General features: G+C 69.8%; 47 protein-coding genes and 2 pseudogenes (1 of these 49 running past the window's edge). 28 read left to right on the top strand and 21 right to left on the bottom strand.

Annotated features, from left to right (window positions below):
- Nucleotides 1-124: the end of an SMI1/KNR4 family protein gene (locus tag ACZ68L_RS12455; RefSeq protein WP_469576503.1), read on the top strand. The gene continues 1,820 nt to the left of window position 1, outside the view; the window shows 124 of its 1,944 coding nt (coding positions 1,821-1,944); the start codon falls outside the window, past its left edge; it ends in the stop codon at nt 122-124.
- A 345-nt stretch (nt 125-469) separates the two neighbouring features.
- Nucleotides 470-1,312, top strand: a complete 843-nt coding sequence (locus ACZ68L_RS12450; RefSeq protein WP_469576502.1) for an eCIS core domain-containing protein — start codon at nt 470-472, stop codon at nt 1,310-1,312.
- Nucleotides 1,313-1,498: 186 nt separating this feature from the next.
- On the opposite strand, the gene ACZ68L_RS12445 is transcribed toward ACZ68L_RS12450, so the two are convergent.
- A complete protein-coding gene (locus ACZ68L_RS12445; RefSeq protein ID WP_469576501.1) occupies nt 1,499-2,854 on the bottom strand; it encodes a COG1470 family protein in 1,356 nt (451 codons plus the stop codon).
- A 209-nt stretch (nt 2,855-3,063) separates the two neighbouring features.
- Here ACZ68L_RS12445 and ACZ68L_RS12440 point away from each other — a divergent pair, with 209 nt between their 5' ends.
- From ACZ68L_RS12440 to ACZ68L_RS12415, 6 genes and pseudogenes are all read left to right on the top strand, one after another.
- The gene (locus tag ACZ68L_RS12440) at nt 3,064-3,690 is read left to right on the top strand and encodes a helix-turn-helix transcriptional regulator (protein WP_469576500.1); all 627 of its coding nucleotides are present in this window, start codon (nt 3,064-3,066) and stop codon (nt 3,688-3,690) included.
- 393 nt (nt 3,691-4,083) lie between these two features.
- Entirely contained in the window at nt 4,084-6,045 is a 1,962-nt protein-coding gene (locus ACZ68L_RS12435; protein ID WP_469576499.1) for a VWA domain-containing protein, read from the top strand.
- A 28-nt stretch (nt 6,046-6,073) separates the two neighbouring features.
- Nucleotides 6,074-7,069, top strand: a complete 996-nt coding sequence (locus ACZ68L_RS12430) for a Pvc16 family protein (RefSeq protein WP_469576497.1) — start codon at nt 6,074-6,076, stop codon at nt 7,067-7,069.
- On the top strand, nt 7,066-9,123 hold the full coding sequence (locus ACZ68L_RS12425) for an ATP-binding protein (protein WP_469576496.1): 2,058 nt from the start codon (nt 7,066-7,068) through the stop codon (nt 9,121-9,123). Before ACZ68L_RS12430 ends, ACZ68L_RS12425 begins: the two co-directional genes overlap by 4 nt.
- 133 nt (nt 9,124-9,256) lie before the next feature.
- Nucleotides 9,257-10,054 (top strand): alpha/beta fold hydrolase, encoded by a 798-nt coding sequence (locus ACZ68L_RS12420; protein ID WP_469576492.1) that lies wholly within the window; start codon nt 9,257-9,259, stop codon nt 10,052-10,054.
- A pseudogene (locus ACZ68L_RS12415) lies at nt 10,051-11,309 on the top strand (cytochrome P450). The gene ACZ68L_RS12420 and the pseudogene ACZ68L_RS12415 overlap by 4 nt, the downstream one beginning before the upstream one ends.
- Here ACZ68L_RS12415 and ACZ68L_RS12410 read toward each other — a convergent pair.
- Both ACZ68L_RS12410 and ACZ68L_RS12405 read right to left on the bottom strand, forming a co-directional pair.
- The gene (locus ACZ68L_RS12410; protein WP_469576491.1) at nt 11,280-11,726 is read right to left on the bottom strand and encodes a hypothetical protein; all 447 of its coding nucleotides are present in this window, start codon (nt 11,724-11,726) and stop codon (nt 11,280-11,282) included. The pseudogene ACZ68L_RS12415 and the gene ACZ68L_RS12410 sit on opposite strands and share 30 nt — an antisense overlap.
- Before the next feature lie 384 nt (nt 11,727-12,110).
- Entirely contained in the window at nt 12,111-12,452 is a 342-nt protein-coding gene (locus ACZ68L_RS12405; protein ID WP_469576489.1) for a hypothetical protein, read from the bottom strand.
- A gap of 184 nt (nt 12,453-12,636) precedes the next feature.
- On the opposite strand from ACZ68L_RS12405, the gene ACZ68L_RS12400 reads away from it, so the two are divergent.
- Both ACZ68L_RS12400 and ACZ68L_RS12395 read left to right on the top strand, forming a co-directional pair.
- Complete coding sequence (locus ACZ68L_RS12400; protein ID WP_469576487.1) at nt 12,637-13,506, top strand: helix-turn-helix domain-containing protein; 870 nt, start codon at nt 12,637-12,639, stop codon at nt 13,504-13,506.
- Complete coding sequence (locus ACZ68L_RS12395) at nt 13,503-13,745, top strand: DUF397 domain-containing protein (protein WP_469576486.1); 243 nt, start codon at nt 13,503-13,505, stop codon at nt 13,743-13,745. Before ACZ68L_RS12400 ends, ACZ68L_RS12395 begins: the two co-directional genes overlap by 4 nt.
- Before the next feature lie 287 nt (nt 13,746-14,032).
- Here ACZ68L_RS12395 and ACZ68L_RS12390 read toward each other — a convergent pair whose 3' ends face one another.
- Nucleotides 14,033-14,611: a hypothetical protein gene (locus ACZ68L_RS12390; RefSeq protein ID WP_469576485.1), complete on the bottom strand. Its 579-nt coding sequence runs from the start codon at nt 14,609-14,611 to the stop codon at nt 14,033-14,035.
- Nucleotides 14,612-14,643: 32 nt separating this feature from the next.
- Complete coding sequence (locus tag ACZ68L_RS12385) at nt 14,644-18,597, bottom strand: phage tail protein (protein ID WP_469576483.1); 3,954 nt, start codon at nt 18,595-18,597, stop codon at nt 14,644-14,646.
- Nucleotides 18,598-18,860: 263 nt separating this feature from the next.
- Between ACZ68L_RS12385 and ACZ68L_RS12380 the strand changes: the two genes are divergently transcribed.
- The 13 genes from ACZ68L_RS12380 (at nt 18,861) to ACZ68L_RS12320 (ending at nt 31,523) form a co-directional block, all read left to right on the top strand.
- Nucleotides 18,861-20,411: a phage tail sheath family protein gene (locus tag ACZ68L_RS12380; RefSeq protein WP_469576482.1), complete on the top strand. Its 1,551-nt coding sequence runs from the start codon at nt 18,861-18,863 to the stop codon at nt 20,409-20,411.
- 169 nt (nt 20,412-20,580) lie between these two features.
- The gene (locus tag ACZ68L_RS12375; protein WP_072488539.1) at nt 20,581-21,024 is read left to right on the top strand and encodes a phage tail protein; all 444 of its coding nucleotides are present in this window, start codon (nt 20,581-20,583) and stop codon (nt 21,022-21,024) included.
- Entirely contained in the window at nt 21,024-21,503 is a 480-nt protein-coding gene (locus ACZ68L_RS12370) for a hypothetical protein (RefSeq protein WP_469576480.1), read from the top strand. The genes ACZ68L_RS12375 and ACZ68L_RS12370 overlap by 1 nt, the downstream gene beginning before the upstream one ends.
- Nucleotides 21,500-21,643: a DUF6760 family protein gene (locus tag ACZ68L_RS12365; RefSeq protein WP_093896703.1), complete on the top strand. Its 144-nt coding sequence runs from the start codon at nt 21,500-21,502 to the stop codon at nt 21,641-21,643. Before ACZ68L_RS12370 ends, ACZ68L_RS12365 begins: the two co-directional genes overlap by 4 nt.
- A 27-nt stretch (nt 21,644-21,670) precedes the next feature.
- On the top strand, nt 21,671-23,608 hold the full coding sequence (locus tag ACZ68L_RS12360; protein ID WP_469576478.1) for a hypothetical protein: 1,938 nt from the start codon (nt 21,671-21,673) through the stop codon (nt 23,606-23,608).
- Nucleotides 23,609-23,649: 41 nt separating this feature from the next.
- A complete protein-coding gene (locus ACZ68L_RS12355; protein WP_351081658.1) occupies nt 23,650-24,087 on the top strand; it encodes a phage tail protein in 438 nt (145 codons plus the stop codon).
- 5 nt (nt 24,088-24,092) lie between these two features.
- Nucleotides 24,093-24,899, top strand: a complete 807-nt coding sequence (locus ACZ68L_RS12350) for a CIS tube protein (RefSeq protein WP_469576476.1) — start codon at nt 24,093-24,095, stop codon at nt 24,897-24,899.
- Nucleotides 24,899-26,902, top strand: a complete 2,004-nt coding sequence (locus ACZ68L_RS12345; RefSeq protein WP_469576474.1) for a VgrG-related protein — start codon at nt 24,899-24,901, stop codon at nt 26,900-26,902. The genes ACZ68L_RS12350 and ACZ68L_RS12345 overlap by 1 nt, the downstream gene beginning before the upstream one ends.
- Before the next feature lie 193 nt (nt 26,903-27,095).
- Nucleotides 27,096-27,389, top strand: a complete 294-nt coding sequence (locus ACZ68L_RS12340) for a PAAR domain-containing protein (protein ID WP_469576473.1) — start codon at nt 27,096-27,098, stop codon at nt 27,387-27,389.
- 6 nt (nt 27,390-27,395) lie between these two features.
- The gene (locus tag ACZ68L_RS12335; protein WP_469576471.1) at nt 27,396-27,809 is read left to right on the top strand and encodes a GPW/gp25 family protein; all 414 of its coding nucleotides are present in this window, start codon (nt 27,396-27,398) and stop codon (nt 27,807-27,809) included.
- Nucleotides 27,806-29,764, top strand: a complete 1,959-nt coding sequence (locus ACZ68L_RS12330) for a putative baseplate assembly protein (protein ID WP_469576469.1) — start codon at nt 27,806-27,808, stop codon at nt 29,762-29,764. The genes ACZ68L_RS12335 and ACZ68L_RS12330 overlap by 4 nt, the downstream gene beginning before the upstream one ends.
- A gap of 5 nt (nt 29,765-29,769) precedes the next feature.
- Entirely contained in the window at nt 29,770-30,303 is a 534-nt protein-coding gene (locus tag ACZ68L_RS12325) for a phage tail protein (protein ID WP_469576467.1), read from the top strand.
- A gap of 398 nt (nt 30,304-30,701) precedes the next feature.
- On the top strand, nt 30,702-31,523 hold the full coding sequence (locus tag ACZ68L_RS12320) for a discoidin domain-containing protein (protein ID WP_469576466.1): 822 nt from the start codon (nt 30,702-30,704) through the stop codon (nt 31,521-31,523).
- Nucleotides 31,524-31,606: 83 nt separating this feature from the next.
- On the opposite strand, the gene ACZ68L_RS12315 is transcribed toward ACZ68L_RS12320, so the two are convergent.
- The 8 genes from ACZ68L_RS12315 to ACZ68L_RS12280 all read right to left on the bottom strand — a co-directional run bounded on the left by ACZ68L_RS12315 (nt 31,607) and on the right by ACZ68L_RS12280 (nt 43,009).
- Complete coding sequence (locus ACZ68L_RS12315; protein WP_469576881.1) at nt 31,607-32,953, bottom strand: diaminopimelate decarboxylase; 1,347 nt, start codon at nt 32,951-32,953, stop codon at nt 31,607-31,609.
- A 281-nt stretch (nt 32,954-33,234) separates the two neighbouring features.
- Nucleotides 33,235-34,932 (bottom strand): helix-turn-helix domain-containing protein, encoded by a 1,698-nt coding sequence (locus ACZ68L_RS12310; RefSeq protein ID WP_469576464.1) that lies wholly within the window; start codon nt 34,930-34,932, stop codon nt 33,235-33,237.
- 136 nt (nt 34,933-35,068) lie between these two features.
- Nucleotides 35,069-36,304: a cytochrome P450 gene (locus ACZ68L_RS12305; protein ID WP_469576462.1), complete on the bottom strand. Its 1,236-nt coding sequence runs from the start codon at nt 36,302-36,304 to the stop codon at nt 35,069-35,071.
- Nucleotides 36,305-36,355: 51 nt separating this feature from the next.
- Entirely contained in the window at nt 36,356-37,750 is a 1,395-nt protein-coding gene (locus ACZ68L_RS12300) for an NAD(P)/FAD-dependent oxidoreductase (RefSeq protein ID WP_469576460.1), read from the bottom strand.
- A complete protein-coding gene (locus tag ACZ68L_RS12295; RefSeq protein WP_469576459.1) occupies nt 37,740-38,018 on the bottom strand; it encodes a ferredoxin in 279 nt (92 codons plus the stop codon). Before ACZ68L_RS12295 ends, ACZ68L_RS12300 begins: the two co-directional genes overlap by 11 nt.
- Before the next feature lie 113 nt (nt 38,019-38,131).
- Nucleotides 38,132-39,112: a CPBP family intramembrane glutamic endopeptidase gene (locus ACZ68L_RS12290; protein WP_469576457.1), complete on the bottom strand. Its 981-nt coding sequence runs from the start codon at nt 39,110-39,112 to the stop codon at nt 38,132-38,134.
- Between the two features lie 635 nt (nt 39,113-39,747).
- Complete coding sequence (locus ACZ68L_RS12285; protein WP_469576455.1) at nt 39,748-41,703, bottom strand: YncE family protein; 1,956 nt, start codon at nt 41,701-41,703, stop codon at nt 39,748-39,750.
- Between the two features lie 166 nt (nt 41,704-41,869).
- Nucleotides 41,870-43,009: a hypothetical protein gene (locus tag ACZ68L_RS12280; protein WP_469576454.1), complete on the bottom strand. Its 1,140-nt coding sequence runs from the start codon at nt 43,007-43,009 to the stop codon at nt 41,870-41,872.
- Between the two features lie 321 nt (nt 43,010-43,330).
- On the opposite strand from ACZ68L_RS12280, the gene uppS reads away from it, so the two are divergent.
- On the top strand, nt 43,331-44,134 hold the full coding sequence (gene uppS, locus ACZ68L_RS12275; RefSeq protein ID WP_469576453.1) for a polyprenyl diphosphate synthase: 804 nt from the start codon (nt 43,331-43,333) through the stop codon (nt 44,132-44,134).
- A 98-nt stretch (nt 44,135-44,232) separates the two neighbouring features.
- Nucleotides 44,233-45,642, top strand: a complete 1,410-nt coding sequence (locus ACZ68L_RS12270) for an oxygenase MpaB family protein (protein WP_469576880.1) — start codon at nt 44,233-44,235, stop codon at nt 45,640-45,642.
- Between the two features lie 430 nt (nt 45,643-46,072).
- Here the strand turns inward: ACZ68L_RS12270 and ACZ68L_RS12265 are convergent, their stop codons facing one another.
- The 7 genes and pseudogenes from ACZ68L_RS12265 to ACZ68L_RS12235 all read right to left on the bottom strand — a co-directional run bounded on the left by ACZ68L_RS12265 (nt 46,073) and on the right by ACZ68L_RS12235 (nt 51,160).
- Nucleotides 46,073-46,453, bottom strand: a complete 381-nt coding sequence (locus ACZ68L_RS12265) for a VOC family protein (RefSeq protein ID WP_469576450.1) — start codon at nt 46,451-46,453, stop codon at nt 46,073-46,075.
- Between the two features lies 1 nt (nt 46,454).
- A complete protein-coding gene (locus tag ACZ68L_RS12260; protein ID WP_469576449.1) occupies nt 46,455-46,652 on the bottom strand; it encodes a CopG family transcriptional regulator in 198 nt (65 codons plus the stop codon).
- 52 nt (nt 46,653-46,704) lie between these two features.
- A pseudogene (locus tag ACZ68L_RS12255) lies at nt 46,705-46,866 on the bottom strand (PIN domain-containing protein); the annotation flags it as partial.
- A gap of 126 nt (nt 46,867-46,992) precedes the next feature.
- Nucleotides 46,993-47,403: a hypothetical protein gene (locus ACZ68L_RS12250; protein WP_469576447.1), complete on the bottom strand. Its 411-nt coding sequence runs from the start codon at nt 47,401-47,403 to the stop codon at nt 46,993-46,995.
- A gap of 22 nt (nt 47,404-47,425) precedes the next feature.
- A complete protein-coding gene (locus ACZ68L_RS12245; protein ID WP_469576446.1) occupies nt 47,426-47,863 on the bottom strand; it encodes a protease inhibitor I42 family protein in 438 nt (145 codons plus the stop codon).
- The gene (locus tag ACZ68L_RS12240) at nt 47,863-48,237 is read right to left on the bottom strand and encodes a hypothetical protein (protein ID WP_469576444.1); all 375 of its coding nucleotides are present in this window, start codon (nt 48,235-48,237) and stop codon (nt 47,863-47,865) included. The genes ACZ68L_RS12245 and ACZ68L_RS12240 overlap by 1 nt, the downstream gene beginning before the upstream one ends.
- Before the next feature lie 151 nt (nt 48,238-48,388).
- The gene (locus ACZ68L_RS12235) at nt 48,389-51,160 is read right to left on the bottom strand and encodes an alpha/beta hydrolase (protein WP_469576442.1); all 2,772 of its coding nucleotides are present in this window, start codon (nt 51,158-51,160) and stop codon (nt 48,389-48,391) included.
- A 467-nt stretch (nt 51,161-51,627) separates the two neighbouring features.
- On the opposite strand from ACZ68L_RS12235, the gene ACZ68L_RS12230 reads away from it, so the two are divergent.
- Entirely contained in the window at nt 51,628-51,936 is a 309-nt protein-coding gene (locus ACZ68L_RS12230) for a hypothetical protein (RefSeq protein WP_469576440.1), read from the top strand.
- A gap of 474 nt (nt 51,937-52,410) precedes the next feature.
- On the opposite strand, the gene ACZ68L_RS12225 is transcribed toward ACZ68L_RS12230, so the two are convergent.
- On the bottom strand, nt 52,411-53,370 hold the full coding sequence (locus ACZ68L_RS12225) for a hypothetical protein (RefSeq protein WP_469576439.1): 960 nt from the start codon (nt 53,368-53,370) through the stop codon (nt 52,411-52,413).
- Nucleotides 53,371-54,730: 1,360 nt separating this feature from the next.
- Between ACZ68L_RS12225 and ACZ68L_RS12220 the strand changes: the two genes are divergently transcribed.
- The gene (locus ACZ68L_RS12220) at nt 54,731-55,930 is read left to right on the top strand and encodes a cytochrome P450 (protein WP_469576437.1); all 1,200 of its coding nucleotides are present in this window, start codon (nt 54,731-54,733) and stop codon (nt 55,928-55,930) included.
- 791 nt (nt 55,931-56,721) lie between these two features.
- Nucleotides 56,722-57,519: a DUF5707 domain-containing protein gene (locus tag ACZ68L_RS12215; protein ID WP_469576435.1), complete on the top strand. Its 798-nt coding sequence runs from the start codon at nt 56,722-56,724 to the stop codon at nt 57,517-57,519.
- Nucleotides 57,520-57,671: the final 152 nt, after the last annotated feature.

The raw sequence follows: 57,671 nt of genomic DNA, 5'->3' as shown, positions 1-57,671 counted from the left end.
GAAGTCATGGATCGGGCCGCCGACGGTGGGGGAGGGACACACCACCATCAAGGCCGTCGCGGTCCTGCGTACATGGGGCATTGATGTCTCTCGGGCGGACGAGACACGTCGTCGACTTTGCTGATTCGTTCACGGACCTGCGTCGGATCGGGACCCCATCACGGCGAACGGGGTGGCACCGCTGAAGAGGACAGTCGCCGGAACCTCCGGATCTCCGTCGGATGCCTGCCGAACACGGCATCGAGGAAGCGTGCGTTGACGCATTGACGCATTGACGCGGTTGGGGGCCGGGCGGCGGTCGGGGCGGCGGGCTTCGCGGGGGCGGGCGAAACGGTGTGGATGCCCGAAGGGGCAGCGGCGGCTGCCCCCGGCCGGCGGGGTCCGGGCTGGACGAGGCAGTGACACGTCGTGAAGGTGGGGTGGTGGGGCCATCACGTCGCGCCTTCGACCCGGGGCGCGGTCAGGGGAGATGACGATGCACGCACAGGAATGGGACCAGGAACACGACCACGAGCGGGATCACGGGCGCGGGCAGGAGCACGACGAAGCCGCGCACGCGTCGAGGGCGGCCGAGGGCCGGGAGGCGGCGGGCATTCCGCACCTCTACCGTGCGGCGGCGGCCGGACGGGCCGATGTGGTCGGCGCCGGCGGCGTGAGCGCGCTCCAGCGGGCGGTCGGCAACAGCGCCGTGGGTTCGATGCTCCAGCGGCAGGAGGAGGGAGAACGCTCCCCCGTGCACGATGTGGTCTCGTCCGGCGGTGGGCAGCCCCTGGACACCGAGACCCGCACCGATCTGGAGGGACGGATGGGCGCGGACTTCTCCGACGTACGCATCCACACCGGCTCCGCCGCGCACGAGTCGGCGAAGGGCGTCGGCGCCCATGCGTACACGGTCGGCAACAACGTGGTCTTCCAGCGGGACGCGTACGATCCGTCGACGCCGCAGGGCCGCACCACGCTGGCCCATGAGCTCACCCATGTGATCCAGCAGCGCAACGGACCGGTGGAGGGCACGGAGGCGCCGGGCGGCATCCGGGTGAGCGATCCGTCCGACCGGTTCGAGCGGGAGGCCGTCGCGAATGCCGACCGGGTGCTGTCGGAACCGGCGCCGGCCCCGTCTTCGGACTCGGCTCCGGGGACAGGGACCGTGGCGGCCGGGGCGGCCGGCCATGGCTCGGCCCCCGCCTCGGCGCCCGCTGTGCAAAGGGCGGCAACGGAGGACGAGGACGAGCAACCTGCCGATGTGCAGGGCTCCTTCGTCCAGCGGGCGGAGGAAGGAGCCGAGGAGGAGGAAGAGGCACCGCCTGCCTGAGCATGGCGGCTTCTCCGGCAGGCGGAGCCGTCAGTTCGTGCCGTCAGTCCGTGCCGTCAGTCCGTGCGGTGAGTTCGTGCGGTCAGTTCGTGCCGTCAGTCCGTGCGGTCAGTTCGTGCCGTCAGTCCGTGCGGTGAGTTCGTGCGGTGAGTTCGTGCGGTCAGTCCGTGCCGTCTGGCCGCACCGTCAGTCCGCGGCGTCCGTCCGCATCGTGCCGCCCAGGAACAGCGACTCCGCACACCGCGAGGGCGTCGGCGCGTTCACCGGCTTGCCGACCTTCCGGCAGTCGACGGTCATCGTGACCTTGCCGCCCGCGGGCACCAGGATCGGTGTGACGAAGTGGTAGTCGGAGTCCCTGAAGTTCTCCAGCGCCAGCCGGAGCACCGGCGTGTCCCGGCCGGTGGAGACGACGAGCGTTCCCGCGTCGCCCTGCGGGTTCTGGACCACGATGTCCGTCAGCTGGAAGGTGTGCCCGCTGGGTACCCGCAGGGCCGTCGAGGTATTCGACCCACCGCCCACCGAGTCCCTGACCTGCACCTGCGCACTGGTCGGAGCGGCTGCGGACGCGCTGTCGGGCCCGCCGCCGGAGCCGCTGTCGGACGTGCCGGAACTCGGTGAGGGACCGGGGCTCGGTGAACCACCGTTCGCCGCGGAGGAGTCGCCCCCGCCCGCTCCCGTTCCGGCCGTGGAACCCTGGTCCGGGGCCTTGCTCTTGTCGGCTGCGGCGGCCGACCGTACCGCCTCCGGCGTGATCGCCTCCCGCGCCGCCGACTTCACGGCCGGCCGCAGCAGCGCGTACCAGAGCCCGATCAGCGCGATCACCAGCACGGCCGCGGTGATGAGCGCCCGCGGAAGCCAGCGGGGCAGGATCGGCTCCTGCTGGTACGAGCCGTCCAGGGCCACCGGTGCGACCGGTTCGGCCAGTGCCTGACCCTCCACCACATCCGTGGTGACGACGACCTGGAAGGCGTGCGTGACCGGCGTTCCGCGCCACACGCGCTTCGCCGGCCGGATCCGCAGCTTCCCGAACTCCGCCCGCCCGGGGCCGATCTTCAGCGCGTCCGCCGCGAACGTGACCCGGGCCCGCTCCGTACCGGACCGGGCCCCCAGCCGTACGGTGGCCGGAGTGTTCCCCCGGTTGTCGACGGCGAGCTGATGCCTCCCGCGCCAGGCGCCGTGCGAACTGCGTGGTACCAGCTCGGCGGTCGTCTCGGTGAAGGGAAGCACGGTCACCCGCCCTTCGGGCACCACCGTGTCGTCCTGCTCGCTGGTGGGCACCACCCTTATTCCGAAGGGTGTCTCCCCCGCGAGAACGGTCGAGTCGCGGGGCGGACGCAGCACGAGGGAGACCGTCCGGGAGTCACCCGGATACAGGGACAGGACCGCCGGCTCCACCGTCGACCAGGCGGCACACGCACCGATCACCTCGAACCGGTATTCCTCGACGGTGCTGCCGGAGTTGAGGATCCGCAGAGGGAGGGCCGTCTCCTCGCCCGGTGCGGCGGTGACGGACGAATCGTCGAGGCTTGCCGTGAGACTCATAGGGCGCACCGTAGGGTCGGCGTCCCGTACCGACATGGGCCGTGAAGGAACACTTCCGGGCAGAATCTGTGCCCGGATCGGCTTTTTTGTTTCCCTGTAGGTAAAGGAGGGAATCTTTTGACCGCCTCAGACGAATGAGGCATACGAAACAGCCGTGATGGTTGTGTTCGCTGCGAGGCCATCGGCTGTTGCTCAGGGGGAGCATTGTCATGGAGCGCACGACGGTCGCATTACGGGCCCAGGATCCGATCTCTCTAGCGGGTGTGGCCAGCCAGTTACGGGCCCGGCCCGAGGTCAGCGTCACGGAGTGGGTGGAAGGCGACGCCTCACCCCAGATCGTGGTCGTCGTCGTGGACGCGGTCGACGAGGAGGTGCTGACGATGCTGCGCCACATTCAGCGCACCAGCACCTCGCGCACCGTGCTCGTCACCACGGACATCGACGAGCAGAAGCTGGTGAGCGCGGCGGAGTGCGGTGTCGCCGGCGTGGTCAGGCGTTCCGAGGCGACGCCGGAACATCTGGTGCAGGTCATCAGGACGGTTGCGCGGGGCGAAGGCCACCTGCCCTCCGACCTGTTGGGCAGGCTGCTGGCAGAGGTGGGCCGCCTCCAGGGACAGGTGCTCGGTCCGCGCGGGCTGCACTTCACCGGTCTCGCGGCGCGCGAAGTGGATGTGCTGCGCCTGGTCGCCGAGGGGTACGACACCGCGGACATCGCGACGAAGCTGGCCTATTCCGAGCGCACGATCAAGAACGTGCTGCATTCGGTGATGACTCGGCTGCAACTGCGGAACCGGTCGCACGCGGTGGCGTACGCGATGCGGCAAGGACTGATCTGAGCCTCCCGGTGCGTGCGTCGGCGGTGGATGCGGTGGATGCGGTGGATGCGGTGGATGCGGTGGATCCGATGGATGCCCGAAAGGGCAGTGGAGGCTTCCCGGGGGTGTGACTTCCGCACCGCTGCGGATCGGCCGTGCGTACGGGACCGTGTGGTCCGGTATGCCGACGGGCCGAGGGTGGGGAGGACTTCCGTGCGCTGGTTCCAGCCGCTTCGGCGGGCATCGCGGTCACGTGCGGAGCGGTCACGTGCCGAGCGGTCACGCGCGGACCGGTCATGGGCGGACCCGTCGTGGGCGGATCGGGGAGCCCGGGGGGCGCGGCCACGGCCCCTGCCTTCCGCTTCGCGCCGGACCCTCGTCGCATTCCGTGTCCCGGCGCTGGCCCTCCTCCTCGTGGTCACCGGCATCGCCCCCGGCTCGGCCGTCACTGCCGAGACGCCGGCGATGGCCGTGCCCGAGCCCTGGGTCACCCCCGCCGAGTTCACCGACGCGGTCGATCCCGGCGGCTCCACGGGCGTGGCCAAGCAGGTGCGTACGCCCGCGATTCCGCCGAAGCCGGATGTGGTGCTGCTGGTGGACGGCACGGGAAGCATGGGCAAACCGGTGGACGACGTGAAGTCGGGGTTGCGCTCCATCACCGACAAGATCGTCGAGCAGCAGCCGGACTCGCGCTTCGCTGTGGCCACATACGGGGACGAGAAGGACGACCCGACCGCGGAGTTCGAGGTCTTCCAAGGGCTGACGACCGACCTGGACGCGGTGCGGGAGAACGGTGTCAAGAGGCTGGGCACCTCCCGTGGCTACAGGAGCAAGGGCCCGTCCGAAGACTGGATCTACGCGCTGTGGAAGGTGGCCAACGGTGCGGACGGCGGAACGGTCTTCCGCGAGGGCGCCAGCCCGGTCGTGGTCCTGGTGGGCGACGCGTCGAGCCACAACCCCAGTAACAAGATCTCTTTCGAAGAGGCCGTCTTCGCGCTCCAGGACAAGGGCGTGCGCGTCATCGCGGTCGACGTGCGCACCGAGGACGGCGACGGTCTCAATGGCGACGGATACAGCAGCCCCACCTATCAGGACCCGTACCACGAGCCCGACCAGGCCAAGCGGATCGTCGAGGCCACCAACGGCCGCATGCTGAACGGAATTCCCGGCGACGGCGTCACCGAAGCCATCATCGAGGGCTTCAACAACCTTCCCACGAACGTGAGCTACCGCCTGGACAACTGCGATCCGCATCTGTCCGTCAGTCTCGACCCGCCCACCCAGCAGGTCACCAGCGGGAACACCGCGCACTTCGCGGAGAACATCGACGTCTCCGCGGACGCCCCCCAGGGCACTCGGCTGACCTGCACCGTCCAGTTCCTCATGGGCACCCAGCCCCCGGGTACGGACACGATCGGTCCGGCCGCCGCAGCCGACCCGGACTTCCGGGAGCAGATCGCCATCGACGTGAACGACATCGACGCGCCCGTCGTCACCGTGGACGATCTGACCGTCCGGGCCAAGGACAAGAAGGGCGCGCGCGTGACCTACGACGCCACCGCCCAGGACGCCACCGACGGCACGCTCCCGGTGACCTGCACCCCGGCCTCCGGCTCGCTCTTCCCTGTCGGCCTCACCACGGTGACCTGCTCGGCGACCGACTCCGCCGGCAATACAGGGACGGACACGGCGCGGATCGAGGTCCTTGAAGCCCCCGTTCCGCCCTCCGCGGATGTGGCGATGAAGGTCGATGTCAGCCCCGACCGTACGTACACCGGCCGCCCGGCCAGTGCCCGCTTCACCGTCACCAACGCGGGCCCGGACGCGGCGACGGGCGTGGTCATCGGCTCGGCCTGGCCGAAACCGTCCAGGGCGAAGGACCGCAGTCTGCCCGCCCTCACCCGCTGCACGGCGGCCAAGCCGTGCACCATCCCGGCCGGTGGCCGCATCGAGGTGGCCCAGACGGCGACGTACCGCGCGGCGGTCACCGGAGACGTACGGGCCACCGTGCGCAGCACGCTGCCGGACCGGCGGAGGGCCAACAACGAGGACACCGACCGGCTGCGCGTCCTGAAGCCCTCGCTGACCGTCACACCGCAGGTCGCCAAGCCGGGGCAGCCGGTACTGGCCCGGGGCAAGGACTACCCGCCGGGCGCGACCGTACGTTTCACGTGGAACATCGGCATCACCCCCGAGGGGACGGCTGCCACGGTGGGCCGTGACGGCACCTTCGAGGTGCAGGTCCTGGTCCTGCGCAAGGACAAGCTCGGCCCGCGCAAGCTGCGGGCGGACTCGCGGGACCTCGACCGACTGCAGAAACCGGTCCTGGTGGTCCAGCGAAATCTCCAGCCACCGGACTTCGCGGGCCGGGCATGAGCACCGACGACCGTACGGGAGTGATCGGGTGATCCACGAGGTCGACGATGTACTCCGTGGGCTGATCAGGGCGGAGGTGCTCGAAGGCGGCCAGATCGCGGTGGTCTTCGACGCCCCGACCCGGGAGTGGGCGGCGAAGGTCAACGCACCCATGGTCAACCTCTACCTCTACGACATCCGCGAGGACATGCGCAGGCGCGAGCGGGGTCTGCACAACGAGTACGACGAGCGCGGCACGATCGTCGCGCGCCGCCGCCCGCCCCGTTTCTTCAAGCTGTCGTACCTGATCACGGCATGGACGAAGCGCCCGGAGGACGAGCACCGGCTGCTCTCGTCGCTGCTCGGCTGCCTGCTGCGGTACGAGGCGCTGCCTCCGGAGCGGCTTACCGGCACGTTGGCCGAGATAGGGGCGTCCGTACCCATGTCGATCGCGCTTCCACCACCCGAGGACCGGTCGTTCGCCGATGTGTGGAGTGCGCTGGGCGGTGAGTTGAAGCCCTCGCTGGACCTGGTGATCAGCGTGCCGGTCACGGCGTCGCCGAGCTATGTGGTCGGCCCGCCGGTGGGGGACGAGGGGCTACATACCCGCTTCGGGGACGTACCGGGGAGGGTCGAGCCGTTGTCCGAACCGATGCCGGGGCGCGGGGGACTTCCGGTGTACGGAGGCCGTCCGGGTCGGCCAGGAACTTCAGAAGGTCCTGGAGGCTCGGGCGGTCCGGACGGGGGCGTCTCCCGTTCCCCCGAAGCGGAACGGCGACGCGGCCTGTCGCTCCGTATCACGGAGAGCCGCAAGGCGGCTGCGACGGCCGGATCACGGGGCATCGGGGCGGACCACGCGAGGGGCGGGAAGGGGACCGGCACGGAGGCCGGGGCGGAGACCAGGGCGAAGGCCGCCACGGAGGCCGGGGCGAAGGGCCGATCCCAGGACGGGGCGGAGGCCGGGGCGAAGGGCGGGGTGAAGGATTGGACGGAAGACGGGACGGAAGACGGGACGGAAGACGGGACGGAGGACGGCGCCGAATGACGACGGTGGGGGACGCGAACCTGCGCCATCTCCTCGCCCGCGCCGTAGCGGTGGAGCAGCGCATCCGACGAACGGTCGAGGCCCGGCAGCGCACCGATCCGGACCCGGACGACGCCTTCCGGGGCCTCTACCTCTCGGACGAGAACATCGCCCGTCTGCTGGACGCGGACGAGGCTCGCGCCTTCCCGTCGCCCGTTCCGTACCTCGACGAGACGCCGGCGGAGACATCGACCCAGACGCCCGCCGATCCATCCGGACTCGCCTCCCTGGCCGCGGAGTTCGATCTCACCACCCTCGATATCGAGATCCTCCTCATCGCGCTCGTACCGGATCTCGACGACCGCTTCGAGGCGTTCTACGGGTACCTGAACGACGACGTCACCCGCCGTCGCCCGTCCATCGGACTGGCGCTGGGCCTCTGCGGTCTGTCCCCCGCCGACCAGGCGGCGCGCGGCCGGCTGTCGGCTCTCGCCCCACTGCGCGAGGGGCGTCTCCTCCTGGTCGAGGACCTGGACCGCCCGTTCCTGAGCCGCGCGCTCCGCGTCCCCGACCGGGTCACCGCCCACCTCCTGGGCGACGACACCCCCGACCCGCGTCTGGCGAATCTCCTTGCCCCCTGGCACGCCGTACCGGGCGTCGGAGAACCGGCCCCGCTGGCTGGCGCCCTCGCGCGGGGCGCCTCGCTCGCCTACCTTCGCGAGGACCAGGGCGGTGCGGGCACGGCCCTCGCGGCCTCGGCGCTGACGCTCGCGGGCCACCGGGTCCTGGGCCTGGACCTGGCGCGACTGGCCGAGGACCCGGCCCCCGCCGAGGCCGTCCGCTCCCTGGTCCGCGAGGCCCGACTGACCGGCGCCGGGCTGGTCTGCGCCCCGCTCGACGCGGTCTCCCGCGCACACCCGGAACTCCTCCGGCTGCTCACCGGCACCCCGGTCCCCACGATCCTGGTGGGCCGGGCTCCCTGGGACGCGGCCTGGTCCGCCGCCCCGCCCCTCCTCCTGCACGCCCCGCGTGTGGAACCCTCGACCAGGGCGGCCCTCTGGACCGCCGCCTACGACGCCCCCGTTCCCGCGCACATCGACGTGGACCGCCTGCTCTCGCCGTTCCTCCTCACTCCGGAACAGATCACCCGCGCGGCCCGGGGTGCCGCCCAGACCACCTACCTGGACGGAGGCGCCCTCACCCCCGACCACGTCCGCCAGGGCGCCCGCGCCCAGAACGCGGCGGGACTGGACCGCCTGGCCCGCCGCATCGAAGCCACCGTCACCTGGAACGATCTGGTCCTCCCCCCGGACACTCGCGCCCAACTCCGCGAACTCACCGCACGGGCACGCCATCGCGACCGGGTCCTGGGGGAGTGGGGCATGCGCCCCGGCGGCGGCAGGGGCCGAGGCGTATCGGCCCTCTTCGCAGGCGACTCCGGTACCGGAAAGACGATGTCCGCGGAGGTCATAGCCGCAGACCTGGGCCTGGACCTCTACACCGTCGACCTGGCGACCGTGATCGACAAATACGTGGGCGAGACGGAGAAGAATCTGGAGCGGATCTTCTCCGAAGCGGCAGGTGTGAACGGAGTCCTCCTCTTCGACGAGGCGGACGCGATCTTCGGTAAGCGCTCGGACGTGAAGGACGCCCACGACCGTTACGCGAACGTCGAGAGCGCGTACCTGCTCCAGCGCATGGAGTCCTTCGACGGCTTGGCCGTCCTCGCCACCAACCTCCGGGCCAACCTGGACGACGCCTTCACCCGCCGCCTGGACCTGGTCATCGACTTCCCGGTCCCGGACCCCGAACAGCGCCTCCTGTTGTGGGAACGCTGCCTGGGCTCCGCGCTCCCCCGGGGCACGGACCTCGACCTCGCCTTCTGCGCGGAGAACTTCGAGCTGGCGGGCGGCAACATCCGCTCGATCGCGGTGACGGCGGCGTACCTGGCGGCGGACACGGGCGAACCGGTCACGATGCCGACGCTGATCCACGCGATCCAGCGCGAGTACCAGAAGCTGGGGCGACTGACCCTGGCGTCGGAGTTCGGGCCGTATCTGGGACTGCTGGCGTGACGATGCCGGCCTGATACCGGGGGTCGCGCGTGGGCCCTTGCGTGGGCCCTTGCGTGGGCCGGGAGTTGCCGCCACCGTGGTCGAGGTCGGGCCGGTGACCACCGGGCCGCTCCGTACGGTGACGGGAGTCAGCGTGACCGCATTGCCTGTTCTGCCCCACGGACTGCACGGCGACGGACCGCACAAGGTGATCGCGGTGCACGGCTGGTTCGCCGACCGTTCCGCGTACGACCCGGTGCTGCCGGATCTCGACCTCGGTTCGTTCCAGTACGCCGTGGTGGATCTACGGGGATACGGCGAGGCCAGGGACGCAGACGGTACGTACACGACCGCCGAGGGCGCCGCGGACGTGCTCGCGCTGGCCGACCGGCTCGGCTGGGAGCGGTTCTCGCTGATCGGCCACTCGATGGGCGGCTCCGTCGCTCAGCGAACGCTGGCCGTCGCGCCGCAGCGGGTACGCAGAATCGTCGGAGTGTCGCCCGTCCCCGCGTCCGGCCTGCCCTTCCCGCCCGACCAGTGGGAACTCTTCTCCGGCGCGGCGCACACACCGCAGAACCGTCGGACGATCCTCGACATCACCACCGGAGGCCGACGCCCGGCGGCCTGGCTTGACCGCATGGTGCGCCGCTCGCTCGAACGGAGCGACGCGAAGGCGTTCCGTGCCTGGCTGGACTCCTGGGCCGGTGAGGACTTCCACGAACGGATCGACGGTTCGCCTGTGCCGGCCCTGACCGTTGTGGGCGCGCTGGACCCGGCGCTGTCGGCCGAGGTGCAGCACTCCACGTGGATGCGCTGGTTCCCGCGGGCCGAACTGGTGGAGTTGCCCTCGTGCGGCCACTACGCGATGGACGAGGCTCCGCTCGACCTGATCCGTGTGATGGAGGACTTCCTGCGGGCGGACGCGGAGGACGGCGAGGGCGCGGAGGCATGAGCGACCCCGCCCCCGCCGAAATGCCCGTACCGGACGTGTTCGATCCGAGGCTGTACGGCCGGGGCATCCCCCACGACCGCTACCGCCACCTGCGCGACCACCACCCCGTGGCGTGGCAGGAGGAGCCGGAGGTGCTCGGCTGGCCGGCAGGCCCCGGCTTCTGGGCGGTCACCCGGCACGAGGACGCGGTACGGGTCCTGAAGGACTCCTCGACGTACTCCTCGTACCTGGGCGCCACCCAGATCCGTGATCCGGACCCCGCCGACCTGCCGTTCATCCGCCGCATGATGCTCAACCAGGACCCACCGCACCACCGGCGACTGCGCGTGCTCGTCAGCCGCGCGTTCACACCGAAGCGCGTGGACCGCTTCGAGACGGTCGTGCGTGACCGCGCCCGTTCCCTGTTCACCCGGGCGGTGGCCGAGGCACGGGCCGGCGACGGCACCTGCGACCTCGTCGCCCAGGTCACCGACGACACCTGCTGGGCGTACCGGACACCGACCGCGGCCTCCTGCTCCACTGGACCCGACGCGTCATCGGCTACCAGGATCCCGACGAGGCCGGCACACCGGTCCTGGGCCCGGACGGCAAACCGGTCAACCCGAGGTCCCCGGCAGCGCTGCGTGACATGTTCGACTACGCGCACGCACTGGCGGCCCACAAGCGTCGGCACCCGGCCGACGACGTGATGACGGCCCTGGCCACGGATCCCGAACTCATCGAGCCAGAGCTGGAGATGTTCTTCTTCCTGCTGGTGGTGGCGGGCAACGACACGGTACGCAGCGCGGGCCCCGGCGGCCTGCACCTCTTGGCCGAACACCCCGACGCGTACCGCCGCCTGCGCGACGGCGAGGTGGCGCTCACCACCGCCGTCGACGAACTGCTCCGCCGCCACCCCCCGGTCCTCACCTTCCGCCGCACGGCCACCCAGAACACGGTGTTGGCGGGCACCCGCATCCGCACCGGCGACAAGGTGGTCGTCTTCCACGCCTCGGCCAACCACGACGAACGCGTCTTCCCCGCCCCGTTCACCCTGGACCTCGCCCGCTCCCCGAACCCTCACGTCTCCTTCGGCGACGGCCCCCACGTCTGCCTGGGAGCGCACTTCGCGCGCTTGCAGCTGCGGGTGCTGTACGAGGAGACGTGCCGCGTGCTTCCCGCCGGGGGAGTCCAGATCGCGGCGCCGCCTCGCCGCCTGGTGTCGAACTTCATCAATGGGATGAAGTCACTGCCGGTGCGGGTGGTTGATGCATGACGACAGTTCGAGTCTTTCGGTCCACGAGTACCCCGCTGAACCGCCTGGCGATCGCGAAGTGTTGATGTCAACGACTCGCCATACGGTGCCGATGCGGTTGACGCGGAGCCAGGTGTAGTCCTCCGCACAGTCAATATCGACACGGACGGAATCCGCAGCGTCCTGAGGATCACCATCAACCTTGTAGTTAGTCGACGAGTCGATGCAGGCGGCTTGGGTAAAGACGTATCGATCGTCCACGGCGAGCTCGGCGAATGCCGCAGCACAGGGACTTCCTGGAGCCAAGGCACGAAGCTGAGCATCGGCTAGTCCACAGGCCAGCTCCGCTTCGCCTTGCGCGAGAGCCTGAGCGAACTGCTGCGCAGCATCGGGGGCGGTGGCTGCCGGCTGCACAGCTGAAGGCGAGCTTTCCGCCATCGTACTTCCGGGGGCAGCCACGGAGGACTCTGAGACTGCACCGGAAGGGCGGTGCCCCTCGGTGCACCCTGCAACACCTCCCAGTAATAGCGCGACCGTGACGGTTGAGCGGGAAGCACGTTTGTTGATCACCTGCGAAGCCTGCGTGGGAAGCGGCGCACTCTCGCCGGGCCTTCGGTGATCGACGGGTACGGCATCGAAGCTTGGCGCCAGCCTGTTTCGATGACCGGTGTAGCTATGTGGCCCGCGCGTTCAACGGTGTCGGGCTGGTGCGCCCGCCGCGCCGCGTTCCGGGCCGACACCCCTGTATGTTCTTCGCGGTCCAGCAAGAGGGGTGCCGGCCGAGGGCACCGCATGACCGACACCTGTCAAGCCGTACCACCCCTACTCGGCTCCTGGGCAGTCTCGTACCCAGACCAAACGGGGTCGGGCGTCGGGTTCGGCGTTGAAGTAGCGGAGTGCGTTCTCCGGCGAACGCAGGCTCATCCGCGCATTGCTGTGGACACCCAGTAGCTCTGCCCGATCCTCGAAGGCCATTCCCCAAGCAGCCACCCAGCCGTCCTCTCGTTCACCGAGCTCCTGGATGACGGCGAACACGCGTGGGGCCGACTCCCTGACCAGATCCTCCAGCAGAGCTTGGAACTTGTCCGTTTCGAACTGCGCGAACTCGGCTGATCGAGCCTCACCGCCGTGAGGTCCAGTGGGTTGTTGCGATGCTGCGTTCACGATGTGCCTCTCTGGTGGGCAACTCCTAATGTTGATACTAAATTTGGATTCAACAGGAGGCTAGTCGCTCAAACAGGTGATGCTTGAGCACGTCCTTGCGGATGTGCCTCGTCATAGGGCAAGCAGGTACTTCAACCGGGCGCGGGTCTCAACGCCGCGGCGGGGCGATGGCAGGGAGAGCGAAGTGACTGAGACATCCAGCCCCACGGTGTGGCGGCGATGGCTGGCCTTTGAACTGGGTCGGCTGAGAAGGCAAGCGGGTCTGGACCAACGAGAGGTGGCCAAGGCGCTGCGGTGCACCGTGGCGAAGGTGTCCTACTACGAGACGGCAGAACGCCCTGTTGTGGTACGCGACTTGGACGAAGTGCTGTTGCCTCTCTACAACGTTCCGCAGGAACACTGGGAGGACTACCTCGACGCGGCCAAGAACGCTCGCCAGAAGGGCTGGTGGGAGAAGCTCGACGGGGACTCGATGCCGAGTTGGTTCTCGCTGTTCGTCGGGCTGGAGCAGGGAGCCTCACAGATCCGTGCGTACGAGAGCGAAGCAGTCCCGGGGCTGCTCCAGACTCGGACGTACGCCGACGCCATTGCACGTCGCGGCACTGCCGAACGGGCCGACGAGGATGTGGAACGACACATCAACCTGCGCATGACCCGACAGACGGTGCTCAGCCGGAACACTGATCCGCTACGTCTGTGGACTGTCGTCAACGAAGCGGTGCTGCGCAGAGTGGTCGGCAGCTCGACGCTCATGAGGGACCAGCTCATGCACGTGGCCGAGATGGCCCAGCACCCAAAAATCACGGTGCAGGTCCTCCCGTACTCGCACGGTGCGCACCCTGGCATGGCCGCAGGTCCGTTCCAGATCCTCGGGTTTCCCTGGCCGGCGGATCCGGGCATCGCGTACGTGGAGCATCGGGCCGGGGCCCTGTACCTCGAAGGGGCCCAGGAAATCGATGCACATAATGTGGCCTTCGAGCACCTGGTAGCGCTTGCCTTGAGTCCAGATGCGTCGATCAAGATGGTGCGAGACATCGCGGAGGAGTACACATGAAGAAGCCCGAACCGCCCGTCCTGCCTGATGAGTTGACGGGGGCATCATGGCGGAAGTCCAGCTTCAGCGGCGACCAGGGCGCCTGTGTGGAGGCCGCGCCGCTGGAAGACGGCCGCATAGCTGTCCGCAACAGCAATCACCCTGAAGCGGGCGTGGTCTTCTTCACCCGGACTGAGATGGATGCCTGGATCAGAGGGGCTAAGGCAGGGGAGTTCGACGACTTCGGTGTTGTCCGGTAATGGACAACCAGCGCGCCCGAGGTACGAAGCGAACCGAAGGGCTCTGGGCGGGAAGAGTACGGTTTCGAGACTGTTGGTGTGGAGTGCTCAATGAGGAGCAGCGGCGGAATTGTCCTGACCCCGGAACAGGGGTCACCGGCGCGGCCCGCAGCACGGCTCAGACGGCGCAGTCCATGCGATTCAACGGGAGTACCAGAAGCTGGGCCGGCTGACGCTGGCTTCGGAGTTCGGGCCCTATCTTGCGTTGCTGGGGTGATGTGACGTTACCTATATTTTCAGCGAAAATATTAATGGGCATTCATCGGGTGATCGCGAAAGATGGATTGTGCCAGATTCCTGACGTCGACCGAAGAGTCCGATTCCCTCAACGATTCGATCACCGGGAGAATTTGTGGCCATGGCATATAGAGAGTGGCAATCAAAGCCATGCTGCGTACGTCCACCTGTTCGATCCGAAATACGTCAGTAAATCTTTGAAAGAACGATTCGTTGTACTCTTCCGGCGCACTTGCTGCAATCAAATGCAAGATTTTCACCTGGCAGGCGGCGTCCGTCTCGCACTGATCGAAAAGGTTGAGTGCTTCATGTGCAGACAATTCTTGGACGGCTAGTCGCAATTCTTCATTCACGTCGCGCACCGCGCCCGGCTCTTCCGCGTATCCGGAATCAGAAGTTACGATGTAGCTCAAGTTGAGAAGCGGGTCGTATACGTAAGTGATGCGAACGGTTGCGTTCTGGGCCAGCCAGGAGTATTGGGCCTCTCCGCTGTCCGGGTTTTCCATCCGCTCGTGAAATATCCAGTTATGCGTCTCGCAGATAAGAGCGAATTCGTCGGGTTCAATCCTCTTCTTCGGCAGAAGTCGCATGAATCTCCTCGTGATCCGCTTTTGGGTGAACTCTAACGGTAAATATGTCCATCGTGCAAGGCTAGAAGCTCAGTTAATTTCTCGACCAGTCTGGCCTCGGCCCGCTCGCGGTCGCCAGGGGCTGTAGACGGGTCCGTCTCCAACTCTACAATCTGCTGAATTGATCGAATTATTGGTCCGTAATCCCTCTGATTGATAGGTGCGACGATGCTGTTCTGGGCTATGAAGGTCTCTGCTTGCCGATAGAGCGCATGGAAAATCGCGCCAATGCGGGCAAGCTTCTTATCCTCGGCTCTTCTAGAAGTGGGGGTGGAGCGAATGCTTGCCACGGTTTGTGGCGTCATGGGTCCGTATTGGCCCGAGGGGTGCAATGTGTCGCTCAAGCTGGCATTTCCCGAGTTTCTCAGGATGTCGGCCCGCACGGAGATGGTGGCGTGCATGCCCCCGGCGCGAGCCGTTTCGAATTCAGTACTCAGTCCGCGTGCCGGACCGGCTAGTTCTTCGAAGTCCGCCATGGGTGAGCCGACGGCGGCGGGAGGGGCGGCCTGGTGCGAAGGGCCGACCGGAGTGGCTATCAGCTCCGCGGCGGCCGACTCCGATAGGCCCGCCGCTGTTGCCCTTCTGCGTAGCTCTTCGGTCATGGATGTGTACGTGTGAAAATTGCCTGGAAATGAAACCCGACCAAGGGCATGGCGAGTCGTTCCCTGGCCCGACTCCTCCCCGGGGACACGTCTGTCCGTTTCTTCGTACGGGGCCGGGGAGTGGGATCGCGATGTTCCTCTGACGCGCGTCAGGGGGTCTATTTGCTCACTGGCCCGCGTTAAATTGTTCGAATAGTAGCTACTTGGCTGCCATGCGCTAAACATTGCATTGAGTGCTACCATCTCCATTTCGTTGGTGACTTGCAGGTTCCTGAGGTATGGGCGACCGTCTTGCGTTTCGGTATTTGAGGGAGCTGGGACCGTGCGTAAGATCATGGATCGCTCGAACGAACTCAATGGCTGTAGGCAAAGAGGCCGAGCGTTTCGGTAGTCGATGACTGCCTGACGGATTGCCTGACCCCGCGGAGTGGTCAGGAGGAAATTCCAGTACCGGCGCTCTGCCTCTTCCAGTATCCCTATCAGTCGATTTCCTAGTTCCCTGGGTTCTATTTTGCTCAGCTTTAGGGAAGGTAAATAGGCAGAAGGGTTTATCGTTGCTCTGATGTGTCCATTACTCTGCAGCTCAAGGCGTGAGAGTCCGTACTGGTTCCTCCACTGGGTTAGGGCGGCCAGGAAGGCGTCGCGTGATGCGCCCTGTCGGGTAGCGGCCTGTATTTTTGGAGAGAGGCGGGATGTGATATTGTTGAGCTTGTGTAGTAAGGATTTCTGTTTCGGCTTGGAGCTATCCCCTTTCTGTTGATTGTCTTGCTTTTTCCTGAGGGAAGGGGAATCGTTCTTTTTCTTCTTCGCCCAGAGTGCCTTCCCCTTCTTGGCGATGAAGTCGACGATCTTGTCGATGGCTCGGTTGACCGGGCGGGCGACCGCGTGGAAGACGGATTTGACCTTGTTGGCCAGGCCGCCGATGCCCAGCAGGGAGGCCAGGAAGCCGATCAGCAATGGGACGCTTGCCGCCAGGGCGGCCTCCACCATCTTGGGGACGCCTGCTGCGCCGCCGTTGGCGATGGCGACGACGGCATCCAGGACGGCGTTGACGAACTCCACTATCTGGGCGCCCTGGTTCACGATGAACGTGACGATGTCGATGATTCCCTTGACCGCGCGGACGAACGCGGAGGCGGGGTTGAGGAGGGAGATGATCCAGGTGATGCCCGCGATGATGACGGTGGGGATCAGGTAGCTGGTGAGTTTTTCGAGGATGGTGGCCTTGAGGTCGCCCGCCTCGGCCTCGATTTCCTTGACCGCGCCGGCGGGGCCCTCGCGGGCGAGGGTCTGGGCGACGGGGACGGATTGTTCGACGGCGGACATGGCCTGGTCGGGGATGCCCTTGCGGGTGATGCGGGCGCGGATGTTGGCCCAGGTCAGGCCCAGGAGGGAGGCAATGAGCTGGATGATGCCCTTGAGGTCGAACTTCTGCGGGAGTTCGAGGCCGGCCTTGACCGCGGTGCCCAGGAGCCAGGAGACGACACCTGTCTTGAGGTGTTCGGCGACGTTGGTGATGAAGAGGTTGAGGCCCGCGCCGACGGCTCGTACGAGATTGCCCAGAAAGCCGATCGGGTCCTTGATGATCTTCATGATGGCCGAGGCGGCCTTGGCGAGGATGCCGAGCAGGAGGTTCTTGAGTTCGTTGATCGTCTTGAGGGCGCCGACGATCGCGTCCTTCGCCTTCTGGACCAGACCCTTGTTGGCCTCCTGGAGTTTCTTGATCTCCTCGTCGATCTTGTTCAGGGCTGCCGTGTACTTCGTGGCCAGGTCCTGCACCAGCTGTTCGGACTTCTCGTTGACCGTGGCTTCGAGGTCGTCGAACTTCCCGGCGAAGTCCTTCGCGGCTTCCTCGCCGAACTGACGCAGGTCGGCGGGGAGTTTGTCGACCTCGGCCTTCAGCTCCGCGCGGCCCTTGGCGATGCGGGCCTTGGCCCTGCCGAGCTCGGCGCCGATGATGTCGGCCACCGACGAGATGACCGTCTGCATCTTCGCCACGTAGAGCTTGCGGGCTTCCTGGAAGAGGTCGTTGGCCTCCTTCGGCATGCCCATGAGCTTGTCCTTGGCCCATTTCGCCGGGCCGAGCATGCCTGAGTAGCGCTTGTCCTTGTACTTCTTCATGCGGCGTTTGTGGTCCGCGGTGAACGCGTCCCTGGCCGCCTTCTCACTCGCCGTGAACGCCGTGTCGACCTTCTTGTCCAGGTCGGAGAGGGTGGTCTCGACGTCCTTCTTCGTGCCGTCGTAGACCTTCTGCAGCTTCGCCGTGACCTCGGCGCGCTTCTTCTCGTCCTTCGACTTCGTCTCGCCCTTGCCGCCGTCGACCTGCTTCCCGGCCGCGGTGCGGGTCGCGGTCAGGGTGGTCATGGCCTGGGCTCCGGACGCCGCCGCGCCGGCCTTCGCGGTGGTCAGTTGCTGGTCCTCGGCCGCCCTGCCCTTGGCAGGGGCCTTCGCGGAGTCGGCCTCGGCCGTCTTCTTCGCGGACAGGGCCTGGTCGAACTCGGGCTCGTTGCCCTTGGCGAGCTGGTCCTCGGTGACCTCGGCGTCCGCCATGGCCTTGTCGTTCTCGGCCGGGCCCTCGGAGAAGTCCGTGACCGAGGCCGGCTGCTTCGGGGGGATCGCGTCGGTCGCGGACGGGGCGCCGGGGTTGGGCGGAGGCTGGTCGGGGGAGAGGGGCGTGACGGGTTTGTCCTTGGCCGCCGAGGTGTCCGGCGGGGCCTTCGTCGCCGTGTCGATGTCCTTGGCGGAGGACTCCTTGCCGTCGGTGACCTTGCCGTCGACCTCGTTCTTGATCTTGTCGGCCTTGCCGGACTTGGAGAACTTGTCGGCCTGGTCGAGGTTCTTGGGGGCCTGCGCGTCGATCGCCTTGTTCACCGCGTCGATGAACGCCTGCTTGTTGAACTCGCCCGGCTTGGCCGCGTTCATCTTCTCCGCGTTCGCCGCCTTGCCCTGGGCCTCCTTGTCGTCAGGAGGCGCGACCGCCGCGTCCTGCGCCGACTTCGACTCGGTGGCGGCAGGGGCGTGGACGGCGATCCTGGTCCGTTTCGTCGCGACGTCGGCCTTGACCCTGCGGAAGCCGGGGGCCTGGGCGGGGGACGGTTTCACGGGGGCGGTGTAGCGCTGGGCCACCAGACGGGAGACCGCGCCGTTGCCCGCCGCGCGTTGCAGACGCTGCAGGCTGCGGGGGTCGGGGGCGGGGCGGTCCCCGGGCGGGCGGCTGTCGACGGAGCGGTGGGACGGGGACGTCTGCGCACGTGACACGTCGGGCGTGAGCGTCACGTCATCGAGCCGGGGGACACCTCCACGGCCGGACACGGAGGCGGGATCCCTCTCCGGAAGCTCCTTCATCCGCCCTCCCGGCCCACCACGTCCCCGGACAGTCGGCACTCGGCGCCACCAGGCCCGACCGCCGTCCCAGGGTGCGGGGGCGGTGGATCGCGTACGCAGCGCGCGGGGACGCGGCCGGGGGCAGCGCACGCTGGGCCGTACAGCGCGTGCGCGTTGCCTGATCGGGCAGCGGCCGGTGCACGGGCGGGCGGCCGTGCGTCCGTTCCCGGTGATCGGGGCTGTCGCGAGAATTGCGGGCGTTCCCCGGCCAAGGAGAGACTCACATGCCGTCGTACCTGTCCCCGGGCGTCTACGTCGAAGAGATCGAGTCCGGATCCCGGCCGATCGAAGGGGTGGGCACCTCGGTCGCCGCCTTCGTCGGCTTCGCGCAGAAGGGCCCGTTCGACGAGCCGACGCTGATCACGAACTGGAGCCAGTTCGCCGGCACGTTCGGTGACTTCGTCGACGGTACGTACCTCGCCGCCGCCGTCTACGGCTTCTTCTCCAACGGCGGCGGTGTCTGTTACGTGGTGCGCATCAGCGACGGTACGGAGCCCCCGGCCGAGGACGGGAACGACGGGCCGGCCGGGCAGCTGCCCGCCGGTTCGGAGACGCAGCTGGGGCCGTACGCGGTGAAACCCCGACCCGGTGCGGCCGGTGAGATCACCGTCGAGGTGACCGATGCGGAGGGAGACGATCCGCCCTCCGACGCCTTCCAGCTGGTCGTGAAGCGGGACGGGCAGGTCGCGGAGACGTACCCGGGCGTCACGACCAAACGCAGCAAGGAGAACGTCGCCACCCGGGTCAACGCCACGTCGGAGCTCATCGAGATACGGGAGTCCGGGCGCGGCGCCGCACCCGCCAAGCCCGAGCCGCAGTCCGTGACCCTGGCCCCGGCGGCGCCCGCGTCACCCGGTGCCGGGGCGCTGACCCCCCAGGTGTACGTCGGCGATCCCGACCGCCGGACCGGGCTGGGCGGGCTGGAAGCCGTCGAGGAGGTCACCACGATCGCCGTGCCGGACCTGATGAGCGCGTACGAACGCGGGCTGCTGGACCTGGAGTCGGTCATCACCGTGCAGCAGGGGCTGATCAGCCACTGCGAGCTGATGGGCGACCGCGTCGCCGTACTCGACCCGCCACCGGGTCTCAGCCCGCAGCAGATCCGCGCCTGGCGCACCGACCGCGCCAACTTCGACTCGAAGTACGCCACGCTCTACTACCCCTGGATCCGCGTCGCCGACCCCTCGTCGGGCCGCGCGCGGCTGGTCCCGCCGAGCGGCCACATCGCCGGGGTCTGGGCCCGCAACGACGAGTCGCGCGGTGTGCACAAGGCCCCGGCCAACGAGGTCGTACGGGGAGCGGTCGCCCTGCAGACCCAGCTGACCAAGGGCGAGCACGATCTGCTCAACCCGATCGGGCTGAACTGCATCCGCTCCTTCCCCGGACGCGGCATCCGGGTCTGGGGCGCGCGCACGCTGGCATCGGACCCGGCCTGGCGCTATCTGAACGTCCGGCGGCTCTTCAACTACCTGGAGGAGTCGATCCTGGCGGGTACGCAGTGGGTGGTCTTCGAGCCCAACGACGACGCCCTGTGGGCCCGCATCCGGCGCACGGTCTCGGCGTTCCTGGTCAACGAGTGGCGCAAGGGCGCGCTGTTCGGGCTCACTCCGGAAGAGGCGTTCTACGTCAAGTGCGACCGCGAGACCAACCCGCCCGAGAGCATCGACGCAGGTCAGGTCATCTGCGAGATCGGGGTGGCACCGGTCCGGCCGGCCGAGTTCGTCGTCTTCCGGCTCTCCCAGCTGACCGGGGGCACCGGCGGTGTGGACGAATGACCGACGGAGACGACGAATGACCGGCGGGAACCGGCGGGAACGACCGGCGGGAACGACCGGTGGGAACGACTGACCGGAACGACCGGCCGGAACGACCGGCGGGAGCCGGGCCGAGCAGTGCGGACGTCCTGAGGCCATCCAAGCGGCAAGAGCGGTAAAGGAGCCTGTTGTGCCACTTCCCGATCTCGACAGCACCGTCGGGGCCTCCTTCGGCCTCGAATTCGACAGCGTCGTCATCAAGCAGATCACCGAGGTCAGTGGTCTGAAGATGGAGCAGGACGTCATCGAGCTGAAGCAGAACACCGCCGACGGCCGCTACGCCATCAAGAAGCTTCCGGGCCGGCCGAAGGCGGGCGAGGTGACCGTGACCCGGGGCCTCACCGAGGACAACAGCTTCGAACGGTGGATCAAGGATTCCCGGTTCGGCCGGATGACCGCGGCCCGCCGCAACGGTGCGGTGATCGTGTACGACCACGAGGGCATCGCCATCAAGCGCTACAAGCTCATCAACGCCTGGCCGAAGTCGCTGGAGATCGGCACCCTCAAGGCCGGCGACACCTCGGTCCTGACGGAGAAGCTCGCGATCACCTACGAGAGCATGGAACTCGACTGATGCGGCGTACGGCACAGGCCCCGCCGCCTCCGGCCCCGGCCGCGGTCCTCGACGCACCGGACGGACGGTCGCCGGCCGGTGGGGGCGGGCGGTCCGGGCAACGGGACACCCTGCGTACCGAGTTCACCTTCGAGCTGCCTCGCGGGTACGTCGACGAGGCGGGCGCGGTGCACCGTACCGGAGTCATGCGGCTCGCCACCGCGCGCGACGAACTCGTGCCGTTGCGGGACGACCGGGTGCGCGAGAACGCCGCGTACCTGTCGGTCGTCCTCATCGCCAGGGTCGTCACCCGGATCGGCACGATCGACGACATCCACCCCGGCATCATCGAGGACCTCTTCGCCTCCGACCTGGCGTTTCTGCAGGACTTCTACCGGCGGATCAACGCCGAGGGCCATACCCGCGCGGCCGTCACCTGTCCGTCCTGCCAGGAGGAGTTCGCGGTGGATCTCGCCGGTGGCCGCCTGGGGGAATCGTGACGTACGCGGCCGACCTGCTCTACGAGGAGGTCGCGTACCTCGCCTACCACTTCCACTGGCCGCTCGATGAGCTGCTGGACCTGGAGCACCCGGAACGTCTGAGGTTCGTCGCACAGATCGCTCGCCTCAACGGGCAGTAGCGAAGAGGGCAGGGGGCGGGAGAATCCATGGGCCTGATGTCCTGGTTGCGCGGTGGTGGGCGTACGGCTACGGGTGCCGAGCACGGCACTCAGCACGGCACGGAGCTCGGCACGGAGGGCCCCGTTCCGGCGTCGCCTCCGCGTGAGCGCGTCGATCTGGGAGAACTGCCGCCCATCCAGCGAACGTTGGAGGGACAGGGCCTGGTCATCGATCCCTCCGGCTTCCAGGAGTCGCTCACCACCCGGCAGGACACCGCACTCGGTACGCCCCTCGGACATCTGGTCAGCCCGGATGCGCCCACGGGGCTCGTGCACGGGATCACCACCCCGGCGCCGGTGGAACGGCCCTCGTCGGTGGAGCGGTCCGGGGAGCGGGCGGTGCAGCGGGCAGCGGAGCTTCCGGTTCGGGGCAGGCCGGCGTCCGTGTCCGTACCCGCGTCCGTGTCCGTACCCGCGTCCGCGTTCGTGTCCGGTGCCGGTGCCGGTGCTGGTGCCGGTTCCGTTCCTGTGCAGCGCGCCGACTATGGCGGTGTGCCGGCGATGACATCGGCCGGGGAGTCGGCCGCCGTGGCGGAGCTGCCGGTGCGCCAACTGGTGGGTGAACAGCCCTTCGTCACGCAATCGGCCGCATCCGCGCCCCTGACGGCTTCTGCGCATCCTCCCGTTCAGCGTGCGGTGACGCCGCCGGTTCCGGATCGGCCCCGGCGGGTGCCCGGTCTCGGCGCGCCCATGTCCGCCTTGCCGCCCACGGCGCAACGCCGGGCCGCCGCCGTCCCGGAGACAAGGCCGGACCCGACAAGGCCGGACCCGACGGGTCCGGACACGACGGGTCCGGATGCGACAGGGACAGGGTCGATGGGTCCGGATACGACCGGGACGGGGGCGGCGGTCGGGGCGGCTCCGTTCGGATGGAGCGGGGAGAGCGGCGGGGTGGGTGAGGTCCCTGAGGTCTTTGATGCCTCGGTGGCGCCCGTGGCCCCGGAGCCGACATCCGGCCCGGACGCGCCCACCGCCCCCTTGCTCGGCGACGACCCCCTGATCCCCGCCCCTTCGGAGCCCGCGCCCCCATCCGGTGCGGCGGTGCAGCGTACGCGCGTCGCGCCCCTGCAGATGCCCGTGTCACCGGCCCCGGCCACCGGGCCGATCGCGCCGCTGCTCGCCGACCGGCCGTTCACGCTCTACTCCGGCTACTCCGGCTACTCCGGCTACTCCGGCGGCTCCGGCGGCTCCGGGGAGGGCGGTGGGGCGGGTGGGGCAGCCGCCGTACAGCGTTCGGTCACCGGTGCCGCTGGAGAGGCTCCGTCGGCCGGGCCCGGACCCGCCTCCCCGTCCGTTGCCGTCCCACTGCGCTGGACGTCCGCCGGGACGGGGGTGCCGGCCGTATCGGCGACAGCCGCCGTACCGGCAGCTCTGCAACGTAACGTCACGCCTCCGGTGGCGTCGGGTGTGCTTCCCGCGCCGCCCTCCGCCCTCCAGCGTCAGGCAGCGGGTGGGCCGCCGGTGCCCCGTTCGTTGCCGGGTTCCGGTGGTCGTACCGCCTCCTCGGCAGCCTCGGCGCCCGCTGCCCCCTCCTTCGTCACGGCCGGGTCCGTCGCCGTGGCGGCCGGGGTGGCTCAGCGGATGGCCGACGGCAGCGTCGTGTTCGGCCCGCCTCCCCCGCCGTACACACCACCCGTGGTCCAGCGCGAGACGGAGACCTCGGAACCACCGCCCCCGGAGCCGCCCGAGGAACCCGGTCCGGAGCCAGGTCCGGACCCCGGACCGGAAGCGGAATCCGGGACCGAGGCCGGGGGACACACCGCACCGGGCGCTGCCGCCTCCGCCCCCGCCGGAGCCCCCGGCGGGGCGCCCGTCGTCACCGACGAGCTGGTACGCGCCCTGTACACACCGCTCAGCCGGCTCTTCAAGGCGGACCTGCGGCTGGAACGCGAACGAGCGGGATTTCTCATCAACACCCGGCACTGACGAACGGCAGCGACAACACAGGGAAGTGAGAGGTACGCGCCATGGCCACCGCCCAGGACGAGGATCCCGCCGTCAGCGTCTGCTTCGTCGTCACGATCGACGACATCGAGCTCGGGTCGTTCAACACATGTGACGGGCTGGGCTGTGAAGTGGTGCTCGAAACACGGGAGGAGGGCGGCAACAACGGGCATCTGTGGCAGCTGCCGACCCGGCTGAAGTACTCGAACGTGAAGCTGTCCAGGCCGCTGACCAAGGAGACCGAGAAGGTCGCCCGCTGGTTCGCGACCATGACGACCGGCTTCAGCCGCAAGACGGCGCACATCGAGGCGCGGACCGGGGACGGGCGGAAGGTGGCCCAGTGGGGGCTGCTGGAGGTCGTGCCCGTCCGGTGGACCGGCCCGTCCTTCACCCCGGAATCGCCCAAGGTCGCGATGGAGACGATCGAGATCGCCCATCACGGCTATGTGATGGAGGGCTGACCGTCGTGAGTGGTGCGGGTCCCATCGCGTTCAGTGCCGCCGGTACGTCCGGGGCCGCTGCGGCGGCGAAGGCGGGCAAGGGGGGTTCGGCCCGGCCCAAGCTGGAGCACGCCTATCTGGAACTGCGGACGCCGCCGACCGGGGGCGGTCTCACACCCGGTGGCCCGTGCGGACGGATCGACTTCCAGTTCAACCCCAAGGAGCTGAGCCTCACCAAGGCCGCCTCCTGGAAGCGGAGTCCGGCCAAGGGTGCCAAGAGTTCGGGTCCGCCGGAGTACCAGGGGTCGCAGCCCAGCAAGCTCACCGTGGAGATGTTTTTCGACGCCAGCGACACCCAGGACACCCGCGTGGTGACCTCGGTCGAGCAGCTCTTCGCGTGCTGTGTGCCGACGAACGAGACCCGTCAGCAGCAGCGTTCGTCGCCGCCGTGGGTGGTCTTCCACTGGGGCGGGCTGACCGGGTTCCCCGGTTATGTGAGCCAAGTGCAGGCGAAGTACACCCTGTTCACTACGTCGGGTGTGCCGATCCGGGCCGTGTGTCAGGTGACCATGGAGGAGATCAGCGGGGACACTCCGGGGCAGAATCCGACCTCGGGCGCCCTCGCGGCCCGACGGGTCCACCGGCTGGACGCCGGGGACTCGCTGCCGTCGCTCGCCCAGCGGGAGTACGGCGATCCGGCCGCCTGGCGGGTGATCGCGGAGGCGAACGGGATCGACGACCCGATGCGGCTGGCCCCCGGACGGCAACTGCTCCTTCCCGCGCTGGACGAGCTGAACCGGCTCGAAGAGATCCGGGACAGGGGGCGGTTCTGATGGCGCAGCCGGGCGTCGCGTCGGCGCTGGTGGTGGAGTTCGGCGGCCGGCCGCTGCCGCCCAGGTTCGTGAACACACTGGTCGAGGGGTACGTCGACGACAGCCGCACGCTCCCCGACCTGTTTCTGCTGCGCTTCCGCGACCCCGACCGGGTGCTGCTGGAGCAGACCGGGCTGAAGATCGGCAGCGAGGCCCGGCTGCTGGCCCGCGCGGGCGGTGACACGGCACCGAAGCCGTTGCTGAAAGGGGTGGTCACCGCCCTGGAGGTGGAGCTCGACGAGACCGGGACATTCACCGTCGTACGCGGGCTCGACGAGTCGCACCGGCTGTTCCGGGGGCGCCGGGTGGCCAGCTACCAGAACATGACGCTCGCCGACATCTGCGCCCAGGTGGCCCAGCGCGCCGGGCTGAAGCCGGGAACGGTGGACGTGGCCGGGCCGGTACTCGAACACATCGCCCAGCCCAACGTCACCGACTGGGAGTTCGTGCGCGGTCTCGCGGAGGAGGCGGGCGCCCAGGCGTATGTGCTCGACGGGCAGCTGCACATCACCAGGCCCGCGGAGGCGAGCGGAGCCCCCGACGGCTCGGCGCGCGCCGACCGCGACCCGCTGGTCCTGGAGATGGGCAGCAATCTGCTGCGCTGCCGGGCCGGGGTGTCCTCCGCGGAGCAGGTCTCCGAGGTCGAGGTGCGCGGCTGGGACGTCACGACCAAGCAGCCGCTCGTGGGGCGGGCGCCCGCGGGGAAGTCGGCGACGCTGGATCTGGGGGTGAGCGCGGCCGAGGTGTCCGCGCCGTTCGGCGAGGCGCGTTTCGTGGTCACGGACGCGGCGTACGGGGCGCAGGCGCAGGTGGACCAGGCGGCGAAGGCCCTGGCGGAGCGCATCGCCGGATCGTTCGCGGAGCTGGAGGCGCTGATCCGGGGGAATCCGGAGGTGCGGGCGGGCAGCGCGGTGGCGCTCAACGCGGTGGGTGCCCCCTTCGAGGGGCGGTACACGGTCACGTCCTCACGGCACGTCTTCGACCCGGTGCGCGGATACGAGACCTGGCTCACGGTCTCCGGGCAGCAGGAGCGTTCGCTGTTCGGGCTGACCGGCGGAGGGCCGGGTTCCGGCGGGGCCGGAGCGGGGGCCGGCGGCGGGGCGCGGTGTGCGGGCCTGGTCAACGGGACGGTCACGGACACCCAGGACCCCGAGGGGTCGGGCCGGGTCAAGGTGCGGTTTCCCTGGCTGTCGGACGAGTACGCGAGCGACTGGGCGCGTACGGCGCAGTCGGGCGGGACGAGCGGCGGCGAGGCGTTCATCCCCGAGGTGGGGGACGAGGTGCTGGTGGGATTCGAGCACGGGCATCTGGACCGTCCGTACGTCCTCGCCGGTCTGTACAACGGGAAGGACCGGCCGTCGCGGGGCAGCGGTGGCGGTGGCGGAGGTGTGGGCGGAGGACCGAGCGGCGGTGGGGCGGCGGTGGCGGCCGGTGCGGTGGCCGACGCGGCGACCGGCCCCCCGGCCGCTTCCGGCTCCGCCCCCGGCTCCGCCGGCGGTGCGCCGCTGGTGGATCCGACCAGCGGGGCCGTCAACCGCCGTTCGGTCGCCTCCAAGAGCGGAAACCAGCTGGAACTCCTGGACGGCGCGGACGGACCACAGGGCGTACGTCTGCTCACCGGTGACGGAAAGCTGAAGATCGACCTCGACCGCAGGGGCACCGTGATCGTGATCAACAGCGACGGCAGCGTGAACATCGAGGCCAAGCAACAGGTGTCCATCAAGGCGGCGCGCGGGGTCGCGCTGGACGGCGGTCAGGGAACCCTCGAACTGAGCGGTGACAGCGTCACGTTGACGTCCCGCAGCGGAGTGCGCGTCGATGGCGGGAACGGCGAGGTCAAGCTCTCCACCGGAGGCACGGTGGATGTCCGGGGTGCCCGGGTCGCGGTCGACGGAACACAGCGGACGGACATCAAGAGCGGCGGCTCCCTGGCCGTCAACGCACCTCTGGTGAAGATCAATTGACGCCGCGGAGGCACGGCGCGATCCGCCGCGACCCGAGCGATCCGGATGAATTGAGCGACCCACCGACCCGAGCGACCCACCGGCCCGGGAGACCCACCGGCCCGGGAGACCCACCGGCGCGAGAGACCCGCAGACCGATCGATCCGAGCGATCCGAATGAACTGAGCGACGCGAACGAGAGGACCGGACTTCCATGTCAGCAGCCGCGGCGGCAGCCGCACGGGTCGGCGACCCCACCGGACACCCCGGCACGGTCGGGCCGCCCGGCGTCCCGTCCGTGCTCATCGGCGGCCTCCCCGCCGCCACGGTCGGCACCCCGCACCTGTGCGCCTCGCCGCCGCCCGCGGTGCATCCGCCGTCCGCGCTCGCGCCGCCCGGCAGCGCCACGGTGCTGATCGGCGGGCAGCCCGCCGCACGCGTCGGGGACCTCGCCGCCTGCGGCTCGCCCATCGTGTCCGGATGCCCGACGGTGCTGATCGGAGGCTGAGCGTCCATGGGGCAGCAGTTCATCGGCGCGGGCTGGGCCTTTCCGCCGCGTACGGACGCCACCGGCTCCATAGCCCTGGTGCACGGCGAGTACGAGCTGGAGGAGTCGATCCGGCTGATCCTCGCGACGTCACCGGGCGAGCGGCCGATGCGGCCGGAGTTCGGCTGCGCGATCAATGACTACGTGTTCGCCCCGGCGGACGCGGGCACGGCCGGACAGCTGGCGTACGAGGTACGTCTGGCGCTGGACCGGTGGGAGCCCCGGATCGACGTCACCGAGGTCGTCGTCCGCTTCGACGAGGTGGACAACGGGGTCCTGTACATCGACATCGGCTACACCGTCCGGGGCGCCAACGACCCCCGGAACCTGGTCTTTCCGTTCTATGTGATTCCGCAGCACGAGGAGGTGGACGGCGCGTGACGCTGCCCAGTCCGCATCTGGACGACCGCCGTTTCCAGGGCCTGGTCGACGAGGCGAAACGGCTCGTCCAGCAGCGCTGCCCCGAGTGGACCGACCACAATGTGTCCGACCCCGGCGTGACCCTCATCGAGGCCTTCGCGACCATGGTCGACCAGCTCGTCTACCGCGTGAACCGGGTTCCGGAGAAGAGCTATCTGACCTTCCTCGACCTGATCGGGGTCCGGCTCCACCCGCCCACGGCCGCCCACACCGATGTGACGTTCCGGCTCTCCGCACCGCAGCCCGAACCGGTGCGGGTGAGGGCCGGTACGGAGGTGGCGACCGTCCGTACGGAGACGGAGGAAGCGGTCGTGTTCACGACGGCCCGTGAACTGTCCGTCGTCCCGTGCGAGTTCGCCCACCTCGCGACCTGGCCGACGTCCGGCGACGCCGTCGACCGGACCGAGGAACTCGCACTGGGCCGGGCCGTCCCCTGCTTCGACACCGCGCCCACGCCCGGCGACGCGCTCTATGTGGGGCTGTCGGCGGCCGTTCCGGCGGGGGTCGTCGTGCTGCGGCTGGACTGCGCGGTCGAGGGCGTCGGCGTGGACCCGTTGAGGCCGCCGCTGCTCTGGGAGGCCTGGGACGGCAGCGCCTGGACGGTCTGCGAGGTCGAGAAGGACGACACCGGCGGATTCAACCGGTCCGGGGAACTGATCCTGCACCTGCCGCAGGGGCACACTCCGGCCGTCGTCGTGCGCCGGACCGGCGGCTGGCTGCGCTGCCGACTGGTGGCGGCCGAACCCGGGCAGCCCACGTACATGGCGCCTCCGGTGGTGCGCCGGATCACGGCGTTCACGATCGGCGCGACCGTCGGGGCCGTGCACGCCGAGACCGTGACGGACGAGGTGCTCGGCCCGGCCGAGGGCGTACCCGGACAGACCTTCACGGTGAGCCGCCCACCCGTCGTCCCCGGCGACTTCGTCGTCGAGGTCGCGGACCCGGCCGGCGGCCCGCAGGGCGCGGAGTGGACCCGCGTGGACGACTTCGCGCACTCCGGACCCGACGACCGGCACATCACGCTCGACCCCAACTCGGGGCGGGTCGAATTCGGCCCGGCGGTACGGGAGAGGGACGGGTCCATCCGCTACTACGGCGCGGTACCGCCGAAGGGCGCCACCGTCCGCGTGCGCGCGTACCGTACCGGCGGTGGTCTGCGCGGCAATGTCGCCCGCTCCACGCTCCGGGTGCTGCGCAGCGCCATCCCGTACGTGGCCCGGGTGGAGAACCGGCGGCCCGCGCTCGGCGGAGTCGACGGAGAGACGGTGGACAGCGCGCGGGTGCGCGGGCCGATGACGCTGCGGACGCTGCACCGGGCCGTCGTCCCGCACGACTACGAACTGCTGGCCCGTGAGGTGGCCCCCGACGCGTCCCGGGTGCAGTGCATCCCGGCCGGCGGGGACTCGGACGTGGAGGCGGGCGGGGTGCGGCTGCTCGTCGTACCGGCCGGGCGTAGCGACGAGCAGGGCCGGATCCAGTTCAACGAGCTCGTCCCGCCGCAGCACACGCTGGCCCTGATCGCGGGCCATCTGGACGAACGGCGCCCGATCGGCGCCCGGTTGGTGGTCGAACCGCCCTTCTACCAGGGGGTGACGGTGGTCGCCTCGGTGCAGGCCCGCAGGGGCGTCGTGCCGGAACGGGTACGGGAGGAGGCGCTGGCGGCCCTGTACGGCTACTTCAACCCGCTGAGCGGCGGACCGGGCGGGGAGGGCTGGCCGTTCGGGCGGCCGGTCCAGTCGGGCGAGGCGTTCGCCGTACTGCAACAGGTGCCGGGCGTGGACCTGGTGGAGGACGTACGCCTCTTTCCCGCGGACCCCGTGACCGGAGAGCGCGGCGAACCCACCGCCAAGATCGCGCTGGACCGGCACGCACTGGTCTTCAGCTATGAGCACCAGCTCCGGGTACGGGAGGCCTGACCGCCATGCGTACAGCCGTGACCGGCCTGCCGACCCCGCACCCGCTGATCGAACAACTCCCGGCGGTCTACCTGGAACAGGACTTCCTCCGACGGTTCCTCGCCGCGCTCGACGACGTACTCGCCCCGGTCCTGCTCTCCATCGACAATCTGCCCGCCCACCTCGACCCGCGCAGCGCGCCGGAGGACTTCCTGGCCTGGCTGGCCCGGTGGGTGGCGGTCGAGCCGCACGAGGACCACCCGGTCGAGCAGCGGCGCGCGGCGGTGCGCGGCGCGGTCGAACGGCACAGCAGGCGCGGCACCCGGCGCGGCCTCTCGGAGGCGGTGTTCCTGGAGACCGGGATCGAGCCGGACATCGTCGAGAGCGGCGGCACGGCGTGGTCGTCGACACCGCACACGCAGTTCCCGGGCGGCCCCCGGCCGTGGGTGACGGTCCGGGTCCGGGCCTCGCAGCCGTACCAGGTCGACCGGGTGCGGCTGGAGGAGCTGATCCGTACGGAGATTCCGGCACATGTGGGCTTCGACCTGGAGGTCTCGTGATCTGTGAGGCGTGCGGGCAGAGCAATGCGCCGGGGACGCAGTTCTGTGGTTCGTGCCGGGCGTTCCTGGAGTGGGAGGGGCCCGGTGGCGGCTCCTCGGCTGTCCCGGCCCCGGCCTCGGCTCCGGCTCCGGCCCCGGCTCCGGCTCCGGCCCCGGCTCCGGCCCTGGCACCGGCTCCGGCGCCACAGTCGCCGCCCGAGCCCCAGCCGTCGCCTCAGCCCCAACCCTCCCTCCAACCTCAACCCCAATCCGAGCCCCAGCCGTCAGCCCAGCCCCAGCCGTCGCCTCAGCCCCAGCTTCCTCCGTCACCCCAACCCCATCCCGAGCCCCCGCCGCACCCCGTGCCCCCCGTCGCTGCCGCAGCGGCCGCCCCACGTCGCCCCGGTGACGAGCCGGACGTGTCGGTGCCGGGGCCCGAGGCGCTGCCCGACGTACCGCCGGGCCCCACGTACGCACCGCCGGGTCCGCCCCCCGTCGCCCCGGTCCGCTGCCCCAACTGCCGTACGGAGAACGCCCCGGACCGCACCCTGTGCGTCCGTTGCGCACTGCTTCTGGACCCGGGCCCGCCGCCCGGGGTCCGCCCTGCCTGGTGGCGCCGGATCCTCCGGCGCCGGTCGCGTCAGGCGCCCACCGCCGGTACCCGGCCGCGGCGTCGGCTGTGGCGCCGCCCCGGTCTGGCGCTTCCGATCGTGCTGATCGTGGTGGCGTGCGGTGTGTGGTTCGCGCTTCCGCACGTGTCCGGCTGGTTCGGCTTCGCCAAGGACGAGACCGGGACGCCGGAGGCGGTGCCGCCGACCCGGTTCCGGGCCTCCAGCAGGGCTCCGGGCCACCCGGCCGGGGCCGCGTTCGACGGCTTCACCAACCATTACTGGGCGCCCGCGGCCGCAGGTCCCGACACCGGGGTGGGCCAGTACCTGGAGTGTGATTTCGAGCAGCCCGTACGGGTGCTGAAGCTCGTCGTCTTCTCCGGTACGTCGGCCAAGATGGACGAGTTCCTCACCCAGGCCCGCCCGGCCAGGGTCACCGTCCTGCTCACCTCGGCGGACGGAAGCCGGGTCAGCAAGGAGATCAGGGTCAAGGACCAGCCCGGTCAGCAGACCTTCGATCTGCGCGGCTCGGAGATCGTCCGGGCCCGTCTCACGACGGACACCACCTACGGGGCGGGCCCCGGCCGCCGACTGGCCGTCGCGGAAGTCGAGTTCTTCGGCCGAAGAACCTGAGGGGGCCTCAGCCGGCGGAGCCGCCCTTGTGCGGCCACGCCGTCCCGCCGAGCCGGATCCGCGGGGCGCCCCGGGAGCCGGGTTCAGGTCGCGCGCAGGGCCACCAGCGCGTCCGCCTGTGCGAGGCCGCTCTCCTCGACGACCTCGCGCACGCTCTGCGCCTCGCGGACGAGCGCGAAGCTCACCCGCCCGTCCGCTCCCGTCCGGTAGCCGTACACGGCGGGCCGGGGCAGCGAGTTGTACGAGAAGTGCGACGAGAAGTAGTACGCGCCGGTGTCGTGGAGCGCCACCACGTCGCCGGGCTCGACGACCGGGAGCTCGCGCCCGGTCGCCGTCAGGTCCCCGGCGAAGCAGCACGGGCCCGCGATGTCGACGGTCTCGGTCGGGCCCTCCTTGGGGCGGCCCGAGGCGTCGAACACCCCGACGCGCAGCGGCCAGGCATCGGGCATGAAGACCGTACGGGTGGCCACCTGGGCACCCGCGTGCGTGACCGCGATCCGCCGCCCGCCGGCCGACTTGGTGTACTCGACGACCGTCGCGATCGTTCCGCTCTTGGCCAGCAGGGAGCGGCCGAACTCCGTGATCAGGGTGTAGCGCCCGTCGAAGAGGCCGGGGACGGCGTCACGGAGTTCGGCGACGTAGTCGGCGTACGTCGGCCGGTCGTCCTCGCCGTCGAAGTTGACGGACAGCCCGCCGCCGATGTCGATCCCGGTGATCCGGGGGTGGCCCAGCCGCGCGTTGATGCGCTCGGCCAGTTCGTACGCGGCGCGGATGCCCTGGGCGATGAGCGGCAGCGGGCAGCCCTGGGAACCGACGTGCGCGTGCAGCCGGTTGAGCCACGGCCGGCTCGCGAAGGCGTCGATCACCGCGTCGACGGCCCCCGGATCGCGCAGCGCGACGCCGAACTTCGAGGTCGCGGTCGCGGTGCTCATCGCGCCGATGGCACCCGCCCCCACCTGGGGGTTGACCCGCAGCCCGATCGGTCCGGCGGCGGACCGCCCGGCCAGCAGACGGTCGACGCGGGCCATCTCCTGGAAGTTGTCCAGGTTGAACGCGATGCCGTGGGTGAGGGCGAACTCCAGCTCCCCGACCGTCTTCGCGGGGCTGTCGAAGACCAGCCGGTCGTAGGTGAACCCGGCCGCCAGCGCCTGCTCCAGTTCACCGGGCGAGGCCACCTCGCAGCCCATGCCCGCCTCGGCGAGCAGCCGCAGCACGGGCACCAGGCCGCACGCCTTGGCCGCGAACGTGTGCCGTACCGGGGCGGGCCCCCGGAACGCCTCGTTCAGGGCGTCGACGGCGGCGAGCACACCGTCCACGTCGAGGAGGCCGACCACGGGCGAGGACGGACCGATCAGCCCGTCCTCGACGGCACGCGTCAGCGCCGCCGTCCGCCGGGTGCCGCGCCGTCGGGCTGCCGAGCCGGAAGTCATGGGAACCACAACAACCCTCCATCTGTCACGTCGGCCGGACGGCCGGGCGGCCGTTCGCCTGTGCGGGGTGCACGGCTGTCGGCCGTAAGGACAGCTTCGGCGCGCGGGGGGAGGCACGTCTTCGACCGACACGACGACACCTGCCCGATTTCTTTGTGACACCGGACAGCCGAACGATCAGCCGAATGATCCGGCTCGACGATCAGCCGCGTGATCGGCTCAACGGTCGACCGAATGATCGGCTCAATGGTCAACGGCGTCTCGGTCAAAGGCTGTTCGGGTCACCCGTGCCGCGTTCCGCGTGCCGTGAGCCGCAGCCCGATGTCCGCCAGGAGCCGCACGGAGGGGTCGGCCAGATCGACGCCGAACAGCTCCCGGGCCCGGCGCAGCCGGTAGCGCAGGGTGTTGGGGTGCACGTTCAGGCGCCGCGCCGCCGTGCCCGTGTCGCCGAACGCGTCGAGGTACGCGGCGACCGACGCGCCGTACTGCGAACCGTGTGCGCGGTCGTGGGCCGCCATCGCGTGTACGGGCCCCGACAGGGAGTCCCACAGCGGCTCGACCCGGTCGAGCACCCGGAGCAACGACGCGTCGGTCTCCACCTCGCCGAACATCGCCACCGCCGACACCGCCTCCGTGGGCGGCAGTGCCGCGGCCCGCTCCCGCAGCACCCGCACCACCAGCTCGGCGGCCTCCCGTGACGCGGGCAGCTCCGACAGGTCCGCCGCAACCGGCCCGACGCCCGCGAACACCGCGGTGTGCGGCACCGAACGTGCCGTCGCCGGCAGGGTGCGGCCTGGATCGGGCTCACCGTCGCGCGCCGGGACCAGGACGTACAGCCGCCGCCCGGACCGCGCGGTCACGCACCCCGGCCGGTGCGCGGCGGCCTGCAGCGCGAGGACGTCCAGCACCCGCTGCTCGGCGTCGCCCCCGGCGCCCGGCCCGGCAGCGGTGCCGAGCGCCCGGCTGTCGTACGCCTCCGCCACCAGCACCGCGTACGGCCGGTGCGGCACGATCCCGGCATCGTGCGCGGTCCGCACCGGATGCGCGGCCCCGTCCAGCAGCGCGTGGACCGCCTCCTCACGCGCTCTCGCCGCCGCCCGGCCCCACGTCCGATGGTGGGACAGATGCGGTACGGCGGCCCGCGCCGCCGTGCGCAGCGCCGCCGCCGCGCCCGCGGCGAGCGGCCGACCGTCGGCGGCGGCCCAGATCGACCCGAGAACCTCGGACCCGTGGCGCACCGCGATGGCCAGCCGCTCGGCGGACCGGTCGTCGGCGGGCCGGCGCACCACGTCGTCGGTGCTCCACAGCGCCTGGAAGAAGCCGCTCTCGCGGAGTTCGGCGACCCGCCAGCGGGGGACCTCCTGCCCGAGGATCGTCAGCCGACGCATCGGATCGGGTTCGTGGTCCATCCGCGAGTACGCCAGCACCCGCGACTGCGGATCCTCGATCGTGATGGCACCACCGACCAGGTCGGCCACCGTGTTGGCCAGTCCCGGCAGATCGCCGAGCCGCAGCCCGTCCGCCCCGCCCGCGCCGCCCGACAGGGCTGCGTACCGGGCCGGGGCGCTGTGCACGAGAGCGGTCCGCAACCGGCCGAGCACCTCGGTCCACCCCTGCCCCGGCCGCCGGGTCAGCAGCGCCGTCCGTCCCCGGCCGGCCGCCTCCAGCAGCACTGCCCGCGGCCCGCGGGAGCCCCGCCGCATCACCACGGCCGCGGCACCGGCCCGGTCGGCCTCGCGCAGCACGTCGACCGCCTCGGGCGAGGCGACCTCCACACCGACCGCGAGCAGGATCAGCCCGGACGCCGCCCAGGCCCCGTCGTCCCGCTCCTCACCGGGGTCGTGCAGCACCACGTCGGCCACCGGCACGCCGGTACCGAGCGGTGCCACGACGACATCGAGCATCCCGGGGGCGATCAGCCCGAGGACCTGCTCCAGCGAGGGTGCGGTGTCGCGCCGGTCCGGTTCATGCGTCGGCATCAGCCCATGATGGTCGGCCGCCCCCGAAGGGGGCCACTGCTCGCACATCCTCCGGCGAGAAGCGCACCGAACCGGTCCGGTAAGTCGGTGCGACCGTCAGGCACGAACCGGTCCGGTACGAAGTCGGTGCGACCGGTCAGGCACGGAGTCCGTCGAAGGCGATGTCCAGGTGGCGGGGGCCGCGCAGTACGGCGTTCTGGCGGTACGGGGGCGGGTCCTCCACCAGCCGGGGGTTGTCGAGCCTGCGGGCGAGCTCGGTGAGGGCGAGCTGGGCCTCCAGACGGGCGAGGGGCGCGCCGAAGCAGTTGTGGATGCCGCTGCCGAAGCCGAGGTGCTGGTTGTCCTCCCGGTCGGGGTCGAAGCGGTCGGGGTCGGAAAACCGCTGCGGGTCCCGGTTGCCGGAGGCCAGGACGAGCCAGACGGAGGCGCCCTTGGGAATGGTGGTGCCCGCGATGTCGATGTCCGCGAGGGTGGTGCGCTGCGGAAGCAACTGCACGGGGGGCTCGAAGCGCAGGAGCTCTTCCACGATCGGGAGGGCCAGCCCGGGGTCCTCGCGCAGCCGCTCCAGGACATCGGGATTGCGCAGCAGCGTGAGCATCCCGTTGGTGATGAGGTTGACCGTGGTCTCGTGACCGGCGATCAGGAGCAGCGCGGCCGTGCTGATCACTTCCATCCGGGTCATCTGCCCGTCCGCGCCGTGCGGGGTGACCAGCGCGGAGAGCATGTCGTCGCCGGGTGCGGTGCTGCGCTCGTCGATGAGCTCGGACAGATACAGCCCCAGTTCGGTGCGGGCCTGCTGGGTGACGCGCCGCCGCTCGCCGGGGTCCTGGTCCGGGTTCGGGTCGAGACCGGCGGCGATGGTGTCGGCCCAGGTGTGGAAGCGCGCCTCGTCCTCGCGCGGAACCCCGAGCAGCCGGCAGATCACGGTGACGGGGAAGGGGTACGAGAAGTCGTCGACGAGGTCGATCTGCTTCCGGTCCCCGAAACCGTCGACGAGGCCGGAGACGATCCGGGCCAGCTCGCCGTGCATGCCGTGGACGCGACGGGGCGATTCCGGCGGTCCGAACGGGCGCATCGTCATACGCCGCAGCCGGTCGTGCTCGGGAGGGTCGAGTCTCAGGAAGGCGGGCGGCAGGGTCGAGGCCTCTTCCTCCTGAAGGAGCGTTCCGGCGGCGCTGGGGGAGAGGTTGCGTACGTCCGAGCTGATCCGGGGATCGTGCAGCAGACTCTTGATCTCCCAGTACGTGCTGACGACGAACAGGTCGTCGCCGCCCTGGATGACGGGCGTCTTGCGGAGCTCGGCGTACAGCGGATAGGGATCGGCGCGGTTGGCGTAGTCGATGACCTGCCGCAGGAGGGTTTCATGCGTCATGGTGGCGTCCTTGTGGGCGGTGGGACAGCGGGGCTTCCTTCCGGACCGCGGTCACGCATGGGCGGGGGTGAAGGTGATCCGCTGGTCGGTCGGTGAGTAGCCGCTCACGGTGACGGATGGCCCGTGGGTGGGCAGGGAGGGGTCCGGGAATTCGGCCGGGACCGGTCGCAGACCTTCGGGACGACGGTCCACCGAGGAGTACGTGGGCGGGAACGGCGCGGCCGATTCGATCTGCCGCTGATAGAACTCCAGCCACTTCGTCTGGTCGAAGGTGACTGCCGCGATGACGCGGCCCTGGTATCCGTACACGCAGGTGAAGCGACGGTCGGAGAGCGACCCCTGGGCGACGACGACCTCCTCGCCCAGGGACGGGACGCCGACCGACTTGATGTTGACCCCGAACTGGGAGGACCAGAAGGCGGGCACCCACAGATGCGGTCGGCGCTCCGAACTGCTGCTGATCATGTTGTGTGCCGCGGTCTCGGCCTGTGCGACGGCGTTGCCCCAGTGTTCGAGCGACAGGAACTGGTACCCGAAGAGCGCGTGCGGGGACCGGGCGACGTCACCGGCGACGAAGACGTCGTCGGTGACGATGCCGCGGACGTCGAACGCCCGGCATCCGGCGTCGCAGGCGATGCCGCGCGGTCCGGCGCCGAGCCCGGACCCGGCCAGCCACTCGGTGTTCCGCCTCGCGCCGAGCGAGACCACCGCGACATCCGTGTCGATGCTGCTGCCGTCGGACAGATGGGCACGCCGCAGACGTCCGGCCGGGTCGCCCTCCAGGGCCGTGACCATGATTCCGCAGCGCAGGTCCACGCCGTGCTCGCGTTGCAGCTCCGCGGCCGCCCGGCCGATCACTCCGCCGAGCGCGCCCACGAGGGGCGCCGGACCGCGTTCCGCGACGGTCACCGGCAGTCCGCGCTCGCGGCACGCCGACGCGATCTCCGAACCGGTGAATCCGGCGCCGATGACGAGCACCCGGCGGGGTGACGCCGCCAGCCGCCGCTGCAGCCGGGCGGCGTCGTCCCGCGTGCGCAGGACGAAGACCCCGTCCAGTTCGGCCTCGGTCTCGTGCGGCCAGGGCCGGGCGTGCACACCGGTGGCGATCAGCAGCCGGTCGTACTCCACCTCGTCCCCGTCGGCCAGGCGCACCCGCTTGGCCGCCATGTCCAGCCCGGTGGCGGCGACACCGAGGCGCCAGTGCGCGTCGAGCGCCAGGCGCCGGGGCAGCGCGGTGCGGTCGGCGGTCGCACGCCCCAGCAGGACCTGCTTGGAGAGCGGCGGCCGGTCGTACGGTTCATGGGGCTCGTCACCGATCAGCGTGAGCGAACCGGCGAAGCCTTCCTTCCGCAGCGTCTCGGCGGCCCGGAGCCCGGCGAGCGAGGCGCCGACGATCACGATCCGCCCCTCGCGCTTCAGCCACTCCAGGTGTTTGTCACCGGACACCGGACAGCCTCTCGCGCGCGGTGCCTTCGCCCGCCGCGGCCGACGTGTCGCGCACGTGGCCCACTCCGTCCGGGTCGTCCAGGTCGTCCACCAGGATCGCCTGCACCGGACACGCGGTGGCGGCACGGAGCACCTGCTCCCGCTGCGCTCTGTCGGCGTGCGGGTTGTACAGCAGCGACTCGTCGCCGTGCATGGCGAAGACATCGGGTGCGAGGAAGGCGCACTGCGCGTACCCCTGGCACCGGTTGAGATCGACGACAAGCCTCATCAAGGGGCCGCCCTTCCAGTAGTACCCCCGCCTCAGCCTGCGAGCGCCGCGGTGGTTCCGCGAGCGATGGCGGACCAATGGGGTCATCGACGGGGGGAGACCGGACGGGCGGGTCAGGACGTCCGGTCGGGAACCCGGCCCGGACCCCCCGCCTCCGTTTTCTCGTCCTTCTCGTCCTTCTCGCCCTCTGCGGATCGGGGCGCGGGAAGGGCGAGCCTTCCCGTGAAGGCGAGGAAGGCCACCAGGGCGCCCATGGCGATCCAGCCCGGCCACCCGGCGAGACTCATCCGCAGCGGGTTCAACGGGGCGTCCGGCTCCGCGAAGTGCTTGACCATGCTCACGCTGGTCGTGCTGACGAAGGCGTGGCCGATGACCGCCGGGATCACCGATCCGGAGGCCAGCCGCAGCCAGCTGAAGATCGGCAGAGCGAGGCTGCAGCTGATCACCATGGCGGGTACGGAGACGTACCAGGGCCGCCCCGGATACTGCCCGCCCATCAGCAGCGTCGGCAGATGCCACAGCGCGAAGGCGGCCCCCGTGCCCAGGTAGGCCAGTACCGGTCGCGCGCGGCCATCCTTTCCGTACGCGAGCCGGGGGAGCAGATAGCCCTGCCAGCCGAGTTCCTCACCGAAGAACAGCGGGAGGGACACCAGCATCTGCACCAACGCCGTCCCTGCCCAGGCGGCCGTGCCGCCCCAGCTCACGCCGCCGAAGGGATAGACACCCGCTGCCGTGCCGATGGCGAGCGTGGCGGCGGTGAGGCCTGCGGGGACCGCCACGGCCGCCAGCATCCAGCGCACCGCGTGGGACCACGGCCTCGGCATGCGCAGGGCGAGTGCGTCGCGCAGCCGGCCGTCACGGCGCTCCACCCATCGCACCACCACGATCGCGGCGAGGGCCGGAGCCATCATGGCCCCCGCTATGCACAGCTGTTCCAGATTGCCGGGCTCGGCCCTGCCGTCGGTGCGTCGGAACCCCCCGAGCAGCAAGGGGGACATCGCCACCCACATGCCCAGGCAGGCGATCGCCAAATAGGTGAACAGTCCACGGAATCGGGCTTCTTGCGGTAAGGCCCGCAGTGCTGCAGTCGTCATGGCAACGACGCTAGAAGCGCCCGGAGAGGGGGAGAAGGAAGCCCGCTCCCCTCTCTGTGGTGGAGTCGTCTGCACCCTTACGGGGGCACGGGGGCTGACGCACGCGCCTCCGGCTCCGTACTCACCTGTGTACGGACCACGGGCGGGCCATCGGGAGCCGTGCGTGGTCACGCGTACGCGTATCGCGTTCGATCGCCGAATTGGTCAGGAAGAACTCCGGAAAACCCTTGACTCGGGACAAACAGGGAGGAAAATCACTAATACACCAGAAAACCAGAGCGAGCCGCACCATCGGTGAAGACGTTCACCGACGAGCGTGACGAACTCGTCGGCTCTGGCCAGGCCCCCGGCGGATCCACTCGATCTCCAAGTGTCCAGCGACGGTTGGAACTCGTGAAACCGAGATGGACTACCGGGGACTGCATGTGCGGCCCCCGGTCACGGTGCCGTCGCCCGAAGCGGTGGACGGCCCCCTCCCGGGGGTTCTTGACGTTCCCGGGGAAGGGGCCGGTCCCCGGGCGCGGTCCGGTCATCCGCGACGACCGGACCGCCAGCACCCGACGGCGTGCTCGGATCCGAACGGTCTGCTCGGAACGATCCGAACGGCCTGCTCGGAACCTTCGCAGCCCGACGGCCTACTTGGAGAAGTACAGGTACTTCCAGGGCCCGTACGTCGTCGAGTTGACAGTGTCGCCGGACGACCCGTTCACGTACGTCGACCGCATCCGCGCCTTGATCCCGGACTGTCCCGGCGCCTCCAGGCGTACCGCGCACTTCCCGTTCGTGCCCAGGGGGAAGTACTCGGAGTCGGCCGAATGCCACTTTCCGCCCGAGTAGACCTGCAGGTCGAAGCGCTGCTTACGGCCCTTGTAGTAGGTCATGGTCGTCGTGAGCACCGGGTCGGTGCTCTTGTGGAACCAGTAGTACGACGTCGAGCCGATCTTGCCCGTCTTGTAGTGCTTGGAGACGGCGGTGGAGATCTTGACCCTGGCGTACGCCGTGGACTTCACCGTCCTCGGAGCGGTGCGGGTGTCCCCCTTGAAGACCGCGGTGACGTCCGTGTCCCGCGTCATGTCCACTGTCGCGGAGATGGTGCCGCTGGAGTTGACCTTCCCGGTCTTCAGCAGCTTGTCGGGCTTGTCGCTGCCGAAGGGGTTCGCCCAGATCTCGACCGTGCGGTTCTTGTAGGTCGAGCCGAGGTGCGCGGTGAAGGAGACGTCGGTGCCGTAGTCGTAGACGTTGCCGTTCTTGTTCAGGGTCAGCGTCGGCTTCGTCCAGGGGACCGACACCTTGTCGGACGCGCTGACCGCCGTGTGCTGGGCGTCGCCCGCGTAGGCGACCTTGTACGTCACCGTGCCGCCGGCCGGCGGGGCGTCGGTGAAGGAGTACGAGCCGTCCGCCTTCACCGTGACGGCGGGCAGCGCCTTGCCGCTGGGACTCTCCAGGTCAGTGCGGGTGACCTGGAGCTTGGCACCGCTCGGCAGGGGCACCGTCGCCGACAGCTTCCCGGTCACGGTGAGCGTCTTGGCGCGGGGGGCGGTGGCGGGGGCGCTCACGGTCAGGGTCGGGACACTGAGCGCCGGGTCGGTGAGCGCCTTGAGGGTGTAGCCGCCGGGCGAGCTCACGAGCGCGAAGATCCGGGAGGCGTCCGGGGCCCAGGCGAGGGCAGATGCGTCGGCGGCGTACGTGCGGATCGGCTCGGTCGCGCCGGGCCGGTAGACCGCCACGTCCGTGCCGCTGATCTGGGCGACCAGACCGTTCGGGGCGATGTCCGCCCGCTGCCCGGCCGGGTAGGCGCCGGCGGTGGTGAACGTCCCGCCCGCGTAGGCGTGCCGGTCCGTGCCGTCGACCAGCACCTGTGAGGTGCCGGGCACGAGGTCGATGTCGCTGACGTCGTTCAGCGAGTAGTCGCCGTTGTGCCGGGCGGTCACCTGGGGCGTGGCGCCGGAGACGTCGACGACGGCCATCAGGTCCTTGGTCGTGTCGAAGAAGTCGGTCGCGCCGACGGCCAGCAGTCCGGGTGCGGAAGGGTCGGTGTCGAGGTGCGGCGGGCTCCCGACTCCCGAACCCCCGGGGAGCTGCCCGAGTGTCACCGGGTCGGTCCCGTCGGCCGGGCCCACCGCCAGGTCGACCGAGCCCAGGTCGCCATCGCCGTTCGACTGGTCTTCGTAGGTGAACCAGACCTTGCCGCCGGCGAATTCGACGTACAGCGGGCCGATGCCGGTGGCCACGGGGTACCGGGCCTTGATGTCGAGGGTGGCCGCGTCGAGGGCCACGATCTCGTGGCTGACCCGCGCCGCCGCGTACAGGGTCGTGCCGTCGTCGGACAGGGCCAGGTCGAAGATCCCGGCGATGCCGCTCACCGAGTCGACGCGGTTGCCGTTGTAGTCGGCGGCGACGATCCTGCCGTTCGTGTCGTCGCCGACGAAGACCCGTTGGCGGGCGCCGTCGACGACGATGCCCGCGGGCGAGCCGATGGTCGTGGTGACCGCCGACGCGGGACCGGCCGCGGTGACGCTCAGTACCGCCGAGCTGAAGAGGACCGCGAGCGCTGTCGCGGTCGAAATGCTGCGCGTACGCACAGTGTTCATACCCCCACGAGGAAACCCGGTGGATGACCGGGAGTTGAGAGCGCCGCGCAGCATCCGGACGTGACCGCGGATGTGCGGTGACGTGCGGGGCGCGGCTGCCGGCGGGCAGCGTATGGCATGGCAGTGACATGCGAGGAGTGTGTTTCCCGGACCCACTGGTGACGCTTCAGCCCCGGGCCGTCGGCAGGGGGAGCGTCCTGGACTTCTCGATCAGGCCGTTGCCCGTCTGGTCGCCGTTCTTGTCCATGGGCGTGGAGTAGTCGCCGACGGCCCAGAAGGCGCCGGAGGCGCCGGCCGGTGCCAGATCGTAGAAGGAGTAGGACGGCCACCGGGTGTCGCCGTCAGGTGCCGTGGCTCCGGGCTCCTTGGTCCAGGTGGTGCCGTCGTAGTGCCAGAAGACCGGCTCGGAGAAGGCCGGTTCGGCCTGGTCGTTACCGGTGACCCACAGCCCGCCGCGGCCGTCGGAGGCGATCGCGTGGACGTAGAGGTCGGCGAGCGATCCGGTGACGTCCTTCCAGGCGGTGCCGTCCCAGTGGGCGACGCTCGGGAGGGGCGGGCCGCCGTGGGCGTCATCGGCCCAGCCGGCCACGTAGACGCTGTTCGGGGCGTCGGCGGTGATCTTGGCCGTGTCCGTACCGGTACGCACGGGAGGCTCGTCCATCAGGGTCCAGGTCGTCCCGTCCCAGTGGTAGGTCACCGGGTGGCCGCCGTCGACCGGGTACTGCATCCCGGTCGCGTAGGCGTCGTCCGCCGACAGGGCGTCGATGTCCCGGATGTCGACGAGGCGCGGCAGCGTGAAGGTCTGCCATGCGCCGTCGGCGTACGTGTAAAGGGCGTTGCCGCCCTTGAAGAGCCGACCGGGGACGGCCTCGATCGGGACCTCGGGCCAGGAGTCGTCGGCGGGGCCGGCGGCGGGAACGCTGGTCCAGCGTTCGCCGTCGTAGTGCACCAGTGCCTGATCCCTGTTGATCGTGCCGTAGGCCCAGACGTCGTCGGCGGACACGGCGGTGACCGACGACCACTGCCAGACGTCGGGAAGCCCCGGAGCAGTGTCCTCGCTCCACTTCGCCCCGTCCCAGCGCATGATGACGCCGTGCTGTTCCTTCCTGCCGACGGCCCAGGCCAGATCGTCGTCGACGGAGGAGACCGACATCAGCGACCCGGCGGGGCTGTCCCCGGAGAGGGAGACCTCCCAGCCGGACGGGGTGCCGGCCGCGCCGACCGCTTCGGCGCCACCGGCGGCGAGCATGGTGGCGGCGAGAGTCAGTGAGGCGGCCGCGGTGCGCAGGAGATGCCGTGCATGCATGGGTGAGCGTTCCTTTGCGGTCGGAGGGAGCTCTGCCCGGTCGACGTTCGGGCAGGCCGTTCGTGCAGGACATTCGTGCAGGTCCAGAGAGCGGAACTGGACGACCGGACAGACTCCTGACGGCATCGGAAGGTTGTAGCGGGAGGGCGGGGAGGGCCCGGCCCCGCACCGTTCCCGGGTCAGGGCCGGGCCCGGCCAGGAGGTCGTTAAAGCGGACTGACGTACTACAGGTGAATATGCGGAGATTGCGAGGTGCCCGGGGGCGGGTACCGGCACTCTGCTGAGTGAGGGGGACGGTGATGCGGCAGCCGGGGGGTACGTATGACGGTTGAGGGAACCGGAGGCACTCCTCCCCCGTCGTCGGCCCGTGCCGATCCGCGCGGCCCGGCCGTCGAAGCCCGGCACAGGGGCGTTCCGCGCCACGTCGCGTGCGTGATGGACGGGAACGGCCGGTGGGCGGCACGGCGGTCCCTGCCGCGTACGTCGGGTCACCGGGCGGCGGAGACAACGGTGATCGACATCATCGAGACGGCGCGGGCGGCGGGGGTGCAGTGGCTGAGCCTGTACGCGTTCTCCACCGAGAACTGGCGACGCCCGAGCAACGAGGTCGACTTCCTCATGCGACTGGTGCGCCGCGTGGTACGCAAACACGCCCCGCTGCTGCACGCGCGCGGCATCCGCTGCCGGTTCCTCGGGGTGGCGGACCCGAGGATCCCCGCGTCGCTGGCCCGGGACTTCGACGATCTCACGACGCTGACCGCTCCGAACCGAGGCATGACGCTGACCGTGGCGTTCGATCACGGCGGACGCAGGGACATCGTCGAAGCGGCACGCTCCCTCATCCGCAGCGGGGTGCCGGCCGATGCCGTCGACGAGCAGCACTTCGCCGCTCACCTGCCCTTTCCCGATACGCCCGATGTGGACCTCGTCATCCGGACGTCCGGTGAACAGCGGATCTCCAACTTCATGCTCTGGCAGGTCGCCTACGCCGAGTGGACCTTCCCCCCGGTGCTCTGGCCCGACTTCCGCGCGCCGCACTTCCTGGAGTGCCTGCACGCCTACCAGCAACGCGATCGCCGCTTCGGCGGCGTGACGCCGCACGCGAACGGAGAACCTCACCCGTGAAGGACACCGGCAGCAGCCACCCCGGGCACCCTCGTCCCGGCGCCACCGATCACCACGGCGATCCCGCACCGCCGACCCCCGGAACACAGCCCGGATCCATGTTCGGGCCCGACTCGCAGTTCCACCGGTTCTTCAACGATCCGCGCTGGGCACTGGCCGTGGTCAGGGCCACGGTGCTGGAGGCCGCCCACCCGCAGATCGGCGCGGCCCTGATCGACAACTCGACGTTCGTCGCGCACCCGTGGCGACGGCTGCGCAACACCCTCGTGAGCCTGCAGCGCATGTTCGGCGCCGACGATGACGCGCGGCAGAGGGAGGCGGCACGGCTCAACCGCCTGCACGCGCGGCTGAGCGGCACCGACGCGCAGAACCGGTCCTACGACGCGATGGACCCCCAGGTCCGCGCCTGGGTGGTCGCGACGCTCTTCGAGAGCTCCGTCACCATGTGCCGACTGAGCGGGCAGCCGCTCGACCCGCCCACCATGGAGCAGCTCTACGCCGAATACCAGGCATTCCTCGCGGTTCTGGGGGACGGGGCAGGCCATCTGCCGCCCACGTTGCAGGAGTTCTGGCAGTACTACGACCACATGGTCCAGGAGGAACTGGAGAACACGGAGGCGCTGCGCATCATCCTCTACAAGCTCTTCGACCATCTCCCCGCGCCACCCCTGCTGGACGGCCTGCCCACCGTATGGGCGGCGGGCCGCGCGATCGCGGGCCCGGTCCTGGGAACGATCACCGTGGCGTCCCTCCCCGAGCCCTTCCGCCGACGGGCGGGTCTGCCCGAGATTCCCGGTGCCCGGACACTGATGCAAAGCGTCTACATGGCCGCCGGCCTGGCCCGCCTGCTGCCCGCCGACTGGCGCCGGACCGAGACGCTCACCAGCCTCCTCTACTCGTCCCCGGACAGCGACACCCCCCAAGCCGCGACGCTGAACGCGCTGCGGGGCCGGATGAAGCAGGCCGGCGCCCTGTTCCGGCTGGTCACGCCCTTTCCCGCGCAGCACGGACCCGACGAGGGGACCGGGGCGCAGCGAAGCGCTGACGCCTTCTTCACCGCCGTGCTCGACCAGACCGGCGACGGCTACCTGGACTGGCCCGATCTCGCCGCCATGGCCCGGGAGTTGTCCTCCCGCCTCGATCTGGACGAACCGGAAGAGACCAAGCTCTACAACGCGTACGCCGAGTGGTGGAGGGAACTCCAGGCGGCCCTCGACGACGACGGCGACGGCCGCATCAGCAGGGAGGAGTACGCCGCCGCTGTCCCCTCGCTCGCCGGGCCCGCGCTGATCAGGGTCGCCGAAGTGCTTTTCGACGTCACCGACGCGGACGGCAACCAGTTCATCGACGCGGACGAGTACCGGGCCCTGTTCCGGACCGGATTCAAATGCACGGTGGCCGACGCCGACGCAAGGTACTCCCGCAGCGCGTTCGTGAACGACTTCCTGTCCTTCATGTCGGGACGCCGACACTCGACCGCCTACGACTCACTGCTCTCCGACGCGTAGAACACCCCGGACAAGACAGGCGCCGGAACCCCGAAGGGCCCCACCACAAGGCGGATTCGAGGGGCCCTTCGACAACGTGCCCGGTGAGGCACTGGCGGAGGATACGAGGTCGAACTCGCGAGGGGTTGCCCCCAACACGCTCTCCAAGTCTTCGCCCGGCCACGTTGGTCCTGGCTCGCGCACGTGCACTCGTCAGGTCCTGCCTAGATGCGGGCGGGCAGACCGCCGAGCAGTTCGGGGTCACCGAGATGTCCAGGTCGTGCTGGATCTCCGGGAGGGCGAGCACCACGATCGTGCTGTCGATCGCGGCGATCAGTACCCCCGGTCATCACCACCGGCATGTCGAGACCGCGGCGCGGTGGTGCCCCGGTTGGGGCGAGGGTGCGGAGTAACGGCCCCGTCCGGGCCGGTCACGACCGCGGCTGCCCCGTCACTCATGGCCCGCTCCCTCCCTCTTCGGCCGGTCCTTGGCCGGCGCCTGCAGGCTCCAGAGCCGCCCATCGGGGTCGCGGACTGTCATCAGCCTGGTCCCGAAGTGGGTGTCCTCGAACGGGGTCACCACCTCCACGCCGTCGCCGGGCCGGAAGGCGTCGGCGTCGGCGTCGGCCACCTTCAGCACCAGCTGCAGCTGCGGCTCGCGGTCCTCGGGAACCTCGGCGATGAAGAGGGTCGGACCGTCGCCGTTGCGCAGCTGGCCGGAGTTGTGGTCAGTGGTGAACTCCAGCTCGTAGCCCAGGCCCTGGAAGAACTTCGCGGACTTTCCCCAGTTGTGGGTCTCCAGGAACACGGCTTCGATGCCTTCGGTCGTCATCTCAGTACTCCTTGGTGGACTCGCCGGCCTCGCCGGACGGTTGGTCGTGCTGGGGGGAGGGGGCTTCGAGATAGGCGCGCAGCGCCTCGGCGACCAGCGCCGACAGCGAAAGCTCCGACTCGAGGGCGCGGTATTTGACCTGCTTGATCAGTCCGATCGGCAGGTACACGTTGAACTGCTTCACATCTTCGTCTCCCACAACAAAACACTAGCACACTAGCTTGCTAGCAAGCTCGCTCGGGTGCATACCTCGTGCAGGCTTCAGGTTCGGCGGTGGCGGCAACGACGAGATCCACTGCGCCCGCACTGCGGTGCTGCCCGCGCTTGGTCAGTAGTTCCTGTACCTGCCAAGCCCGGTCGTAGGCCCGGTCATCGACGGGCACCCAGCCGAACAGCATGCGCATGTCCTCGACGGCAGCTTGAAGCCACATAGATGCGTGGCCTCCTTGGCTTCCTTATTCCTTGCGTTGCGCGACCCCGTAGGCCGACCAGGGACCTTGGTGCTTCGCTCAGCGAGAGGTGCCGATCACTCGTTTGGATCAGGCCGGACCGGGCCCCGCCGTCGCGGCCCGGCTGCCGCGGCGCAGGCCGATGAGCTCGGCGACCGTGTCCAGCCAGCGTGCGGCACGCGCCTCGTCATCCTGTGTGCCGGCGACCTGCGCGGCGGTCTCCAGCCAGTCCCGCAGGCATACGGACGCGGCACCCGACGGCAGGGGCTCGGCCAGCCCGGCCGTGTACGCGAGGCCGCCGACCCGGACGATCTCCGCGACGTACGTCACCGAGCGCGGCAGCACACCGAGCCGGTCGAGGGTGACGGCGGCGGCGATCGCACCGTCGCCGAAGAGCGCGGTGCGGAAGGCGTCGCGGCTGAGGCCGTGGCGCAGCAGCGCCTCGATGTCGGTGGCGGCCAGCACCTCGTCGTCGGTGCGTGGGGAGCGGTCGTGGACCATCGTCGTTCCGTTCCGGTCCGGCTCAACGGACGGTGATCGTATAGAGGTAGTAGGCGGCTTCCTGGTCCGAGTCCTTCGGGGCGCCCGTGGCCGTCGGGACCGGCTTCGACGCGGCCTCGTCGGCGCTGCGGCACCGGCCGTAAGGGCAGAACAGCAGTTTCACCGTCGCCTTCCCGGGCGAGAGCGCCGTGAAGTCGAAGAACTGGGTTCCGTCACCGTCGCCGGTGTCCTCGCGGTCGCCCCGGTACTTCAGGACGTCCGCGTCCTCGCGTGGGCTCGCCAGGTACCAGTTCTGGCCGAGCTCGGGGTTGGCCGGGACCTTCAGCGTGAACTTCTCGCCGTGGTCGACGGTGATGGTCCGGTCGTCGGTGCCGTAGGCGGCGGGCCCGGAGTCGCCGCAGCCGGTGAGGACGAGGAGCAGGGCGGGCGCCGTACGCAGGGCGGATCGCATGGACACCATCAGTTCTGCTCGATGTAGACGCGGCTGACATCGCCCTCATGGGCCTTGGAGTAGCGGTCGTCGGTGGCCGCGCTGAGGTCGCCGTTGATGAAGTCGTCCTCGCTCACCCACGTGGTGGTGCCCCAGGGGTTGTAGATCTGCAGCTTCCCGTCCTCCTGCCCGGTGATCATCAGGCTGTGGCCGTGCATGTTGCCGTCCTCGTCCTTGCGGGAGATGTTGAAGGGGACCGGCTTGCCGTCGGCGACGGACTTCTCGATGTCGGGCAGGACACCGCGCCGGTCGTCGGCGCCGTCCATCTCCTGCGTGTCGTACCTGTCGCCGGTGTGCGGGCTGAGCTCCTTGTCGGAGATCTCCTCCTGCCCGTCGGAGTCCATGCCGGCCGCGTGGCGGTCCCACCACCAGCCGTCGTACTCGCCGTCGCCCTCGTCGCCTCACGCCGATGGCACCGGCCCCGTGGCGGGGGCCGGTGCCATCGGCCAGGTGGTGCGCTCAGGCACCGTCAGCGCGGTACGTCGACCCAGGGCGTCAGCCGTGGCGCGCGTCCGTGACCTTCCCCGTGAGGAGGGGGCCCTCCATCCACTCGTCCTCCTTGAGGATGTACACCTGCATCCGCAGGGACTTCTCGGACTCGGTCAGCGCGTTGGCGACCGTGGGCACGGACACTTCGGCGCTCGTCTTGCCCTTGGGGATGGACACCCAGAGGGAGGGACTGTCCGTGGACAGGGGCCGCTCCGGGTCGGCTGCCTCGCCGAGCCCGGAGAGCCATTCCTCGTCGACGTCCTTCGTGGACAGCTCTGTGCCCTCGGGCACCGGCAGGAGGTCGAACCGCGTCTCGATGTTGGTGTCGGCGGGCTCTGAGAGCTCCACCTTCCAGGTGAGCTTCTGGCCCTTGGCGACCGAGTCGGCGACCGGGGTCACGGTGACCGTGGGCATGGGGACGTCGTTCTCGACGAGCACGCCCCCGAAGGCGCCGCCGACCGCTGTGCCGCGCACGGCCTTGGCCGCGACCTCGTGGAGGAGGTCGCGGTTGTAGCGGGTGTTGCCCTTGACCGTGATCGACACGCCTACGGAGCCACCGGCCTTCACCGTCACGGTGCGGACGGTGGACTTGTAGGTCTCCGGGTCGCGGACGGCGAGCTTGATCACGCCGGTGCCCTTGCCGGTGACCCGGACGGGCACGTTGTAGGTGCGGGTGCCGGAGTCGCCCTTCTTGACCGTCAGCCTGCCGATGTCGACACGCGGGAGCGGGACGGGGCGTACCGCCGGCGTGCCGGGGCGCCAGCCCCAGGCGTCCATCAGCCAGAGCTCGCCGGAGCTGCTGCGTGGGGTGAGCTCCAGCGACTGCGTCCGCTCCAGGTCGACGCCGGCGCTGACGGCGGCCTTCAGCGGGACGCGGACCTCACGCGCCCAGTGCGCGGCCGTCGAGTCGGAGCCGGGAAGGCCGTCGACGGTGACCTGACCGAGCCTCACCCGCTTGCCGGAGGTGTCGGTGAGGGCGACGTCGAGCCGGGTGCCCCGGGTGTTCGGCGGCACTATGACCCGCAGGGCGAGCGCGTCGGAGCCCGCCAGCGAGAAGGCGCGCTCCGGCGTCAGGCGGACCGGGGTGCCCGGCTTGGTCCAGCGGGCCGTGACCGCGTTGCGGCCCGGCTCACTGGTGGTGTCCGCCCAGGACGCGAAGTGCGGCGACCTACCGGGTTCGGAGTCCGGCCTGCAGGCCCGGGTGGTGCTCGTCGTGATCTGCCGGCACACGCGCCCGTTCGTCACCGAGAGCGGGTCGTCGGGCCGGATCGCCGGGGTGCGGTTGCCGCCGACGGCGTGAGTCAGCACCCGGGCGGGGTCGGCCGAGGGCGCGCGCCGGTCGGAGCCGTCGAGCAGCGGGCGGACCCGGTCGTCGCCCGTGAGGAAGAGCCGCGCGGCGGCGGCGATGTAGGTGGTGCCCGCCGTCTGCTGCTGCTTGGCGCTCAGCCGGGTCTTGGCTCCTGCCGAGCAGACCGGGTCCGGGTTGTTCTTGTCGTCCCAGAAGTCGTCGGCGGCAGGGGCCTCGGCCTGGCCGGGCGTCCACTCCGTGTTGAAGAAGTTGTGGTTGGCTCCGACCATGTACACCGCGCTGTGCAGCGCCGTGCCCCGGCCGATGCCCCGGGTGCCGTCGAGGTAGATCTGGCCCTGAAGATCGTTCACATCGCCGTCACAGCCCGGCAGGATGGTCATGGAGGGCACGTCTGGCGTGGGGTTCTGGCCGAAGATGGTGGGGCCGATCAGGACGGTGCCGCGGATCCGCCAGCCCACCGGCCCCCGGTAGCCGTCCTCGGCGGGCGGCGGCGGGGAGACGCTGTCGAGAGCCGCCCGGTTGACGCCCTCGCCGCCCCGGGAGTGGCCGACCAGGAGCACCTTCGAGAGGTCCGCGGGCTCCGTCGCGCGCACGGCCTTGGGGGCCTTCGCGGGGCTCGCGCCCCACTCCGCCCAACGGGCGAGGTGCTGGCGCACCAGGGACGAACGGGCTTGCGCCCCGGAGTCGGCCGTGCGGCCGTCCTGCGCGTTGACACCGTTCGCGGAGATGGAGACCGTCACATAGCCCTGGGACGCCAGGCGCTTCTGGTCGTGCAGAAAGCCGCGGTAGCTCGGGACTTCCTTGTTGCCCGGCTTGCACGGCCACTCCATGCCCGCGCTGTTCTTGCCGGGCTCGTAGCAGGTGGCGCTGCGGCCGTGGAGGAAGAGCGCCAGCGGTCGCTTCCCCGGCGCGTCCGTCGGGCCGACGACCGTGGCGCGCATCTCCACGGGCTTGGCGTAGCCCGGCAGCCTCACCGACTTCAGGACGTACTCACCGCTGATGGTGCGGTACTTACCGGCGACACCGGGGTCGACCGGGTTGGCGGGGAACGGGTCCTGGGGCGCCGCCGCGGCCGACGAGCGCCGCTGACCGTGTGCCTGGCCGGCCCTTGCGGCATCCAGCCGCCGCGAACCGGCGACCACCTGGAGTTCGCTCACCGGTCCGACCCTCGCCCCGTCGAGGCGGAGCCGGAAGGTGCGTTGGTCGGGGGAGGGCTCCGGGACGCCGAGGGTCCGCTCCCCGGAGCGGAACTCGACCAGGGCGCCGCCCATGCCCACGGGCTCGGGCGAGCTCCAGATCAGCTCCCCGCCCTCGAAACGCCACCCCTCCGGCAGCCGCTCCCCGGAGGCGCCCGGCGGCGCGCCGGGTATGGACTCGGCGGCCGGTTGCGCGTGCGCCGGCCCTGGCACACCCGCCGCCAGCGCCACGGCCGCCAAGGCAGCCGTCAGCGCGCGTGAGACCTGTCTCACGATGGTGTCTCCTCGTTGTTGGTCGTGCTTCAGCGCCCCAGGAATCCCAGGAGCACCCCCCGCACCGGGGAGAGGGTGACGTGTTGTCACCGGTTGTCCCACCTCGGGAGATCTGACAGGAATCTGACAAGACCCGAACAGGAGCCGAACAAGGACTTCGCGACAGCCGCGATCTGCGCGGCTGACGCACCGTCGTCGCCTTGGTCGAGGACGACGATGGCCGCCCATGCGGCGTGCGTGGCGGTGCGCCCGGCAGCGGCCGGCCCGGATTGCCGCCGCGGATGGTTCCTGCGGCGGCTGCCGTCCGGTGGCGACGCGATGACAGTCGTGTCGAAGCGGGTCTGGATGCGGGGCAGGGGCTGGTCGGGGCGAGTGTCGAGCCGGAGCAGAAGACCGGTTCGCGGTCCTTGTCGCGGTCGTCGGGCAGGGCGACGGTGTTTGCCGCGCAGGTCGCCGGAGGGCAGGACATGCGTGCCTACGAGGAGCCCGGCGTCCTTGAGCCGGTCGAAGAACTCCTGCTCGGTGGCGGCGCCGGAGACCACGCGGCGGACGGTCTCGCGCAGCTCCTCCCGCGCGGTGCGGTCCCGGCCGTGGCGTTCGGCGCTGGTGGGCCGCTCGGCGGCGGTGCCGTCACCTGGGGTGACGCGGTGAAGGCCGTAGTCGGTTTCGATGAGGCGGGCTGCGGCCTGGGCGCGTTTACCGGAGCGGTGGTGGTCGGGGCGGCGGCCGTCCTCGCGGATGAGGTGGCGATGATGTGGATGTGGTCGTCGGCGTGACGTACGGCGGCCCAGCGGCAGCTGTCGCCGTCGCCGGGATCGATGCCGGCGGCGGCGACCATGTCACACACGTCGAAGGGCTCCGCTGCATGCAGCGGAGCCCTTCGACGTATTGCTCGGTGAGAGCAATGGCGGAGGATACGAGATTCGAACTCGTGAGGGTGCGCCCCCACCACGGTTTCCACATGTTCGCGGAGAGGTGCGGAGCCGGACATCAATGTCCTGACCTGTGACAAAGCAGGCCGGGGGTGAGCGTTCGAACGGCCCCGAATGGGCGTGAATGAGACCAGAACTGAGAATAGTAATGCCAGACTCCTGGTTCAAGGCTGGCGCCTCAGCGCCGTAGGCCTGGTTCACGACCTCTCAGCAGGGGCTGAGGTCGAGCGCGGGCCGCCCACGGTTTCCCCGCGCCACCGTCCTGCAGCACGGCATCGAGAGCCGCTCCTCGGACAGTGTGGCGCGGTCCCAGCCTTCCTAACCGAAGGGCCTCACGCTGTCCTCCCCGAGCCACTTGTCATTGGGGACAACTGTGGGCGAAATGACTTCTGGGTAGCGATCCGCCAGGTATTCCTGTTGGACTTCCTCGCCGGTCCTTCGATCGAGAACGGTTTTGATGCCACCCAACTTCATCTTCTTCAGGGTGCCGATGGTCTCGCCAGAGACAAGAGCGTTGAAAGCTTTTACTGCCTGCGCTGACTGCTGCACACTGTCCCGGCTGACCATCCCGCGGTTTACGCTGAGCATGGTGTTCGTGTACATGGCCCGGGGGTCTCGCCCGACGAATTCCCGGCTCGCGTCGCCGATGCCGTCCAAAAACAAGTCTGCGGCGTGCTCCGGCCATACTTCCGTGATGACTTTGTAGGCCACGATCAAGCCTGTTGCGCTGGCATGGCACTGCTTTCCCTTGTTCACCAGGCGGAGGATGTGCTCCTCGGGGACAGGCCACTTCACTACGAGTTCCTGGAGCTTCTCGGCGGTGAGCCGGCCGGTGGTCCAACGCGTCCAGGAGTGTCCCGCCGCACGGTTGGCAAGAATTTTCAGCGCGGCCGCGTACACGTTGGCGTTGGCCTGCTTCATTTCTGTGATCTGTGCGACGAAGTCGCCTGCAGTGCGGACACGGCCACCATCAATGGCGGTGAACGTGTCGGGGGTGAGGTTATACGTGACCTGCGCGGTCACGGTCGAATCAGTCTCGATGATTGCTGCGGCGCGGTGCTGTCCGTCGATGAGGCAGCCATGCCAGTCGAGCGCGAACCCCTGATGCGTGGTGCGGAAGGCCCCATTGCGGAGAATGTTTTTGAACTTATCGACATTGGAGCGCTTCAGGGGGACACGATTGCATGTCCTCTTGGTCATCCAGCTCGAGCACTTTTCGGGTGTCACCTCGATGATCTCGGTGTATACCGGCGGATTGTTTCCGCTTTGCCCGGTCATGGTGCTGTCTCCTCGCGCTCAAATAGTTCCGGTCTCTCGACCAAGGCGAGATGGTCGTCTCGCTCCTGGTCGAAGACTAGTGAGCGACGTCATCGTGCAGCACGTGATGTCGTAATCTCGTCAAATATGATCAGTAGATGTTCTTTAATGGCGGCAACTCTGTTCTTTCAGACCGACTTTCTTTCCATTTATGGACGCGCCCGCGGGGCTCCGTCAGCATCGGGGCCTGCGCAGAGTCTCGGCTGGACGGCGCTGCACCAAGTCGCGGTTCCTTCGCATCCACGGGCGCGCCGGACCCAAGCAGGAGCCGTTACCTCTGCCTTCTGCTTACATACGGCCCTCCGGTCCGACCGCCGGAGCCCCGGTACCAGCCATTGGGCGATGTACTCGAAACGGACACAATCTGAGGGCTGTCCCGTCATCCCTGGCGGGCGCGCGACGACAGCTACGGCACCGCGCCGTGTTGTCGGGACGTCCGCATACATCCAGTATGCGGACGTCCCTCCGCCTTGCGATGCACCGCATCTGACGCCGCGCGCTGATCCACCACGGATTACGCGACAGCCCTTAGGCGGGTGAGCCCGTGCATCTCGTCCGTTCGTACGGCAACGAAGGCTTCTGCGCTGGTCGTGTGGTGTCCGCCCCGCTCGGTGAGCGCCTTCTGAATCTGCCACGCTTGGCTCGTAGGCAGTGTCGGACGATCCGTTTTGCATTGGCGCCCGTAGGGCACGGGTGCGCCACCGTGAACGTGGCGAGGTGTCACGGCCTGAATACGAGCGACCGGCGCCCGAGCGTAGGCCCAGGGCTCTCTATGCCCGGCCGTAGGGGGTCGTCAGGTCGACCGACTGGACGTCAGGGTCGGCGGCCGCTGCAGGCTTTGCGGTCGCGGACGCTGCCCCGTCCGACGCGGGCGGGCGGACCGCCCGGAAGCTCGGTCTTGGTGGGCCCTTCGACGTATTGCCCGGTGAGAGCAATGGCGGAGGATACGAGATTCGAACTCGTGAGGGGTTGCCCCCGACACGCTTTCCACATGTCCGTATGGGGGTCCGGCGGAGGCCGTGGGTGTCCTGACCTGCCACGGAGTCGGGCAGCGGGCAGGCGATGGCCGCTGCTGTACGGGCGTGAATGAGACCGGAACTGAGACCGGGGTCCGGTCAGTTGTTGCCCGTCACCAGGGCTCTGCCGAGGTGGTGGCCGATGGTGGCTGGCTGACTCCGGCGGCTGAGGCGATGTCCTGGACGGTGGTACGGACTCAGCCGCGTTCGGCCAGGCACCGCTCGGCCCCGGCCGGAAGATCCGTCCAGGGCGTGGCTCCGCAGGTGCCATTGACTCTTGCGGGCGCCGCCCCCACCCTCCCGGCATGACCGCATCTCATCAGGCCCCGTTCGCCCCGTGCGCCGGCGAGAGCTGGCGCTCGCCGTGGGAGATGTACGCGACACTGCGCGACGCGCACCCCCTCCACCACGTCGCCGACGGCGACTACTGGGTCCTCTCCCGCTACGCGGACGTGCTCGCCGCCGCCCGCGACACCGACCGCTACTCCTCCGCCGACGGCCTGACCATCACCTACGGCGAGCGCGAACGCCTCGGCATCACCGACGTCGCCCCGATGGTGATGCTGGACCCGCCCGAGCACACCGCCTTCCGCCGGCTGATCACCCGCGGCTACACCCCGCGCCGGGTCGCCGCCATCGAGCCGCACGTCCGTGCCTTCGTCCGGGCCCGCCTGGACCACATCGCCGATCTCGGCGGCAGCTGCGACATCATCGCCGAACTCTTCAAACCGCTGCCCAGCTACATCGTCGGCCGCTATCTCGGCGTCCCCGAACACGACCGCGCCCACTTCGACGGCTGGACCCACGCCATCGTCGAGGCCAACGCGCTGGGCGACCCGCTCACCGCCGCCGAAGCCGTCACCAGCCTCTTCGGCTACTTCACCGAGCTGATCGAACGCCGCCGCACCGAACCCGCCGACGACACCGTCTCCGACCTGGTCGGCCTGATGCCGTCCGACGACGCCGGCACCCTGCTGCGCATCCTCGGCTTCGCCTTCACCATGGTCGCCGGCGGCAACGACACCACCACCGGCTTGCTCGGCGGCGCCGCCGAACTCCTCACCGCCCACCCCGGGCAACGCCGCGCCCTCCTGGACACCCCCGCCCTGCTCCCCTCCGCCATCGAGGAATTCCTCCGGCTGACCTCCCCCGTCCAGTGCCTGGCCCGCACCGTCACCGAAGACACCACCCTTCACGGCCGAACCGTCCCCGCCGGCCGCAAGGTCCTTCTCCTCTACGCCGCCGCCAACCGCGACCCACGCGCCTTCGGCCCCACCGCCCACCACCCGGACCTCACCCGCGAGGGCCCCCAGCACCTCGCCTTCACCCACGGCCCACACCACTGCCTGGGCGCCTCCGCGGCCCGCCTGGTCTCCCGAACGGCCCTGGAGGAACTCCTGGCCCGCTTCCCGGACTTCGAGGTCGACGCGGCAGCGGGCACCTTCGCCGACGGCAACTACGTCCGGCGGTACGCGTCCCTGCCGTTCGCTGCGGCCGGGACCTGAACGGTTTCGTACGGATCAACGGGTGGCGATGCCCGGCGCCGGTCGGGTAGCCGGGTCACGTCGCAGTGACCCGGCCCGCGCTCTTCGCGCTGCACTGCTGCGGTCCGCTGCCCGGGACGGTGATCGCTTACCTCGGTTGGATCGCCCCGGCGATGACCGGAACCGCACCGCCGCGACGCTCACAGTCCGCGGTCTGTCGGGGTACGGGCCTGCTGGTTGCAGCTCGGACAAGCCGCTCGTTCTCCCGATCCACCAAGAAAGGGCCGTTCCCGCCGAGTGTTGGCCGCCGGCCGGCGGGGCGATCGATGTCCCGTCGCGCGCACCAGTGGAACACCCACCCGAAAGACACGGATTCAACCCTGGAGATCGCAAGGTCCAGGTCTTCTATCATCGCTCCCCCGGTCCGTGCGAGCTCCGCCGGAACGAGCCCTCGCGCTGCCTCTTCAGTCAGCATCTGCCCAGCGTCTCAGAGGGGGCGGCGCGTCTATGTCTGCTCGTATCACCGCCACCCGCGAGGGCGGCGCGCTCATCCGCTGGCGCAAGGTCAACCCGGCCACGCCGACCACCAGGTCGTCCACGACCACATCGAGCGGTACGGCAAGCACTCGGCAGATCCGTCGCGGACGGCGGAGCCGGCCAGGAACTGCTGGTTCGACTGACGGGGCGGAGCGGGGTGTCGGCCGTCTCAAATCGATCTCCGCGAAGATTCCATCTTTGTGTGCAACCTTTCACGTTCGCCCCAAGTCTGGTCCGTCGGGTCAGCAGACCCACAGACCAGACTTGGGGAACAAATGCGTATTCGTACCACTGTTGCCGCTGTCTCCGGCGCCCTGGCCCTGTCCGCCCTCGCCGTGCCGGTCTCTCAGGCGAGCAGCCCTTCGTTCGCGCTGACGCGGGCGGACGCCGCCCCGGTGATCAGCAAGGTCGTTGTCAACAGTGGAGAGCCGATCGTGCTCGGTACCACCGCCACCAAGAAGGTGACGGTCTCCGTCACCGCGTCCCACTCCTCGGGCATCGAGGACGCTCTCTCCTACATCTGGAGGGGCCGCGACAGCAACCCGGACCTGTACGGCTTCGGGTTCCACCCGGACGGGGAACGGGCCAAGTGCAAGGCCGCGAATGCCACCACCTCGACCTGCACCCTCACCATCACGGTCGATCCCGGATACCTGTGGAACACCAACGCCACGACCTGGCGGGTCTACGCCGGCGCATGGGGGAAGGACGGGAACTTCACCGAGAAGGACACGTTCTCCTCGGTCAGGTTCCAGCGGCTGTCGCGGCTGACGGCCAACGCCTCCCCGGAGCCCGTGAAGAAGGGCAGCACCATCACGGTCACGGGCAAGCTGGACCGGGCCAACTGGGACACCCGTAAGTACGCGGGCTACGCGTCCCAGTCGGTCAAACTCCAGTTCCGGAAGAAGAACAGCAGCACATACACCACCGTCAAAACGGTGAAGGGCTCCAACACCGGCACGCTGAAGACCACGGTCAAGGCGGTGGAGGACGGCTACTGGCGCTGGAGCTTCGCCGGTACGACCTCGACTCCCGCAGTCAACGCCACCGGTGACTTCGTCGACGTGAAGTAGTCCCGCAGCGCGCGGTAGCGAGAGAACCGAAGGGCCCGGCAGGCCGGGCCCTTCGTCGTTGTGCGCCCAGCATGGGCGATTGCTTGGGGGTGGAAGTCCCCTGGGGGAAGAGGTGGTGCTAACCCCGAGCCGGAGGCAAGGGCGTCATCGTG

This window comes from Streptomyces sp. NPDC104309, assembly GCF_055584025.1.
This window is presented reverse-complemented; position numbering and strand designations above follow the sequence as displayed.

Bases quoted from the DNA above. Each gene is read 5' to 3' on its own strand.
- ACZ68L_RS12285 (WP_469576455.1), bottom strand. From the start codon at position 41,703: ATGAACACTGTGCGTACGCGCAGCATTTCGACCGCGACAGCGCTCGCG.
- ACZ68L_RS12335 (WP_469576471.1), top strand. From the start codon at position 27,396: ATGGGGCAGCAGTTCATCGGCGCGGGCTGGGCCTTTCCGCCGCGTACG.
- ACZ68L_RS12390 (WP_469576485.1), bottom strand. From the start codon at position 14,611: ATGCGACTTCTGCCGAAGAAGAGGATTGAACCCGACGAATTCGCTCTT.
- ACZ68L_RS12295 (WP_469576459.1), bottom strand. From the start codon at position 38,018: ATGAGGCTTGTCGTCGATCTCAACCGGTGCCAGGGGTACGCGCAGTGC.
- ACZ68L_RS12290 (WP_469576457.1), bottom strand. From the start codon at position 39,112: ATGACGACTGCAGCACTGCGGGCCTTACCGCAAGAAGCCCGATTCCGT.
- ACZ68L_RS12360 (WP_469576478.1), top strand. From the start codon at position 21,671: ATGGGCCTGATGTCCTGGTTGCGCGGTGGTGGGCGTACGGCTACGGGT.
- ACZ68L_RS12265 (WP_469576450.1), bottom strand. From the start codon at position 46,453: ATGACGACCGAAGGCATCGAAGCCGTGTTCCTGGAGACCCACAACTGG.
- ACZ68L_RS12395 (WP_469576486.1), top strand. From the start codon at position 13,503: ATGAAGAAGCCCGAACCGCCCGTCCTGCCTGATGAGTTGACGGGGGCA.
- ACZ68L_RS12215 (WP_469576435.1), top strand. From the start codon at position 56,722: ATGCGTATTCGTACCACTGTTGCCGCTGTCTCCGGCGCCCTGGCCCTG.
- ACZ68L_RS12355 (WP_351081658.1), top strand. From the start codon at position 23,650: ATGGCCACCGCCCAGGACGAGGATCCCGCCGTCAGCGTCTGCTTCGTC.
- ACZ68L_RS12425 (WP_469576496.1), top strand. From the start codon at position 7,066: ATGACGACGGTGGGGGACGCGAACCTGCGCCATCTCCTCGCCCGCGCC.
- ACZ68L_RS12340 (WP_469576473.1), top strand. From the start codon at position 27,096: ATGTCAGCAGCCGCGGCGGCAGCCGCACGGGTCGGCGACCCCACCGGA.
- ACZ68L_RS12225 (WP_469576439.1), bottom strand. From the start codon at position 53,370: ATGACCGGGCAAAGCGGAAACAATCCGCCGGTATACACCGAGATCATC.
- ACZ68L_RS12315 (WP_469576881.1), bottom strand. From the start codon at position 32,953: ATGACTTCCGGCTCGGCAGCCCGACGGCGCGGCACCCGGCGGACGGCG.
- ACZ68L_RS12240 (WP_469576444.1), bottom strand. From the start codon at position 48,237: ATGGACTCCGACGGGCAGGAGGAGATCTCCGACAAGGAGCTCAGCCCG.
- ACZ68L_RS12345 (WP_469576474.1), top strand. From the start codon at position 24,899: ATGGCGCAGCCGGGCGTCGCGTCGGCGCTGGTGGTGGAGTTCGGCGGC.
- ACZ68L_RS12250 (WP_469576447.1), bottom strand. From the start codon at position 47,403: ATGGTCCACGACCGCTCCCCACGCACCGACGACGAGGTGCTGGCCGCC.
- uppS (WP_469576453.1), top strand. From the start codon at position 43,331: ATGACGGTTGAGGGAACCGGAGGCACTCCTCCCCCGTCGTCGGCCCGT.
- ACZ68L_RS12440 (WP_469576500.1), top strand. From the start codon at position 3,064: ATGGAGCGCACGACGGTCGCATTACGGGCCCAGGATCCGATCTCTCTA.
- ACZ68L_RS12270 (WP_469576880.1), top strand. From the start codon at position 44,233: ATGTTCGGGCCCGACTCGCAGTTCCACCGGTTCTTCAACGATCCGCGC.
- ACZ68L_RS12230 (WP_469576440.1), top strand. From the start codon at position 51,628: ATGCGTGCCTACGAGGAGCCCGGCGTCCTTGAGCCGGTCGAAGAACTC.
- ACZ68L_RS12445 (WP_469576501.1), bottom strand. From the start codon at position 2,854: ATGAGTCTCACGGCAAGCCTCGACGATTCGTCCGTCACCGCCGCACCG.
- ACZ68L_RS12325 (WP_469576467.1), top strand. From the start codon at position 29,770: ATGCGTACAGCCGTGACCGGCCTGCCGACCCCGCACCCGCTGATCGAA.
- ACZ68L_RS12380 (WP_469576482.1), top strand. From the start codon at position 18,861: ATGCCGTCGTACCTGTCCCCGGGCGTCTACGTCGAAGAGATCGAGTCC.
- ACZ68L_RS12280 (WP_469576454.1), bottom strand. From the start codon at position 43,009: ATGCATGCACGGCATCTCCTGCGCACCGCGGCCGCCTCACTGACTCTC.
- ACZ68L_RS12450 (WP_469576502.1), top strand. From the start codon at position 470: ATGACGATGCACGCACAGGAATGGGACCAGGAACACGACCACGAGCGG.
- ACZ68L_RS12310 (WP_469576464.1), bottom strand. From the start codon at position 34,932: ATGCCGACGCATGAACCGGACCGGCGCGACACCGCACCCTCGCTGGAG.
- ACZ68L_RS12385 (WP_469576483.1), bottom strand. From the start codon at position 18,597: ATGAAGGAGCTTCCGGAGAGGGATCCCGCCTCCGTGTCCGGCCGTGGA.
- ACZ68L_RS12220 (WP_469576437.1), top strand. From the start codon at position 54,731: ATGACCGCATCTCATCAGGCCCCGTTCGCCCCGTGCGCCGGCGAGAGC.
- ACZ68L_RS12410 (WP_469576491.1), bottom strand. From the start codon at position 11,726: ATGGCGGAAAGCTCGCCTTCAGCTGTGCAGCCGGCAGCCACCGCCCCC.
- ACZ68L_RS12370 (WP_469576480.1), top strand. From the start codon at position 21,024: ATGCGGCGTACGGCACAGGCCCCGCCGCCTCCGGCCCCGGCCGCGGTC.
- ACZ68L_RS12245 (WP_469576446.1), bottom strand. From the start codon at position 47,863: ATGGTGTCCATGCGATCCGCCCTGCGTACGGCGCCCGCCCTGCTCCTC.
- ACZ68L_RS12305 (WP_469576462.1), bottom strand. From the start codon at position 36,304: ATGACGCATGAAACCCTCCTGCGGCAGGTCATCGACTACGCCAACCGC.